The sequence below is a fragment of the Pandoraea sp. 64-18 genome, assembly GCF_001899225.1.
Taxonomy (GTDB): Bacteria; Pseudomonadota; Gammaproteobacteria; order Burkholderiales; family Burkholderiaceae; genus Pandoraea; species Pandoraea cepalis.
In genome coordinates this window covers 1-51,204 of record NZ_MKVU01000014.1, presented here as the reverse complement: position 1 = coordinate 51,204, position 51,204 = coordinate 1, and the positions used below count along the sequence as shown (strand labels likewise).

Sequence of the window (51,204 nt, the reverse complement as noted above, 5' to 3'; positions counted from 1 at the left end):
CCGCTTCGTCGATGACGGCGTTAATCAGCGCCGGTTTGCCTGCTGCGATGGACGCCTGCAGCGCCTTCGTCAGTTCTTCCGGCGTGGTGACGTGGTAGCCGATGCCACCGAACGCTTCGATCATCTTGTCGTAGCGCGCGCCCTTGACGAACACCGTCGGTGCCACGTCCTTGCCGCCCGTCGGATTGACGTCGGTGCCGCGATACACACCGTTGTTGTTGAAGATGATGGTGGTGACCGGCAGCTCGTAACGGCAGATGGTTTCGAGTTCCATGCCGCTGAAGCCGAATGCGCTGTCGCCTTCGATGGCCACGACCGGCTGACCGCTGGTGACGGCCGCGCCGATGGCGAAGCCCATGCCGATGCCCATCACGCCCCACGTACCCGAGTCGAAGCGCTTGCGCGGCTGGTACTGGTCGATGATGGCGCGCGCGTAGTCGAGCGTGTTCGCACCTTCGTTGACGAGGTTGATGTCCGGATGCTGCTTGAGCACATCGCGAATCGCGCCCAGCGCGCTGTGGAAGTTCATCGGCGACGGATTCTGCGCCAGCGTTGCCGCCATCTTCGCCAGGTTCTTGCTCCTGCGCTCGGCGATGGCGCCGGTCCATTCGGTCGACGGCTTGCCGAAGTTGGCATCCACACCGGCGAGCAGTGCCGACACGCACGAGCCGATGTCACCGATCACCGGGGCCGCGATGGCCACGTTGCTGTCGATTTCCGTCGGCGAGATGTCGATCTGCACGAACTTCTTCGGGGCGGCGCCCCACGTCTTGCCCTTGCCGTGCGCGAGCAGCCAGTTCAGGCGAGCGCCGATCAGCACGACAACGTCGGCCTCCTGCAGCACGAACGAACGTGCGGCCGCGGCCGATTGCTCATGCGTGTCGGGCAGCAGCCCCTTGGCCATCGACATCGGCAGGTAGGGAATGCCGGTCTTCTCGATGAGGGCGCGAATGTCGGCGTCGGCTTGTGCGTACGAAGCGCCCTTGCCGAGCAAGATCAGCGGACGCTTGGCGCCCTTGATGACGTCGAGCGCGCGCTGGACGGCATCCGGTGCCGGGATCTGACGCGGTGCGGCGTCGATCACGCGAATCAGGGAGTCTTTCGCCTTCTGTGCGTCGATGGTCTGGGCCAGCAGCTTGGCCGGCAAATCCAGGTAGACGCCGCCCGGGCGGCCCGACACGGCGGCGCGAATGGCGCGGGCCAGGCCGACGCCGATGTCTTCGGCGTGCAGCACGCGGTAGGCCGCCTTGCAATACGGCTTGGCCGCATTGAGCTGGTCCATCTCTTCGTAATCGCCCTGCTGCAGGTCGACGATCTCACGCTCGCTCGAACCGCTGATCAGGATCATCGGGAAGCAGTTGGTGGTCGCGTTGGCGAGGGCGGTCAGGCCATTCAGGAAGCCGGGGGCCGACACGGTCAGGCAGATGCCCGGCTTTTGCGTCATGTAGCCGGCGATGGCTGCGGCATGCCCGGCATGCTGTTCGTGGCGGAAGCCGATGAAACGCATGCCTTCGGCTTGCGCGAGTCGAGCCAGATCGGTGATGGGAATCCCCACCAGACCGAAGATGGTGTCGATGTCGTTCGCTTTCAGGGCGTCAATGATCAGATGGAAGCCATCAGTCGTTGCTGCCTCGGACACGATGTTCGCGTGTCGGCTGGTGTCATTGAGCGTGTTGCCCGCGGTGTCGTTTTCCGCTTTGCCGACTGGCACGGTCATCGCAATGGACATAATTCTCTCCTCCAATTTTTCCGGTTTCAGTGTTGCGTCGTCTTGTCTGACGATTAATGGGTATTCCCAAACTGCTGCGCTACTTGCTCACCCGGCCGTGCAACCGGCCCCACAAGGGCACGGATTGCACGCCGGTCAAACATCTCTTCAATCCAGCCGCTCTGGCGGCGTCTTCATATCGTCAGTTCACGTTACGTGGTACTGCGCGATAGATCCGCCTGCACGACCGGCTCGCTGGCTTGCGCCTTGTAGTCACTGGCGTAACGCTGTGCCAGACGGGCACGCATCGGCTTGAGGACGAACAAGGCGAGGAAGGCAGCGAAGGCGTTCATGGCGCAAGCGATCATGAACACGGCCTGCCAACTGCCGGTCGACGTGGTGATGATGCTCGAGAAGGGCACCAGCAACGCGGCGGTCCCCTTCGCGGTGTAGAGCATCCCCGCGTTGGTGGCGGCGTACTTCGAGCCATACGTGTCGGCACAGGTCGCCGGGAACAGGCTGTAGATCTCCCCCCACGCGAAGAACACCAGTCCCGTCAGAATCACGAAGGCCACCGGATGCTGGCCGAACTTGGCCAAGGCATAAATCCCGACGGCTTCCATCGCGAAGGCGATGAACATCGTGTTTTCGCGACCGATCTTGTCGGATATCCAGCCGAACACCGGACGCGTCACCCCATTGAGCACACGGTCGATAGCCAGTGCGAAGGTGAGTGCGGGCAGCGTCAGACCGAGGATCGACACCGGCGCCTGATCGAGACCGTAGTCCTTGGCGATCGGACCGAGCTGTGCCGTCGCCATCAAACCGCCGGCGGCCATCAGCACGAACATCAGATACATCATCCAGAACACCGGCGAGCGCATCACTTCCGTCGGCTTGGCGTTGTAGCGCATGGCACCCGGGGCCAACTTCTTGAGTGCCTCGATCGATGCCGGCGGGTTGCAGAGCGCCAGACCCAGCAGCAGCACGATGATCCCCTGGCCCAGACCGAAGGTCAGGAAGGTGTTTTCGTAGCCGCTCGACTTGATCATGTTGGCAATCGGCACCACCGTCAGTGCAGAACCCGCGCCGAAACCCGCGGCGGTCAAGCCCGCAGCCAAGCCGCGGCGATCCGGGAACCACTTCAACGCATTACCCACGCAGGTGCCATATACCGCACCGGCGCCCACCCCGCCCACAGCCGCCGCGAAATACAGCATCGGCAGCGAAGAGGCATGGGCATTCAACACCCAGGCGACACCGCACAACAGTCCGCCCCCGACCACCACCGGGCGCGGGCCGAACTTGTCGACCAGATACCCTTCGATCGGCACCAACCAGGTTTCGGTCACAACAAAAATCGTGAACGCCACCTGAATGGCCGTACGGCCCCAGTGATACTTCTCATCGATCGGGTTGACGAACAGCGTCCACCCGTACTGCAAGTTGGCGATCATCGCCATGCAAATCACGCCGAACACGAGCTGAACCCAAGGGCTCGCGAACACGGATTGCTTACCGTGTTGATTAGTCGTCTCCACTTGTACCTCCTCCATCGGTTTCCAGTTGTTTGGCAGCTTCACAACAACAACACCTTCCGGATGGGGTCTGTGCCCCCTGGGTATGCTTTACGAGGTCTTCGCCTCGTCGACTTGTCTCTGATGCTTACGGGGTCCATTGCATTTCCCGTAAATATACCGAACGAAATATACGATATATCAGATATAAGTCAACACTAATTTATTGCGATCCTCGTCGTCCGCTTCGTGTACCGCAGTCGTTTTCGTCCATTGCAGCGAAAACCATTCCGGCCCACGAGGCACTGTTCTAAGTGGCGGCTAGATACAGTAACGCCACTGTAGGCCCGAGCGACGCAACAACGCAATGCGAAAATACTAAGGAGTTAACCTGATCAGAGAGGCTTGCCCAATAAGGCACTCCGCCTTTTTATATCGGCCTCCTTGGCAATTTTTAAAACCAGCACAAGACGATATTTTCGATAGTTTTTCTCACAAGAAGCCCTCTTTCGGCATTCTCGCGAATCTCTTGTAATACACCGTAATAATTCACCTAAGGAATGCACAACGCGTTTTCCAGGCCCGCTTCTCATGCCGGATGCGCTCACACATCCGGACGCCGGTTTTGGGTGCGTCTGCGGGGAAACCATGACGGGAATTGCCCCCAGAAGGCTTGGCGCCCCGGATCTTGTGATATACGATATACAACATTTGGTATTAGAAGAATAAATGGCCAGTACCAGGCCCAGATTTCGATTCACCTTTGGAGGGAGAGACTTCATGAAGATTTGCATCTATGGCGCCGGTGCCATCGGTGGCTATCTCGGCGTGCAACTCGCACACGCCGGAGCCGATGTCAGTCTAGTGGCCCGTGGCCCGCATCTGGCCGCCATGCGCGAGCACGGACTCAAGCTGCTGATCGATGGCGAGGAACGCGTCGCCCAGCTGCGTTGCACGGACGATCCGCGTGAACTCGGTCCGCAGGATTACGTGATCATCGCGCTGAAGGCGCATTCGGTCCCCGCGGTACTGGACGCGATGCAGCCCCTGATCGGTCCGAATACGGCGGTCGTCACGGCCGTGAACGGCATCCCCTACTGGTACTTCTATAAGCACGGCGGCGCGCTTGAAGGCACGACGCTCGAGAGCATCGACCCGGGCGGCCGTCAGTGGCGTCAGCTCGGCCCCGAGCGCGCCATCGGCTGCGTGGTCTATCCGGCTACTGAAGTGGTGGCCCCCGGCGTGATCCAGCACGTCTACGGGAACAAGTTCCCGTTGGGCGAAGCCAGCGGCGAGCGTACCGAGCGTGTGGAGAAGCTCTCGCAGTTGATGACCGCCGGTGGACTCGACGCGCCGATTCGCGAGAATATCCGCGACGAAATCTGGCTCAAGCTCTGGGGCAACCTCTGCTTCAACCCGATTTCGGCACTCACGCACGGCACGCTCGATATCATCGCGAGCGATCCGGGCACGCGCGCCATTGCGCGCGCCATGATGCTCGAGGCCAAGGCGATCGGCGACAAGTTCGGCGTGCATTTCCGCGTCGACGTGGAGCGTCGCATCAACGGTGCGGGTGCCGTTGGCGCCCACAAGACGTCGATGCTCCAGGATCTGGAGCGTGGCCGCGCGATGGAAATCGATCCGCTCGTCTCGGTGGTGCAAGAGATGGGACGCCTCGCCAACGTGCCGACACCGACGCTCGACGTGGTGTTGGCGCTGATCAAACAGCGTGAGTTCATGACGCAGCCCGATGCCGTCGAAGCCGCACAAGCGCGTCTGGCCAAAGCGGCCTGAGCCGAACGTTGTTTTCATGAAACACCCCTCGCGGGACTGACAGGACTGTCCCGCGAGAATGAGCCCCTCTATATATAGAAAGGCGGCGTACGCAAGCGAGGGCAGGAATGGGTTCATCACCCCGCCCTGCCGTCGTTCGAGTGGGCCGCCACCGAATCGCCGGCCGCGGACGATTTTTCACCGACAACCCGCGACCCGCCGCGCCGAACCACGCCATTGCCGATGTGGTTTCGCGGCAACGCAATAATTCGCCTTTGCACCACGTTCAGAGCACTTCGGGTTCTCCCTGAAACCACGCGCGCCAGGGGCGTCCCGAAATCCGCACCAATGCAAGCCTGACGGACCACCCAGGAGGTTCACCGCCACCCTCGACCCACAGAACAAAATCGGAAAAAAAGACAAATCCGGGCAGTCAAGCATCGCAACGACACAGGCAACGTCCCGAAAAACGATAAATATTGGTATTTGGTATGTGGTATATCTTGAGACTTGTTGCAGCGCGACATACAATGCAAAGCAAGTTCTCCCCCACATTTCATTCGTCAACTTTTATCAGGAGTATCACCATGTTCGTCGCTGCGCTGACTTTGCTTGCCCTTGCTTCCGCCCTTGCCACCGGTGTTGCGATGGTTCACCTCTTCGTCGCCCTGCCGGCCTCGATGCTCGAAAAGGCCGAAAAGAACGGCCGCTTCGCCTACCTGGCGGAAACCACGCAGGCAAATGAATCGGGTAAACTCGTCACAAAGCCGGCAACCATCGTGGGGCAGCAAGCATTGCGCCTCTGAAGGGGCCGTAATACCTAGGAGACTATTGCATGTCCCTGATCACCCCAACTCCGGCGCGCGTGACTCCGCTCGCGCTGGAGCCGATCGACACCACCACGAGTTTTCGCAATCAGGCGTATGCGCTGCTGAAAAAAGCCATCGCCGATGCCGACATTTATAACCAGAAGGAAGAAATTCGCCTGGACGAGCGTCAGCTCATCCAGGTGCTTGGCGTTTCGCGCACACCGATTCGCGAAGCCATGACCTTGCTGGAACAGGAAGGTTTTCTGCGGACGGTGCCGCGCCGGGGCATCTTCATCATCCGCAAGACCAAGCGCGAAATCGTCGAGATGATTCAGATGTGGGCAGCGCTCGAAGGGATGTCCGCGCGTCTGGCGACATTGCACGCAACCGACGAGGACATCGTCAGGCTCCGTCATCTGTTCGACGAGTTCGTCAACGCGCCGCCGACGGATCATATCGAAGAGTATTCAGACGCGAACATCGACTTCCATCAGGCGCTGATCAATCTTGGCGGCTCGCAAGCCATCGCCAATACGATCAAGAACCTGTTCATCCACGTGCGCGCCATCCGTAAGGTGACGATCGCTCAGAACGACCGAGCCGCCCGCTCGATTGTCGATCACCTGAAGATCATTACCGCCCTCGAGAAGCGCGACACGGAACTCGCCGAGAAGCTCGCGCGCGACCATACCCTGGGTCTGGCCGCCTTCGTCGAAGAGCATTGCGACTTCCTCGAATAACGCGCTACTACCGCTGCATCGCGCCCGGCAACGGACGCAAGCCGAACAAAAGCCAGTGACATCGGTATGTCGCTGGCTTTTTTCTTTTGCCCCCGCCCTTTCGCGTTCCCGCCCACGTCCCGCGTCACGCTGTCATCCCTTCTGCCGCCCCCCCCAGTTCGGGTAAACGAGCCTGTCAAACCCGCGCCGAATCTATTGCACGTATACCATATATCATATATCGTGTTTCACATACGGATGTACCGCAGCACCGATTTGTTGATGCAGGTTGACGAAGTAAGCCACGGGCGAGAGGCCGAGCTCGTGCGGCATATGGTGGGGGCTATGTGCCGCACGCTCGTCCGGCGCCGCGCTGATCGCTAGACCCGAGCAGCGTCGCCGGATGTGACCATTGGGCCTCTCGCCCCAGGGCAAGACAAGAACAGATAACTCACACCCTCAGGCGCCCCGTTCCCCGCAGGGTGCCAAACAGGAGACAACAGCCATGCGCGAGGCTTTTTCCATCGCCACGGTGCACGCGATTCTGGACGCTCATTCGGCTCAGGAAGGTCCGCTTCTGCCGATCCTTCATGACGTTCAGGACGCTTTCGGCTACGTCCCCCCGGACGCCGTGCCCGTCATCGCCAACGCCCTCAACCTGTCTCGCGCCGAAGTCCATGGCGTGATCACGTTCTACCATCACTTCCGCACCAGCCCGCCGCCGCGCCACATCGTGCAGATCTGTCGCGCCGAGGCGTGTCAGAGCATGGGCGCCGACGCGCTTGTCGCGCATGCCGAACGCGTGCTGGGCTGCACGATGCACAGCCATCACGGCGACGTTGCGCTCGAACCGGTGTATTGCCTGGGCCAATGCGCGACGTCGCCCGCGATCACGATCGACGACAAGCTTCACGCGCGCGTCACCCCCGAGAAATTCGACCGTCTGGTCGCCCGCGCCAAGGATGCCGCATGAGCCAATCCTCCACTTCCGCCCAGTCGTCCTCCGGCAAGGTACGGCTTTATCTGCCGCGTGACTCCGCCGCGCTCGCGCTCGGTGCCGACGACGTCGCCGACGCCATCATGGCGCAGGCCGCCCAGCGCGGTCTCGACATCGAATTGGTACGCAACGGTACGCGCGGCATGCTGTGGCTTGAACCGTTGCTCGAAGTCGTGACCCCGGCGGGGCGCGTCGCCTATGGTCCGGTCGACGTCGACGACGTCCCGGGTCTGTTCGATGCCAACGTCACGGCCGGCGGCGATCATCCGCTCGCCCTCGGACTGACCGAAGAGATTCCGTATTTCAAGAAGCAGGAACGGTTGACGTTTGCGCGCGTGGGCATCACCGATCCCGTATCGGTCGACGACTACGTTGCACATGACGGCTATCGCGGTCTGCGCAATGCGCTCGCGTTGGACGGCGCGGCCATCGTCGCGCAAGTCACCGAATCGGGCCTGCGCGGTCGCGGCGGTGCGGCGTTCCCGACCGGCATCAAGTGGAAGACGGTACTCAACACGCCCGCCGCCCAGAAATACATCGTCTGCAATGCGGACGAAGGCGATTCGGGCACGTTCGCCGACCGCATGCTGATGGAAGGCGATCCGCTCGTGCTCGTCGAGGGCATGACGATTGCCGGCATCGCCGTGGGTGCCACGCGTGGCTATATCTACGTGCGCAGCGAGTATCCGCATTCCATCGATGTGCTCAACGAAGCCATCGTCAACGCCGGCAAGGCGGGCTACCTGGGCGATGACATTCTGGGCTCGGGCAAGACCTTCCATCTCGAGGTGCGCAAGGCGGCCGGGGCTTACGTGTGCGGCGAAGAAACCGCATTGCTGGAAAGTCTTGAAGGCAAGCGCGGCGTGGTGCGTGCCAAGCCGCCGCTGCCGGCCATCGAAGGGCTTTTCGGCCTGCCGACAGTCATCAACAACGTGATTTCGCTGGCGTCGGTGCCGATCATCATGGATCGCGGCGCGGCGTTCTACAAGGACTTCGGCATGGGTCGCTCGCGCGGCACGCTGCCCATCCAGCTCGCGGGCAACATCAAGTACGGCGGCCTGATCGAGAAGGCCTTCGGCGTGACGCTGCGCGACATCCTGTACGAGTTCGGCGGTGGCGCCATCACCGGCCGCCCGCTGCGCGCGGTACAGGTCGGCGGCCCGCTCGGCTCCTATCTGCCCGAATCGCAATGGGACACCCCACTCGACTACGAAGCGTTCGCCGCACTCTGGGCGGTGCTCGGCCACGGCGGCATCGTGGCGCATGACGACACCGTCGACCTGGCCAAGCTCGCGCGCTATGCGATGGAGTTCTGCACCATCGAGTCGTGCGGCAAGTGCACGCCGTGCCGCATCGGTTCGACGCGCGGCGTCGAAGTGATGGACAAGATCATCGACGGACGCGACCGTCCCAAGCAGATCAAGCTGCTGCGCGACCTGTGCGACACCATGCTCTCCGGCTCGCTGTGCGCGATGGGCGGCATGACGCCCTACCCCGTGCTGTCTGCACTGAACCATTTCCCCGAAGACTTCGGCGCGGCCGAACCGTCGAATCTGCCGACCCAGGCCGCCTAGGAGATCGCCCACCATGATGGACCCGATGTTTGAGAAGGATTACGGCACCCCGCGCCGCGAATCGACGCAGGAAGTCACGCTGGAGATCGACGGCGAACAGGTCACCGTGCCTGCGGGCACGTCGATCATGCGCGCCGCCTCCGAAGGCGGCGTGAACGTGCCCAAGTTGTGCGCCACCGACTCGCTCGAGCCGTTCGGCTCGTGCCGCCTTTGCCTCGTCGAGATCGAAGGCCGACGCGGCTACCCCGCGTCGTGCACCACGCCCGTCGAACCGGGCATGAAGGTGCGCACGCAATCACCGAAGCTCCAGGAACTGCGCAAGGGCGTGATGGAGTTGTACATCTCCGATCACCCGCTCGACTGCCTGACCTGCGCCGCCAATGGCGACTGCGAACTGCAGGACATGGCCGGCGTGACGGGCCTGCGCGAAGTGCGTTACGGCTTCGACGGCGAAAATCACTTCGACAGCCAGAAAGACGAGTCGAACCCCTACTTCACCTACGACGCCTCGAAGTGCATCGTCTGCAACCGCTGCGTGCGCGCCTGCGAGGAAACGCAGGGCACATTCGCGCTGACGATCTCGGGGCGCGGCTTCGAAGCGCGTGTCTCGGCCGGACAAGACCAGTCGTTCATGGACTCCGAGTGCGTGTCGTGCGGCGCCTGTGTGGCCGCTTGCCCGACCGCGACGCTGCAGGAAAAGTCGGTCATCCATCTCGGCCAGGCCGAGCACGCCAAGATCACCACCTGCGCCTATTGCGGCGTGGGTTGCTCGTTCAAGGCGGAGATGAAGGGTAACGAAGTCGTGCGCATGGTGCCGCACAAGGACGGTCAGGCCAACGAAGGCCACGCCTGCGTGAAGGGCCGCTTTGCCTGGGGTTACGCCACGCACAAGGACCGTATCCTTACGCCCAAGATTCGCAAGAAGATCACCGATCCGTGGCAGGACGTGTCGTGGGACGAGGCGCTTGACTATGCGGCGTCGGAGTTCAAGCGCATTCAGGCCAAGTACGGGCGCGATTCGATCGGCGGGCTGGTGTCGTCACGCTGCACGAACGAAGAAGACTACCTGGTGCAAAAGCTCGTGCGCGCCGCGTTCGGCAACAACAACGTCGACACCTGCGCACGCGTGTGCCACTCGCCGACCGGCTACGGCCTGAAGGCAACACTCGGCGAGTCGGCCGGCACGCAGACGTTCAAGTCGGTCGAACACTCGGACGTGATTCTCGTGATGGGCGCGAACCCGACCGACGGTCACCCGGTGTTTGGCTCGCGCATGAAGAAGCGTTTGCGCGCAGGCGCCAAGCTGATCGTGATCGATCCGCGCCGCATCGATCTGGTCAACAGCCCGCACATCAAGGCCGACTACCATCTGCAACTGCGTCCCGGCACGAACGTGGCAATGATCAACGCGCTCGCGCACGTCATCGTGACCGAAGGCCTGATGGCCGACGCGTTCATTGCCGAGCGCTGCGAGGACCGCGCGTTCCAGCAGTGGCGCGAGTTCACTGCCCGTGCCGAAAACTCGCCCGAAGCGACCGAAGTGCACACCGGCGTGCCGGCGCACCTCGTGCGCGGCGCCGCGCGTCTGTATGCCAAGGGCGGCAACGCGGCGATCTATTACGGCCTGGGTGTGACCGAGCATGCACAAGGTTCCACGACGGTGATCGGTATCGCCAACCTCGCCATGGCCACCGGCAACATCGGCCGTGAAGGCGTGGGCGTGAACCCGCTGCGTGGCCAGAACAACGTGCAGGGCTCGTGCGACATGGGTGCGTTCCCGCACGAACTGCCGGGCTACCGTCACGTGTCGGATTCGACCGCCCGCGCGCTGTTCGAAGCGGAATGGGGCGTCGAGATCCAGTCCGAGCCGGGCCTGCGTATTCCGAACATGTTCGACGCGGCGATTGCGGGCACCTTCATGGGCCTGTACTGCCAGGGCGAGGACATCGTGCAGTCCGACCCGAACACGCAACACGTGACCCATGCGCTCGAACAGATGGAGTGCATCGTCGTACAGGACATCTTCCTGAACGAAACGGCGAAGTATGCGCACGTGCTGCTGCCGGGCTCGTCGTTCCTGGAGAAGGACGGCACGTTCACCAACGCCGAGCGTCGTATCTCGCGCGTGCGTCAGGTGATGCCGCCGCGCGCCGGTTACGCCGATTGGGAGGTCACGATCGAACTGGCCAAGCGACTGGGCTACGAGATGCACTACGCGCACCCGTCGGAAATCATGGACGAGATCGCCCGCCTCACGCCGACCTTCACCGGCGTGAGCTACGAAAAGCTCGACCAGATGGGCAGCGTGCAGTGGCCATGTAACGAAGCGGCACCGGACGGCACGCCCGTCATGCACATCGACGAATTCGTGCGCGGCAAAGGCAAGTTCCTCATCACGCAGTACGTGCCGACGGATGAAAAGGTCACGCGCCGTTTCCCGCTCATCCTGACCACCGGGCGGATTCTGTCGCAGTACAACGTCGGTGCGCAAACGCGCCGTACGGACAACGTTCACTGGCATGACGAGGACCGGCTCGAAATCCATCCGCACGATGCAGAAGAACGCGGCGTGAAGGACGGCGATTGGGTCGGCATTCAGAGCCGCGCGGGCGAGACCGTGCTGCGTGCCGTCGTGAGCGACCGCATGCAGCCCGGCGTGGTGTACACAACGTTCCACTTCCCGGAGTCGGGCGCGAACGTGATCACCACCGACAACTCGGACTGGGCGACAAATTGCCCCGAGTACAAGGTGACAGCGGTGCAGGTCACACCGGTGGCGCAACCGTCGGAATGGCAGCGTCAGTACTCTGACTTCAATCGTCAGCAAGAGGCCTTCCTCGAACACGCGCGTGGTGCGACCGAGGCCAACGCGAACTAAGTCGGGGCAGGAAAAGGGGAAGCATCGCGCGCCGCATCATCGGGGAGACCTTCGAGGCGGCGCGCTGCGACGGACAATCCGCGTCCATCGCCGGCGGCTGCGGCGAGCCTCACCGTCGATTGCCATCAGACGGTGCGGCGGACGCGCGATTGGCCACGTGAATGACGGCGGCCAACGCACAGAGAACGAATTCAGGGGACACAACAGATCATGGACACCGACAATCTGGTCAAGATGGCCAATCAGATCGGGGATTTCTTCGAGACGATGCCCGACCGCAGTGAGGCGCTCGACAACATTGCAGGCCACCTGCGACGCTTCTGGGCGCCGCGCATGCGCATGACGATTCTCGAACACCTCGAATCCACCGACGGACATGGGATGCGCGAGATCGTCGTGGCGGCGATCACGGCGCATCGCGCCGAACTCTGGCCACGCGGCTGAGCACAACCCACGCAGGTACGACGTGTGGCCGCTGGGGACGCTGATGGGGTGACGGATGCGACGACGGGTACCCTCGCTGATGTCGCCACGTAGTTGCTGCGCAGGTGCCGCTCAGGTCAGCGCTCGGGTGCGCACTTAAGCGCTCAGTTTGATGAGTACCGCCCCGCCGACCACGAGGCCGCACGCCACGAGACGGCGGGCATTGAGCTTTTCGCGCAGGAACAACCAGCCCAGCAGCACCGCGATGATGGCGCTGGACTCGCGCAGCGCCGACACGACACCCATCGGCAGGTATTGCAGCGCGAAGACCACCATGGCATAGGCGCATTGCGCGACGATGCCCGCCCCCAGCGCTTCGGCCACGCGGCGGCGCGGTGCAAGGAACATGCCGCGCCATCCGCCCCGCCACTTCGCCACGGCACCGATCACCGGCACGCTCGCGAAAAGGTAGGCCCATGCGAGGTAACCGAAGCCGTTGCCGTTCGACAATCGCACGCCGAAGCCGTCGACAATCGTGTACGCCGCAATGAACACCCCCGTGAGCAACGCCGCAGGCACGCTGTCGCCCGAGAAGCGGCGCCCACGCAACGCCAACGTCAGAATGCCGGCGCAGATACCCACGATCCCCCACGCCGCCATCGCTGTCGGCCACTCGCCCGCCAGCAGCAACGCGGCCCCCGAAATCAGCAACGGAGAAATACCGCGTGCGATGGGATAGATCTGCCCGAACTCACCGACGCGATAGGCCCGGATGAGCGCCGCCGTGTACGCGACCTGCGCGCCGGCGGAGAGCAGAACAAGCGGCCAGACCTGTACCGGCGGCAGCGGCAACCACACGATGCCGGCCACGGCGGCGAGTCCTTGCGGCACCGCCATCATGCCGACCTGCCAGACGCGATCGGGACTGGCGTGGAGAAAGGCGTTCCAGGTGGCGTGCATCAGTGCGGAGAGCAGCACCAACAGCACAATGGGCGTGGTTGTCATGGGAGTGAATCGCAGCGGGCGGATGCCCCGGGGGACGACCGATGCCGCCCGCGTCGGACGGCACGCAAAGCGCCATTGTCGCAGCGGCGATCCCATCGAGATAGGGCCAACGTGAAGGATTCCTACAGGGCCAGGCCGCTTCGCGATCGCTGCTCCCCACGTCATCGATTCACGTCGCCCGCACCTCGTCGCTCGGTTGCCACGGCGTAACCGGTGCGCGCGGGTCTCGGTCGACGGCGCGCAAGCCACCTGCCGCCGGCGCCGCGCCGGCAAAAGTTGTCCACACCCTGTGTGGATAACCCACTGGATAACCTGCCCTGACCTTCTCGAACGCCTCACGAACAAAGGCTGTCAAGAGCCATGCTCAAAAAACGATCAGCCGCGGAACAAATTTTCGGCTTGACGGTCTTCCCCCTCCCTGCTCAGGCGCCGTCGCCTTCGTTTGCCGACGCATCGGGCTCCTTCGCAACCGGCGCATCGGATTTCCCGGATGCGTCGGCCGGCGACTGCGGCGCGCCGCGCAGCGCCGCCACCACCTGACTCTGCCCGAGCACCGCGTCCGGCGCCTGCTGCAAGGCCAGGCGATAGCGCTCGCCGAACTCGACGTCGGTGTGACGGAAAAGCTTGGCGGCTTCGTCGGCCAGGGCAATGCCGGCGTCTGCCTGGGGCGGCGTCTGTTCCAGCCATTCGTCGAGGGCGACGATCAGACGCGAGAGCGGGTCGAGCCAGCGAAACCAGGCGTCTTCGGTGAGCAACTGCACGAAGCGTCCGGTGGGCACCGGTCCGAAGACTGCTTCGTATTGCAGACGATCGTTGGCGATCAGCACCTTGTGCTGGGCGAGCAGCGCGGCGCGCAACGCCTGCATGGCAGCGATGTGGGCGGCACTGGCAGGCGTATTGTCAGTCGGTTCGGTCATCTATCGCCCCGTGTACGTCAGAAAGGTTGGGAAACGGAAATGGAAAGCGTCTTACATGCACTTTAGGACTTGGCCCATAGCCAGCAGACGTTTGGGTCACGATACTACACGGGTCTCGCAAACACCTCGCGAGATCGGGCTTTCACTTCCCCGTGGAAGGCCTGCTTCCTCACCCGCCAAACCGGCGGGTTTTTTTTGCCCGTGTGCTCCCCGCTGCTCGGTCATCCCGACAATCTGCCAACGCCTTCTGGCGAGCCCGACACGTCTTCGACGTTGCCTGCCGTCGATCTCGCTGGGCAAAGTCGTTTATCATCGGCACCGCTGCTTCCCCTCCTCCCGACCCCGTCATCCGATATGAGCCAATCCGTGCGTCCCCAAACCATTGGTGTCATGGGTTCCGGCAAACAGCCGTGGACCGAACTTGCCGCGCCGCTCGGCCGGGCGATCGCCATGGCCGGGTTCCACCTGCTCACCGGCGGGGGACAGGGCGTGATGGCGAGCGTGAGCGAAGCGTTCTGTGCCGTACCGCAGCGCTTGGGCCGCTGCATCGGCATCGTGCCGACCGAGGCCGTCGGCAACGATGACGAGCCGGTCAGGTTCCGCCCCGCGCCCGGCTATCCGAATCCGTTCGTGGAAGTGCCCATCGTGAGCCCGTTGCCGCGCCATCTGCCCGATGCGCCGCCAGGCACGCTATCGCGCAATCACATCAACGTGCTTTCTAGCGATGTCATCGTCGCCCTGCCCGGCCAGCACGGTACACGCGACGAAGTCGGGCTCGCCGTGCGTTACGGCAAGCCCGTCATTCTGTTCGGGGACGTTGAGCATTTCGCGGAGATGCCTGCGACGCTCGTGCGAACGGTATCGCTCGATACCGTCATGGATTTCGTCAGAAAGGTACGGTGAGCTTCGCGTCGACCGACTGGAAGCGATACGACCAGCCCGGCAGGCCGCTCGACGATGGCATCCACGGCGCGTTCAGACGCTGCATTACCGACAGATCGAGCCTCGACGCCCCGAAATTGTGCGTGTGGCTCAGCCCCACCTCGGCATAGCTGTCGTAGGTGTGAAGCGCGTTCGGGTCTTCCGTGCGACTCCTGTTGTAGCGCAATTCCAGACCCGTCGAGCCATTCGCCGTGAAGTCGAACGCGCGGCGCACGCGCCATTGCAATGTCTGTGTCTGCGTAATGCCGGCGTCAATCTGGTCCTTCGCCGCGTTGGCCTTGCCGGTGATCCCGACCGTCCAGTCGGCATCGATCGGCACCGAGTAATTGGCCGACAGATCGCGGGTCGTCGCATCGCGACGCGCATTCTGCAAATCCTGACTGAGCGTCGTATTGAACTTCCCGTACATGCCCAGCGGATTGTTCATCAACAGATTCGCAGTGCCCTGCATCTTGCCCGAGGAGGTCATGCCGCTGTTGTTCATGCCGACGTTGAACTGGTAGGGCCGCTCGTTGATCACCTGGAGGCCCACGGCCCCCTCGCCGGGCGTGCGGCTGAGTGTCGCGACGAACGGCAACTGCGCGTCGCGCACCACGAGCCCTCCACGCATCAACATGCGAATGTTGCGATCCGCTCGACTCTCATGTCGCGGCAGTCCGCGCAGACACGAGGCGCGCGCAAGGAACGCATTGGGCGGCGCGATGTCCGGGGCCGGCGGCGGCTCGCCGCGCTCGGCCGATGCCGCCGATGCCGCCGCATCCAGGTCGACGGCGGAAATGGCCGTACCGTCAGCGCTAAGCTCAGGCGCCACGGCAAAATCGGCGGCCGGTAGTGGCGGCGATGGCGCCGGCGCTTGTGCCGACGGCGCGCTTGCCGTGCTGTCCGCCCCCGGCGCCTCTTGCGACGGATCGACGCGCGACGCTTGCGCGTCCGATGCCGGCTGCGGGGCCTCGGCCACCGCGTCCTCGGCAGCGACCACGTCGCTCGCCACCGATGGCGCAGCGCGCTTGGCGGCGTCGCGCTCGACGGCGGCGGCGACCGCGTTCGGATCGTCCCCCGCAAACAAGGCAATGGGGTCGGAGGCGGCATCAGGATCCGTGGCCACCGGCGGCGCAGGCGCCGGGGGTGGCGGCACGAAATACTGAGGTGCAAGACCGCGATCCCACAACCCGTAGGACACCGCGTTCCGCTCAGTAAAACAGGGTGGATTGATATCCGAGAACAAGGATTGTGCGTACGCGCCCACCGGCATCCCGGCATTCAGGCACGCGGCCAACAGGAGGCAACTCCGCACGACCGGCTTTACCGACATTCGACACCTGAAAATCTCACCCCGCGCTGATGTCGTCCACCGGCGTCGTGCGCCGCGTCCGACATGAGGGGGATGTAGCGACAAAGCGCCATTTTACGTCGATCGAGTGTCCCACTGCCAGTCGCAAAACGCGGGGAACTCTTTCGCCCGATCGCCACTCATATCGCGTGACTTCCCCTGTAGTGATTTTTGCCCGCCTCGCGCGGGCATTTTTATTGGCGAGCGCCGATGACGTCCGCCGCACCGCCTTCGAGGCATGTCCGGCGGACACCTACCTCGGATGGCCGATGCATCAGCCGGGCTCCGAAACGCTTCGCCGCCGTGTCATTGGGGCGCACGAATCTCGTGAATCGTGCCCGGCCCCCAGCCGGTGGACGCCCAGGCGCCGTCGCGCAACGTCCATTCGTCACGGCCTGTCTGCTCCCAGTGCGGCGGCGTGTAGCGCATGCCCGGGCGCTTGGGTTCCATGTGCCCGTCGACCCAGTCGTAGCGGCCGTCTTTCCACTGCCAGTAGCCTGGCACCCAGAATTGTCCCGTAGGCGCCGCGTGGGGATCCTCGAAGCGCGGCGGTGGCGGGCCGCGTTGGAGGGTCACGTCGGCGAGCACCGGCAGGCTCAGCAGACACAAGGCGGCAGCCAGTGCATGACGACGGCGGGCAACCCGCAAGGCCGACAGTCGGACGAACGACGCGAGCCTCGAAACAGAAGCGCGAGCCGAGGGTATCCGGGACGAGGGCGAGGACGGCGAAGACGGCATATGCGGCCTTTCAAGACGAACGGAGACGTCGGGCATTGTACCGTTCGGGGATGGCACACCCCCGATCGCCGCAGCGGACGCCCATCGCCCGGACGGCTGCCAAACCTTATAATCGGCGCACTCGCAACCTGCCGCCGCTTGCGGCTTCCCGAATACCGGGTTTCGCGCCTTTCCGCTTTCCCGGATTGGCGGATTACCCGATTCCCCAATTCGATGGCGGCCGCCCTGACCGGCCTCCGCCCAGCTCACTCATGAACCCTGCCCCTGCGGCCGTCGGCCACCGGCAACTGCTTCGTCTGGCGGTGCCTATCGTGCTCGCCAATCTCACTCAGCCCCTGCTCTCGGCCGTCGACACAGCCGTGGCCGGTCATCTGCCGGGCGCCGCTTATCTGGGCGGCGTCGCCCTCGGTGCGCTGCTGTTGAACCTGCTCTTCTGGGGCTTCTCGTTCCTGCGCATGGGCACCACGGGCCTCGCGGCACAGGCGTTCGGTGCCGGCGACGCCGAGCGTCTGCGCGACACGCTCGCACGCGCGCTGACGCTGGCGTTCGCGATTGGCGCCGTGTTGCTTGTCTTTCGCGAACCGCTGGTTTCGCTGGGCGTGTCGTGGCTGGGAGGAAGCGCCCAAGTCCAATCCTTAGGACGACAATATGCAAGCATCCGCGTGCTCGCCGCGCCGCTGGCGCTCGGCAACTACGTGGTGCTCGGCTACCTGCTGGCGTGTCAACGCGTGCGGCAAGGGCTTGCCGTGCAGGTGTTCATCAATCTTGTGAACATCGTGGCGGTGTTGATCTTCGTGCGCGGCTTCGACTGGGGGGTGGCAGGTATTGCAGGGGCAACCGCGCTGGCCGATGTGCTCGGCTTTGCGCTGGGCGCCTGGCTGCTCTGGCTCGCACGTACGCCCGGCTTGCCGCCGCTGCGACTGGCCATGCTGGTTGAGCGCGGCGCCCTGTGGCGCTTGCTGCGGCTCAATCTCGATATCTTCCTGCGCACGCTGTTTCTGCAACTCGCCTTTGCCTGGTTCGCTCGCGTGGGGGCGAGACTTGGCGACGTCACGCTCGCCGCCAACGCGCTCCTGCTGAACTTCCAGACGTTCATGGCGTTCGGCCTCGACGGCTTCGCCCACGCGGCCGAAGCCCTTGTGGGCGCCTATGTCGGTGCGCGTCAGCGAGCCGCGCTGCTGCATGCCATCCGGTTGTCGCTGGGCTGGGCGCTGGGCTGCGCCGTCGCGTTTGCCCTCGTCTACGCCGTGGCGGGTGGCGCGATCATCGATGCCCTGACCGATCAGCCGGCACTGCGCACGACGGCGCGCGAATTCTTGCCCTGGGCCGTGCTCTCGCCGCTCGTGGCGGTGTGGTGTTTCCACCTCGACGGCGTCTTCATCGGCGCGACGCGTACGAGGGAACTGCTGACGTCCTCGTTGATCGGCCTGCTGGTCTTTGGCGCGGTCATGCCGTTCACGCTCGATGCCTGGGGCAATCACGGCTTGTGGGTCGCCCTCATGGCATTTCTCGCGACGCGCGGCATCGTGCTGGGGGTGTTGCTGCCGCGCATCTGGCAGAGGCTTGCGCGCCCGATCACGTAACCCACCAGCGAGGATGGCCGGCACAACGACGACCGGGCGATGACTACCGTCGACGGCCTCAGTCCGCGCGAATACACGCCAGCGCGGCGGCGTGCAGCTCGGCATTCGCGGCGGCCAGCACGCGCCCCTGCGAGGTAAGCGTAAGCGGCCGGCCCTCCCAATCGGTGATGACGCCGCCCGCCGCCTCGACCACCGGCGCCACGGCCAGATAGTCGTAGGTTTGCAATCCCGCTTCCATGACCAGCTCGATGTGTCCGCTCGCCAGCAGCCCGTAGGCGTAGCAATCTCCGCCGAAGCGGCGACGGCTGACCGCCTTCGTCAGCTGCTCGAATTGCGCATACTCCGCCGCGTCGAAGATGTCGGGCGACGTCGCATAGACGGTCGCGTCGGCCAGCGTCGTCACCGGGCTGGTGGCGCACACCGCTCCGCCGAAGCGGGCCTCGCGCACGCCGCTGGCGGCGTCGTTCACGCCGATCCAGCGCTCGCCGGTCGCCGGAATGTCGATCAGGCCAACGACTGGCTGGCCGTGGTGCAACAGGGCAAGCAGCGTGCCCCACAGCGGGTGTCCCGTGATGAAGCTGCGCGTGCCGTCGATGGGATCGACCGACCAGACGAATTCCGCGTCCACGCCCTGCTTGCCGAACTCTTCGCCCCAGATGCCGTGCGACGGATAGCGCGCTGCAATCTGCGCGCGCAGCGCCGTCTCGACCTCGCGGTCCGCGATCGTGACCGGGCTCTCATCGGCCTTGTCGTCAACCGCCAGGCGCCGGCGGAACCACCCCAACGACAGCGGTCTCACAGCATCGGCCATCGAAGCGGCGAAAGCCGCATACTCGGCAACAGCGGGTACGCACGACATGCACGAATCTCCTGCAAAGATGCCGCACGCGGCGGCAATAATGGAAAACGCTCGACGAATCGCGATCATACGCGTTCGCGGGCATCGCGGACGGTTCCGCTGCCCTACGGCGGGCACGCCCCGATCTGGTGCGAATTTGCTATGCTCGCGGTCTGACCCGGGCCTCGCCCTTTCCTTGCCCCCGCTCACAGGACCCCCATGCTTTCCGGTCGCGGCGTGATGCTCTCTGTCTCGGCATCCGTCATGTTTTCCGTTATGCCGGCGCTCGTCGCGCAACTGGCGCCCCTGTCCGGGCTGGACGTCTTCGCCTGGCGCATGCTGCTCACGCTGCCCGGCACGCTCGTCATCGTGACGGCATTGCGCCGGTGGCATGTACTGCGCAGCACGCTCTCGCATGTGTTGCATCGCCCTGCGCTGCTCGGCGCCGTGCTGCTGTGCTCAGCGCTGCTGGGCGTTCAGCTCTGGCTGTTCGTCTGGGCACCGCTGCAACAGCGATTGCTCGACGTCTCGCTCGGTTACTTTCTCTTGCCGCTCACGATGGTGCTCGCTGGCCGCACGTTTTATCACGAGCGTCTGAGCCGGCTGCAGACGGCGGCCGTCATCGTCGCCGCGCTGGGCGTCGCACATGAACTCTGGGTAACGCACGCCTTGTCCTGGGTCACGGCGCTCATTGTGTTCGGCTATCCGCCCTACTTCTTGCTGCGCCGCCGGCTGAGGCTCGACGCGCTCAGCGGCTTCATCATGGAAGTGCTCGCGATGACGCCGGTGGCCGTCGTCGTGCTCTGGCAGGCGTGGCCGCAAAACGTCACAGTGCTCGGCGAGCCGCGCTACTGGTTCTGGCTGCCCGCGCTCGGCCTGCTCAGCGCCAGCGCACTGGCGAGCACACTGGGTGCCGCGCGCTTGCTGCCCATCGGCCTGTATGGCATTTTCGGGTACGTGGAGCCGGTGCTGCTGTTCGCCGTGTCGATCTTCGTGCTCGGCGAGCCTTTCACGGCGCGCGGACTGTGGACGTACGTGCCCATCTGGTTCGGCGTTGCGCTCATCGTGTTCGACAGTCTGCGCACGCTGCGCCGCCAGCGACGGGTCAGTGTTGCCACGCGTGCCGACACGCCCCGTTGAACCCGCTCGAGGCGTCGCCCCAAAGGCGGGCGGCCTTGCGCAGCAACGTCGCGGCGCCGCGCTATACTCCCGAGAGCTTATAAGACGACCTCTATGACAAATCTCGCCAAGATCGCCACGCTGCTCGCCTCGGGGCTTATGACGGTTGCGCTGTCGGCTTGCAGCTCGTCGGCCCCGCTGTTCACCTCGGACGGCCGCCCCACCCAGCAAATTCGGTGCTCGGCCAGCACTGCCGGCGACTGCGACCAGCGCGCCCGCACGCAATGCGTACAAAAGGACTACGACGTCCTCACGCGCGACGTGACGGACGGTGTCGCCCATCTCGTGATCGCCTGCCGGCCGAACTAAGTCACGCGGTCCCCAAGGCCGACCGGCGTTCCGGACGTTGAAACTCCCTTCCCCGCTCGACGCGAGTCGCCCCCGGCGGATACGCGCCGACCCGTGACATTCCGATGGATGCTTGCGTGCGGTCAATACCGCGTCATGTCGCGGGATGACTTTCGATGCCCGCGATGCGAGAATGAAAATATTCCAACGAATTGTCGTGCATCGCGGTCGCGATGCCGCCCAGGCGTCAAGCCTTCACGCACTTCCCGCACATAGAGGACACCATCATGTACGAACGCATTCTGGTCTCGATCGACGGCAGCACGCCGTCGAACCGCGCCATCGATGAAGCCGTCAAGCTCGTGGCGCTCAGCCAGGGCAAGATTCGCCTGGTGTCGGTCGTTCCCTCGCTCGCCAACGCCTACGCCGCCGGCGCCTACAGCGGCTTCGTGCCGTTGGAGAGCCAGGAGTCGTTCGAGAAGGAAACCGCGGAAATTCTGGCCAAGGCACAAACCGACTTGAAGCAGCGCGGGGTCGATGCCGAGACGAACATGATTACGCTCGAAGCCGGTACCGACGAAATTGCCGACGCAGTGCTGCGCGAAGCGCAAGCGTGGAATGCCGACGTGATCGTGCTCGGCACGCACGGCCGCCGCGGCATCAACCGACTGCTGCTGGGGAGCGTTGCCGAAACGCTGCTGCGTATCACCACGCTGCCGATCCTGCTGGTCAAGGCCACCGACAAGTAAGCCCGCAAGCGCCCGGCTTCGCCAGCGCAAGCGACACGACGGCACGCTCCCCAGCGTGCCGTTTTGCTATTGCGGTCGCGCGACGCCGCGCGTCGCCATGCCTTTCATCGAATGCCCGCACGCATGAACGACTGCACGAACTGGCGCTGAAAGAGCAGAAAGGCGATGAACAGCGGCGCGGCGGTCATCAGCGTCGCGGCCGTGATCATCGTCCAATCGATGCCCTGATCGGTCGACGCAAACACCTGCAGGCCGACCGTGAGCGGACGTGTCTCGACGGAGTTCGTGACGATGAGCGGCCACAGGAAGTTGTTCCAGTGGTGACTGATCGACACCAGCGCGTAGGCGACATACACCGGGCGGGCGAGCGGCACATACACGCGCCAGAGCACCTGCCACGCGTTGGCGCCTTCCACGCGCGCCGCGTCGTCCAGTTCGCGCGGCACGGTCTTGAACGCCTGACGCAACAGAAAAATGCCGAACGCCGACGCGAAGTACGGCAACGCAATGCCGAAGATCGTATCGCGCAGTCCCATCCAGGCGATCGTGCGATAGTTCTCGACGATCAGCACGTCGGGCATGACCATCAGTTGGAGCAGCACGACCATGAACGCCACCTCGCTGCCGCGAAACGTGAAGCGGGCAAACGCATAGGCGGCCAGCGTGCCCAGCACGAGTTGCGCCGCCAGGATCACCGTCACCAGAACGAAGGTATTGACGAGATAGCGCCCAAACGGGGCAGCCTGCCATGCTTGCACGAAATTCGCGAGCGTGAGCGGCGCACTCATGGAGAAGTGCGTGGCGTAGGCCGACGGATGGAACGCGCTCCACAGCGCATAGAGCAACGGCAGCAGCCACAGCAGGCCGAGCAGCCATGCACCGATGACGTCGAGCGGCGTCGTGTGACCGGTTGCGGAAAACACCGCAAGCGCGGCGCCTGGCTTTGTGGGCCGGCGGGGGCGCGTGTTCGGGCGGGCAGAGGTCGTCATTGATAATGCGTGCGTGAGTCGAGCAGACGGAATTTCACGAAGGCGACGACGGCGAGCAGCGTGAGCAGGACCACGGTGAGCGCTGCCGCGTATGAGGTATCCCAGAAACTGAAGGCCACCTGATAGATGTAGTACAGGAGCAGTTGCGTGGCGTTATCGGGTCCGCCGCGCGTCATCACGATAATGTGATCGACGAGACGGAACGCGTTGATAACGGCATTGATCACCACGAACACGGTCGTGGGCATGAGCAACGGCCACTGAACGCGGCGAAAGAACTGCCAGCGCGAGGCGTCTTCGAGCGCCGCCGCCTCGGCAAGGGTGGGCGAAATCTGTTGCAGTGCGGCCAGGTAAAAGATCATGAAGAACCCGGCCTCTTTCCAGATCGTCACGACCATCAGCGCCGGGAGTGCGGTGTCGGGTTGCCCGAGCCAGTTGTGATCGCCCCACCCGAATGCCTGCGAAATCTGCGCGATGAGACCGTACTGCGGCGTGTAGAAGAACAGCCAGATGTTCGCCACGGCGATCATCGGCAAAATCGCGGGCGTGAAGTAGGCGAGGCGCAATAACGTGCGCCCCGGCACCTGCCGGTGCACCCACAGCGCCATGGCGATCGCGAGCGCCATCGCGGCGGGCACGGTGACCAGTGCGAACAGGAGGTTGTTGCGCAGCGCCTGCCAGAAGACAGGGTCGTCGATCAGAAGCCGATAATTCTCGGTGCCGACAAAGACGGACGGCATCCCGGCGCGCCCCGTCGAGAAAAAGCTGTGCCACAGCGTGGCGACGGCCGGATAGTGGGTGAAGGCGACGAGCAGCACTAGCGCCGGAGACAACAGCAGCCAGGGCACCCACAAAGCAGAGGAGCGATTCATCGACGGTCCATCGATTCAACAGGCGAGGCCGTGAAGATCGCGATCGCCGCGACGTTCAGGGCCCCGCATTTCAACGAGACTGACAGCGAAGTCGGGCGAGCGCCAGACTCATCGAGCGTACGGACGCAGGATGCGATCCGCTTCACGTTGCGCGTCGTCCAGCGCCTGCTTGGGCAACTTGGTGCCGGTGAGCGCCGCTTGCAGGGCGTCGTTCAGGGCCTTCGTCACGCGCTGGTTGTCGTGCGTCGAGAACTCGGCCACGCTCACCGCGAGCTGATCGCGTGCCACGGCCGCAGCAGGCACCTTCTGCACATATTGCTTCATCGCCGGGGTTTCCCAAGCCGCCGGCGTCACGGCCACGTAGCCCGTGTCGATACCGAACTGCGCCGCACGCTCAGGCGAAGTGGCCCACTTGATGAACGTCATCGCCGCCTGCTTTTCTTCCGGCGAGGTCTTCTTGAACACATAGAAGTTGCCGCCGCCCGTCGGACTGCCGCCGCGCACCTTGGCCGGCATCTTGCCGACACCGAACGGGAACGTGGCGTTGGTCCGGATGTTGGTCAGGTTGCCGGTGGTCGTGTAGATGATGGCCGCCTTCTTCTCGAGGAAGTCCTTCGGCGTGGTGCCCCATTCGATCGCCCCCGTCGGCATCGCCTTGTACTTCGTCGCGAGATCGACCCAGTATTGCAACGACTCGACGGCCTGCGGCGCGTTCAGGAACGTTTTGGTTCCCGACGGATTCATCAGTTCGATACCCGCCGGCGTGGTGAACGCCTGGAACAGCCAATACGGGAAGCCCACGGACGGCACCTTGATACCCCATTGCGTCACGTTGCCCGATGCGTCGCGCTTGGTGAGCTTCTGCGCGTCGCTGGCCAGTTCGGCCCAGTTCGCCGGCGCGCGGTCCGGGTCGAGACCCGCCTCACGGAACATGTCCTTGTTCCAGTACATGACGATGGTCGAGCGCTGGAACGGCACACCCCACGTGTGGCCGTTGACGCGCGAGTTCAACATCAGCGCCGGGTAGAAGCCGTCGAGCCACTGCTTGTCGGCCGGCGTGTTGGCGATGCTGTCGATGGGCACCACCGCGTCTTCGTCGATCAACGTGAACACGTCGGCGGCAGCGAGCACAGCCAGTTGCGGCGGCGTGCCCGCCTTCGCGGCCGTCAGGGCCTTGACGACGGAATCCTGGTAAGTCCCGGCATACACCGGCTTGACCTTGATGTTCGGATGATCCTTTTCGAAGTCGGCCACCAGATCGTTGATGATCTTCGTCACCGGACCACCGACGGCCACCGGGTAATAGAACGTGAGTTCCACCGGCTTCGCCTGCGCGATGGCCGAGCCGCTCAGGCCACCCAATGCCAGTGCGGCCAAACTGGCCGAAAACGTTTTCAGAATCGTGCGTCGCATATCGTTTGGTTCCCCATGTAAGCGTCGTGGTGATGTGACAGGTTGTCGATGCAGGGCCGCTGTCGCGCCGCACCGAGCCGATGCGTCAGGCCCAGTGGCCGCCCTCGCGTCAGACGTGTTGTTCTGGGTTTTGCAACATCACTGTGGCCCCCGGAAGCGGCCGCGCCGGTGCATGCGCGGTCTTCGGTGCAACGACGGACTCGGCAGCGTCGATCGCCACACCGCCCGCTGCGCCCGTCACGAGGCGTTCCCCGGAGGTCGCGTCGAACAGATGCTGGTCGGTCGCCGCCCATTGCAGACCGATGGCGTCGCCCACGGCGAACGGCCGATGGCCGGGCACCCGCGTGGTGATCGTGCCCGCGTCGCCAAGCGTGCAGGCAACGAGCGTGTCCGCGCCCAGATATTCGATGGCGCTCACTCGGGCGAGCACTGCGCCCAGCGACGTGGGCGGAACCGCGCGCACATGCTCCGGGCGCAGGCCGAGCAGCGCGGTGTTGCGCGCACCGGCCGCCGCCAGCGCCGGGCCGGACTGTCCGGCGGGCACCAGGGCGTCGCCATGGCGTACAAGACGCAACAACTGCATCGGCGGCGTGCCGATGAAGCTCGCGGCAAAGTGCGTCGCGGGGGTGGCGTAGAGCGTGTGCGGGGCACCGCACTGCTCGATGCGGCCCTCTCGCAGCAGCACGACCTGATCGGCCATGCTCATCGCTTCGGTTTGATCGTGGGTCACGTAGACAAGCGTCATGCCGAGCTGCTGTTGCAGCGCCCGGATCTCGCGACGCATTTCCTGACGCAGTTGGGCGTCGAGATTCGAGAGGGGTTCGTCCATCAGACACACAGACGTCTCGGCAATCACCGCTCGGCCCAGCGCCACACGCTGCTGCTGACCGCCCGAGAGTTGCGACGGCTTGCGCTCCAGGTACGGCGCCAGCCCGAGCAGCGACGCCACACGCGCCAGACGCTGCGGATACTCGCGCGCCGGTTCGCCGCGCACGCGAAGCCCGAACAACAGGTTTTCGCGCACCGAGAGATGCGGGAAGAGCGCGTACGACTGGAACACCATCGAGAGCTTGCGACGCGCAGGTGGCAGCGCGGTCACATCGGCGCCGCCAAGCAGAATGCGCCCGGCGCTCGGCGTATCGAGACCTGCGATCATGCGCAGCAGCGTCGACTTACCGCAGCCGGACGGGCCCAGCAGCACCACCAGCGAGCCGGCTTCGGCGGTGAAACTCACACCGTCGAGCGCACGTGTATTGCCCCACTGCTTGCAGACGGATTCGATGATGAGCGAGGACATGGCCGGATGAGCGCAGCGCCACCCGCAACTAACGCGGGTGGCCGTATCGGAAAACCACGACCATAACCGCCCATCGATGGCAGTTTGATGACATCACGCGCCGGCATTCGGCGCGTGATGTCAGGCGGCGGACTGCCGGCGCTTGGCGCGCAGCAGCGCCTTCGAGATGATGCGCGTCTCGGACGTGGCGGCGCCGGTACGGCGCGCCACGGCGTCGCGGAAGAAGCGGCGCGTCTCGTCAGCAACGGTTTCGCGCTCGTTGTCCATCGTCAGAATGTGATAGCTCTCGCCGAGCAGGCACTTCTGTTTCACCTTGGACGACACCCCGTCGTAGACGATGCGCGCGTTGTGCGGGCTCGACGTGTCGTCGTCCACCGCGTGAATGACGAGGCAATCCGCCGTCACCCGAGCCAGACGCGCGCGCACGTGCGCGGCAAGCCGCCGCGCGTGATACAGGTGCGCGAGGGGCAGCGACGCCGCACCGATTTCGGACGCATCGTGCAGCGACATCGATTTCGCCACGCGTGCGCGCAGCACCTCATTCTTCAGGCCGAACGGCGCGCGCTCGCGATAGCGATAGTAGTGGCGCAACGGCGTATGGAAGCCCAGATCGATGAGCGGGTAATACCACGGGATGGTCCAGCCGTCGTACACGAGGGTGACGGAGAGCAGCGAGAGCGCTGTCACATCCGGTTCCTCCTCCGCGACGGCCAGGCTCAACGTGGCGCCGATACACAAACCGCACAGCGACACCATCGCGTGCGTCGCCCGCAGTTCACGATACTTCGCCCGCGCGGCGGCAATCCAGGCGCGCCAGTCCGAGCATGGCCCGCCGAGTCCGTAGCCTTCGATGTGTGGCACCCAGACGGTGTAGCCCTCGCGATGCAACGCCTTCGCCACCGGACGCATTTCGAGCGGCGTGCTCGACAGCCCCGGCAGCATCAGCACTGCGTGCTCGCCGCCTTTGTAGAAAATATCGTCCTGGAACATGGTCAAATCCCGCCGGAGACGACGGGCGTCTCGGTGACAGCGTGCGCCGTGGCTGCCGGTGTGAGCGTCTGCGGCGGCGCGACCGGACGCACCGTCGGCCCCGCATGCAAGCGCAAAATCACGTACGTGCCAACGTGCGCACGGAAATACTGCAATTCGCAATGGCACATCTCGTAGCCGCCGTCGCGCGTGCGGATGCGCAGATTGTGCGCGCCATGATGGGGGCGCTCGCCATCGACGGCAAACAGCCCCGCCATACGCTGTGCGTCCTCTGGATGCAGCAGCGCGCGCAGCCCCTCGCGCTTGACGACGTCGGGCGCGACCCCCGTCGCGCGGCGGAAATGCTCGTCGATGAACTCGTAACGCGTGGCCGGATTGGACAGATAGAAGATCGTATCGAGGTGCTTCGTCAGATACGTCATCAGCGCATTGCCCAGTTGTACCGAGTCGGACAGGAGCATGCGCTCGTTTTCGGCGCGCAGCAGCATCTCATAGCGTGTCTGCGCGACCTCGCCGATCAGCTCGGCGCGATACTGGGCACGGCGCAAACGCTCGATCAGCACGACGGCAAGCGGCGTAATCAACAGAAAGCCGGAGACGATCAGCACATCGCGCCGGTCAAACTGGGCGATGTCGCGAAACGGCGGCACGAAGAAGAAGTCGAAAATCGGGATGCTGATGATCATGGCCATGATCGCCGGCCCCAATCCCCAGGTGAATTCGACAATGATGACGGCGCAGGTAAAGAAGATGCCCGGCATCGAGTGATCGAGCACCGGGTGCAGCAGGCTGCGCACGAGAAACGCGGCAAAAACCACGAGCAACGCCCCGACGTAGCGCTTCGCGCCGGGTTCCGCCCACCGTCGGGCGTTTCTGATATCCATGATGCCTCGCCCGGCCCCGCCGGTGCTCAATAATCCAGGGGGCGACCGATAACACGGCGCCGCCGTTACGAAATATTACGGATTATCGCATGCCAGGCATTGACATTTCGTGACGGCTAACCCTAGTTCAGTAGCGCCTTAACAACATGGGACGGGGGGCGGCGCCCAAACGGCACTCAGCGCAACATGAACGACATCGCCGAGAGGCAGTTCAGTACCCGAACCGCCGCCTCGACGCTTGGCGCGACGAATTGCAGCGTCACGCCGTCGACGCGCTCGAGCGTCGGCCACTGGCAGAAGAGGTCGGCCAGCGCGGGGGTCTGTGCCTGCAGGCGCACCTCGACGGGCGTCTCGACCCGGTAGGCATGCCACGTGCGCGGGTCCGCGAGCGATGCCTTGGCGGCGTCGCGGATCAGGTCGCACGACTGGCTCGGGTTGAGCGTCATGCCACTGCCCTGTCCCCAGGCGGCCTTCGTCTGCACGTAATGCGCATGGGGGAAGATCAGTTGCGTCTCTTCGCAGAAGACGTCGTCGCCGCTGGCCATGACCATCGGCACACCGCGCTCGCCGGCGAGCGCGCCGTACAACATGGCCTCGCTCGCTTCCTCCCCCGCCAGCCACACGCGCGCGAAGGCGAAGCTGTTGATCGTATGCGCCAGGATCCCGGCACTCTGCGATCGGCTGTGGTAGCCGATCATGAAGAGCGCATCGCAACCGGCCTCCACCCCCGCCACCATGCCAAGATAGCGCGGCTTGCCCAGCACGAGACGGGCGCGCGGATCGAGTTCGTCCGGCAGCAGGTTGCGAAAGCCGCCGTGCGAATCGTTGACCATCACTTCGGTCGCGCCGCCGGCAAACGCGCCTTCGACCGCCGCATTGGCCTCGTGCGTCATCCAGCGGCGCGCGCGTTCGTATTCGCCATTGCCCGCCCGGGTCTGTTCGGCGTGGAAGACGCCCGCGACGCCTTCGATATCGGTGGAGATCAGAATTCGCATGATGTCGGCTCTGTCGTGAAAGGCTTACAGCGAGGCCCAGTCGGGCAGCACGTCGGCGAGGGCACGGCGCACGTGCGCGTCGCGCCCGAGCACCGACTCGGCCGCAAAGAGCGCGTGCAGGATCGCCTGCTCGGTGGCGTCCGCCGTGGCTTGGAAAATCGGATCGAGCAAGGCGTCCGGCACAAGCGCGGCGGGGGCAACGCGGCCCGTCGCGTCATGCGACACCGTATAGCCTGTGGTGAAGGCGAGTGCGACATCGCCGCTGCCGTGACCGTACACGGACCCCGTGCGCGCCAGGCCGGCACCGGTACGCGTGGCGACCCGGCGCAATTGGCGCGCATCGAGCGGCGCGTCGGTGGCCACCAGCATGATGATGGAGCCGCGCTCAGGCGCCGCGCTCAGCGCCGGCTGCGCCAGACGCGCATCGAGCACCGGCCCGACATGGCGGCCGGCGATCGTCAGTTGCGACGGACGGCCGAAGTTCGACAGCACGAGCACGCCGACGGTAAAGGTCGCCCCAGCCGTCTCGAGCATGCGCGACGCGGAGCCGACACCGCCCTTGAGGCCGAAGCTCGACATGCCGCGCCCCGCGCCGACCGCGCCTTGCGCGACACCGCGCGACGCGCTCGCCAGCGCCTGCGCATAGTGCGCCTCGGTCACGGCAAACGCCTGCATATCGTTGAGATAACCGTCGTTGCATTCGAGCACCGTCGGATTCAGCGATGGGCTGCCACGGCCGATGTCCGGATTCGCCGCGATCGCCGCGCGCAACTGGCCAAGCACCACGTGACTGACGGAAAACGTGTTGGTGAGCGCCACCGGCGCCTCGAGCACGCCGAGTTCGTCGATCTGCATCAAGCCGACGCTCTTGCCGAACCCGTTGATGACGGCCGCGGCCGCCGGAATCTTGTCGCGGAACGGATCCCAGCCGGCGTCGGGCACTTCCGCGGCGGCTGCGTTGGCGGGCGTCGGGCACACCACTGTCACGCCGGTCTGCACCGGGCCTTGCGCGAGCGTGGCATGACCGACGTACACGCCCGGCACGTCTGTGATCGCATGGCGCGACCCGGCCGGCAGATGCCCCACGTAGGGCGCACCGAACAAGGCTTCGCGCGGGTCCGTCGACGGTATCATGCGGCGCTCCTGCGCAGACATCAATGCCGGTCGAGCTTCGGATCGAGCGCGTCGCGCAGGCCGTCGCCCAGCAGGTTGAACGCGAGCACGGTCAGAAAAATGGCCAGGCTCGGGAAGATGGCAATGTGGGGGGCGTTGACCATGTCCGCGCGGGCTTCGTTGAGCATGGCCCCCCACTCCGGCGTAGGAGGTTGCGCCCCCAGCCCCAGGAACGACAGACTCGCGGCGGTGATGATCGACGTGCCGATACGCATCGAGAAATACACGACGATGGACGACACCGTGCCCGGCAGGATGTGCCGCATGATGATCGTCCAGTCCGACGCCCCGATGGAGCGCGCCGCTTCGATATACGTCAGATGTTTGAGCACCAGCGTGTTACCGCGCACGAGCCGCGCGAAGGCCGGGATCGAGAAGATGGCGACGGCGACGATCACGTTGATCATGCCGTTTCCCAACACGGCCACCACGCCGATGGCGAGCAGAATGCCCGGGAACGCGAAGAGCACGTCGGAAATGCGCATGACGATGCGATCCCACCAGCCTTCGTAATAGCCCGCGAGCAGCCCGAGCACCGTGCCGATCACCGCACCGAGGGCAACCGAGCCGAACCCGGCGGCCAGCGAAATCCGTGTGCCCGCCAGCACGCGGCTGAAGATGTCGCGCCCCAGCGAGTCGACACCGAACCAATGCGTCGCCGACGGCCCGGCGTTCAGGGCGTCGTAGTCGAAATAATTCTCCGGATCGAACGGCACGAGGTGCGGCGCGAGAATCGCGATGATGACGAGGGCGAGCACAAACGCCCCGGCGACCATGGCGATGTGCTGCTTCTTGAATTTGCGCCAGAACTCACGCCACGGCGTGCGCACGCGCGTTTGGCTGGCGGAGGCCGCGGCGTTGGCGGTAGTAGTCGGTTGACCCGCGTTCATGGTGCGTGCCTCACTTGTAGCGAATGGTCGGGTTGATGACGGCGTACAGCACGTCGACCACGAGGTTGATCAGAATGAACTCGAGCGAGAACAGCAGCACCAGCGCCTGGATCACGGGGTAGTCGCGCATCTCGACCGAATCGATCAGCAGACGCCCGAGCCCCGGCCAGTTGAAGACCACCTCGACGACAATCGAGCCGCCGAGCAGGAAACCGAACTGCAAGCCCATCATGGTGACGACGGGAATCATGGCGTTGCGCAGCGCGTGCTTGAAGACCACGCGCATTTCATTGAGCCCCTTCGCGCGCGCCGTGCGCACGAAGTCTTCGTGCAACACGTCGACGAACGCCGAGCGGGTGAAGCGCGCCATCACGGCGGCTACCGACGCCCCGAGGGTGATCGACGGCAGGATATAGCTCTTCCACGAATCGGCGCCCATCGTGGGCAGCCAGCCGAGCTGCACCGAAAAGACCTGCATCAGCAGCATCCCCAGCGCGAAGGCGGGGAACGAAATACCGGAGACGGCGAACGTCATGCCCAGCCGGTCGGGCCAGCGGTTGCGCCAGACCGCCGAGGCGACCCCGAGGCCCATGCCGATGATCACCGACCAGATCATGCTCACCAGCGTGAGCCACAGCGTCGGCATGAAGCGGCTGCCGATCTCTTCGGAGACCGGCTGCTTGCTGCGCATCGACAGCCCGAAGTCGCCGCGCACCGCGTGCGTGATGAAGTTCGTGAACTGCGTGAGCAACGGCTTGTCGAGGCCGAGATCCTGGCGCACCAGCGCCACGGTCGCCTCGTCCGCCTGCGGACCGGCGGCCAGGCGCGCCGGGTCGCCCGGCAACATGTGCACGAAGGCGAACACCAGCACAGCCACGATCAGCAGCGTGGGAATCAGGCCGAACAGGCGCTTGAGAGAGTAATTGAGCATCGCAGTCTTGCCGAACGTCTTGCCAAACCATGTCTTGCGGTAAACCGCGCCGCCAGCCAATGCCGGCGGCGCGGGCACGTCACACTTGCGCGCGGCGCTTACTTCATCGAGATATCGGTGAAGTTGAACGATCCGTCAGGCATCGTGTAGACGCCCGACAGGTTCTTGTTGCGCGCATACAGCAGCTTTTCCGTCACGAGGAACGCCCACGGCGCGTCGTTCCAGATCTTCTTCTGCGCGTCGGTATAGAGCTTGGCCTTCTCGGCGCGGTCGGTCGTGAGCAGCGCCTTGTTGAAGTCGGCATCCACCGCATCGTTCTTGTAGTACGCCGTGTTGAACAGCTTCGGCGGGAACGACTCGGAGGCCAGCAGCGGACGCAGCGCCCAATCGGCTTCGCCCGTCGACGACGACCAGCCCACGTAGTACATACGCACCGGTGCCTTGTCGGGATCCGGCGCCGACTCGACGAGGTCGACACGTTGACCGGCTTCGAGCGCGCGCACCTGCGCCTTGATGCCGACCTGCGCCAGTTGCTGCTGCACGAACTGGATCACCTTCTGCGCCGTCGTGAACGTGTAAGCCGACCAGAGGGTGGTCTCGAAGCCGTTCGGGTAACCGGCTTCCTTGAGCAGCTCTTTCGCCTTGGCCGGGTTGTACGGCCACGGGCCGGTCTTGGCGGCGTAATCCACCCCATTCGGCACCACGCCTTCAGCCGGCGTTGCGTAGCCCGAGAAGGCCACCTTCACCAGCGCTTCCTTGTTGATGGCGTAGTTGATCGCCTGACGCACGCGCACATCGTCGAACGGCTTCTGGCGGGTGTTGAAGCTGATATACCGCTGAATGATCGACGGGCCGGCGATCACATCGACCTTGCCGCTGGCCTTCAGGGTAGCGGCCTGCTCATACGGCAACGGGAAAGCGAACCCGGCTTCGCCGGTCTGCATCACGGCGGCGCGCGTGTTGTTGTCGACGACCGGCTTGAAGGTGATCGTGTCGACCTTCGGATAGCCCTTCTTCCAGTAGCCGTCGAACTTCTTCACCTTCACGAAATCGGTGCGGTTCCATTCGACGAACTCGAACGGGCCGGTGCCGACCGGGTGCGAGGCGATGTCCTTGCCGTACTTCTTGAGCGCCTCGGGCGAAATGATCACGGCCGACGGGTGCGCCAGCGTGTTGATGAACGGCGAGAACGGCTCCTTGAGCGTGAACTTCACAGTATGCGGATCGACCACTTCCGTCTTGGCGATTTCCTTGTACAGGTTATAGCGCTTGAGCTTGTTGTCCGGGTTCGTCACGCGGTCGAAGTTGGCCTTGACGGCGGCCGCATCGAAGGTCGTGCCGTCCTGGAACTTCACGCCCGACTTGAGCTTGATCGTGTAGACGAGGCCATCCGGCGACACCGTATAGCTGTCGGCCAGCACGTTGATGAGCTTCATGTCCTTGTCGAAGCCGAACATGCCCTCGTAAAACGACTTGGCAACGGCTTGCGACAGCGTATCGTTGGCGTCGTACGGGTCCATCGTCGTAAACGTCGACTGCACGGCCATTACGACATCCTTGGCGGCGAACGCCGGGGCTGCACTGAGCACCGCGGACGCCACGGCGACGGACGCGATCGCGGTTTTCCAGCGAGCGCCCAACAAAGCGTTTTTCGACATCTGTCTTTCTCCTTCTTGTCTGACGGGGTCGCCGCGAGCGCGTCTTGCGACTGCGTCCCTTGGCGGGCATTGTGGCTACAACGAGAACTGCAACTGGGGACTGCCTGAACTACTGAATCACCATCAATAAGCGCCGGCCACGCGGTGACGCGCCACGAAGTGCCCCGCGCCGACTTCCACCAGCGGCTGCACCTGCGGTTCATCACCGACCGCGCGGATCGGGCTGGGAATTTCTTCCGTCAACAACTCGCGCTTGGCGTGACGACGCGACGGATCGGCAATCGGCACCGCCGACATCAGCTTCTTTGTGTACGGATGCTGCGGGTTTTCGAAGATGGCCCGACGCGGCCCGATCTCCACGATCTGGCCGAGGAACATCACCGCCACGCGATGGCTGATGCGCTCGACGACCGCCATGTCATGCGAGATGAACAGGAACGCGATGCCGAACTCCTTCTGCAGATCGAGCATCAGGTTGATGATCTGCGCCTGCACGGACACGTCGAGCGCCGAGACGGATTCGTCGGCGATCACGACCTTCGGCTTGAGGGCCAGCGCCCGTGCAATCGCAATGCGTTGACGCTGCCCGCCCGAGAACTCGTGCGGATAGCGCTGGGCGTAATCGGCCGGCAGTCCAACCCGCTCGAGCAATTCGGCCACGCGCCGCTCGGCCTCGGCACCGCTGGCCACGCCGTGCACAAGCAGCGGCTCCATGATCGAGAAGCCCACGGTGAGGCGCGGATCGAGCGACGCGAACGGATCCTGGAAAATGAACTGGATGTCGCGGCGCAACCGCTGCAGCGCGCGCCCTGCGAGATCCTGAATCGGCTTGCCGCCGAATTCGATGGAACCGCCCTGGCTGGCGACCAGACGCAACAACGCGCGGCCAGTGGTCGACTTGCCGCATCCGGACTCGCCCACGAGACCCAGCGTCTCGCCGGGATACAGATCGAAACTCACGCGCTCGACGGCGTGCACGCGCCGCTTCACGCCGCCGAACAACCCCGACGGCACATCGAAGCGGGCGACCAGATCCTTCACGCGCAGGATCGGGCCGGCGTCGGTCTGGACCGGCGGTTGCGGCGTTTCCGCCACGGGCTTGGCGTCGGCCGGCGCGTCGTAGCGCAGCAGTGGAAAACGCGCCGGCAGGTCGGTCCCCTGCATCGAGCCCAGACGCGGCACGGCCGAGAGCAGTGCCTGTGTGTAGCGCTCGCGCGGCGCCGCGAAAATCTCGCGCGACGGCCCCTCTTCCACCGCGTCGCCGCGATGCATGACGAGCACGCGGTCGGCCACTTCCGCCACCACGCCCATGTCGTGCGTGATGAATACGACCCCCATGTGCATCTCCTCTTGCAGCGCACGAATCAACTGCAGGATCTGCGCCTGAATCGTCACGTCCAGGGCGGTCGTGGGTTCGTCGGCAATCAGCAGGCCCGGCTTGCACGACAACGCCATCGCGATCATGACGCGCTGACGCATTCCGCCCGAGAGTTGATGCGGGAAGCGGTCGAGCACGCGGCGTGCTTCGGGAATGCGCACGAGTTCGAGCATGCGCAGGGCTTCGGCACGCGCGGCGGCGGTGTCCTTGCCCTGGTGCAGGCGAATCGATTCGGCAATCTGTTCACCCACCGGGAACACCGGGTTGAGCGAGGTCATCGGCTCCTGGAAGATCATCGCCATGTCCGCGCCGCGAATGCTGCGCATGGTGCTGCCGCTCGCGCGCGTGAGGTCGACGAGCGAGCCGTTGCGGCGGCGCATGACCATCGAGCCTTGGGCGATGCGTCCCCCCCCGGTCTCGACGAGGCGCATCGCGGCCAGCGACGTCACCGACTTGCCGGAGCCCGACTCGCCCACGATGGCGAGCGTCTCGCCACGGTCGACATGGAAAGACAGGTCGCGCACGGCCGTGACCATGCGCTCGGACGTCGCGAACTGCACGGTAAGGCCGCGCACGTCGAGCACGCGCTCGTCGGGCAACGAAATCGTAGGGGTTGTCTTGCGCTCTGCCACGCCTGTCCTCGCTTATCTTCGCTTGCTGGTCTGAATCTTGATTCGGCGTGATGCCGAGTGATACCCAGTGATGCCGGCGATACCGATGGCCAGACCGATGACGGCCAGGCCCCTCGCCTTGGAGCGTTACTCGTGAATGGACGTCACGGGCGTCTCGCCCACGCGGGCCACGCCTCGATACATCCCTTCGGTATTGAAGGGCAGTGCGACGTTGCCTTGCGCGTCGACGGCGATCAGGCCGCCACGACCCTGCACGCGCGGCAGCCGCTCATGAATCACGCGCTCGGCGGCATCGGCGAGCGACAGGCCCGCGTAGGCCATCAGCGCGCCCACTTCGTAACACGCCACCGTACGGATGAACGCCTCGCCGGTCCCCGTCGCCGAAACGGCCGCTGTCGCATCGTTCGCATAGCACCCGGCGCCGATGAGCGGCGTGTCGCCCACGCGGCCGACTGCCTTGTTCGTCATGCCCCCGGTGGACGTCGCGGCCGCCACGTGTCCCTGCATGTCGCATGCCACGGCCCCGACCGTGCCGAACTTGGTGTCGGGATCGATCGGCTCTTTCTTGAGCGGCATGTCGTGGTCGAGCGCAACCGCCGCATCGGCCAGCGCACGTTGCCATTGGGCGTAGCGACCTTCGGTGAAAAAGTACCCCGACTCGACCAGTTCGGCGCCGTTGGCCGCCGCGAAGGCTTCCGCGCCCTCGCCCATGAGCAACACATGCGGGCTATGTTCGAGCACCGAGCGGGCGGCGAGAATCGGGTTGCGCACGCGATGCACGCAGGCAATGGCGCCCGCGTCGAGCGTGGCACCGTCCATGATGGCCGCGTCGAGTTCGTGTGTCCCCTCGTGGGTAAACACGGCGCCGCGTCCCGCGTTGAAGCGGGGACAATCTTCGAGGTGACGCACGGCTTCGGTGACGGCCTCCAGCGCCGATCCGCCCGCGGCGAGCACGGTTTGGCCCGCGCGCAAGGCGTCGGCCAATGCCTCGTGATAGGCCGCGATTTCCGCCGGCGAGGTGTCGCGACTGATGGTTCCAGCACCGCCATGAATGGCGATGACCGCGCGTTGGGCGTGACTCATGAGGCTTTGTCCTTTCTGTCCTGACGGCCCGGCGCAAGGCGGGGCATGGCCGGTGGGGCTGGGTTCGGTTGGCTTTGCATCGTGACGCCTGCCGCCGTGGTCGCGCTTGTCAACGCCTTCGCCGTGGCCGTGGTGGCCACCGTGCGTTGCGGCGTAACGATTTGACCCACGGCCGATCCTGCCGGCACGTTAGCCGGACGGCCTGCCGTGGCCGCCGGGGCCAGCGAGGCGGAATCGAGCCACGGCAGCAGGAAATCGGTGAGTTCCGTCGCGCGATCGACGGCGTGTTTGGCGCGTTGGGCAACGGCGTCGCACAGGGCGTCGATCATCGCCAGCACGCTCGCTTCAGAGTTGCTGGACAGCCGCGGCTTGCTGCGCACGAAAATCACGATGTCGCCAAGCGGAGCCAACGGCGACGTCGGACTGTCAGTGAGCGCCAACAAGGGCACGCCGCGCCCGCGCAGGCGTCGGCAAAGCGTGATGGTGTCCGTCACATACCGCGGGAAGGCGAGCGCGATCACCAGATCGCCCTCGCGCAGTTTGAAGAGCTGGCGCGCAGCATGCGTCGATCCCCCGGCGCCGACCACCGCTTGCACATTCTCACAATATGGATCGAGACCGTGATGCAGCAGGCCGGCGAGATAACCGCTCGCGCCCAGCCCCAGCACGTAGATGCGCCGCGCCTGCAGAATCGCGTCCACGGCACGCTCGCAAGTGGCTGCGTCGAGCGTGCGACGCGTCCATTCGAGGTTCTCGGCGGCTTGCGCCAATGACGCCGCCATCACATCGGCACTGGCGCTCGCCTGCGCTTTGCTCGTGCGCAGGCTTTCGATGGGGGCCAGTGTCGCCTCGAACCCCCGCACCATCGCGGCCCGGCACTGCGGATAGCCGTCGAAGCCGAGCGCGCGGGCGAAGCGATTGACAGTGGCGAGCGACACGCCGACGGCGCCGGCAAATTCGTCGATACGCATGGTCGCCGCACGAAACGTGTTGTCGAGCACGAACGCCGCCATGCGCTGCTGCGCGGGCGTCAGATCGGGCATGGCGCGCACGATGCGCTCGGTGAGCGGCAAATCGGCGGGCAACGAATCGGCGTTAATCATGGACCAAGGCGTTCTATGGGTGACGAAGAAAGTATATTTTCATTGACCCCCCGTCAAAAGAAAAAAAATAGTTCAAATGAGGGCGAGGCGAGCGCGCGTCCCCTCGAGTTTCGCGGCAACCCCTGTCAAAACAAGGGGGAAGCCCGCCATCGAGACGCAAAAAGCGGTCATACTAGGGGAAACCCGAATGCACGAACTTGCCGGACGCTTTGCGATCCGACGTTAGGCGTACGGCGTCACCGCGCGGCGATTTGCGACCGACGTGAACCGTCAGGCCGCCGCACCACAGCACTGTCGAAGGATCTTCTGGGGAGGCGGGGCCGGAGGCGAGTCGTAACGTGCGGTAAACATGGCGTAGCCGAGGGCTTACATTTGCCCGGTACGCTGACGAGAAGCCTTTGCCTCAAGGAGCATGACCATGCTGAGCCCGCATGAAATCGCCACGCTGTTGCTGGCGGCCGCATCCCTTGGCCCGATCGATGCCGATGCGCTCGAGCCGCCGGACCTCGCGGCGCTCGAGCAAGCGCACCTGGTGCATGTCAATGTCGACGAGGGACAAGCCAAAGTGATCGTGACCGAGGATGGTCGCCGCGTCCTGCATCGGCTGGGGCTGGCGCGAGCGGGCGGAGAGCGCGTGTAAGCGGCGCGGCCAACGATGGCGCACGCGCATCACGCAGGGCAAGCGGGAGGGCGTGTCGTCAGCGGGCGGTCCGCACCGACCGCATCAGCGAGGACGGCAGCGGCAGCGGGGTCGATGGAGTCAACGGGATGGCCCGTCGGCTCAACCGCCCGTGAGTGTCGGCAGGCAGCGACGCTGCCCGCCAATGCATCAGAGCGTCGCGAAGAAAAGGCTTAAGCGCGCGAGCACGATCAGCAGGATCTGCATCAGCAGGAACAGTCCCAGCGGCGACAGATCGAAGCCGCCGACCATCGGAATGACGCGACGGATCGGGCGCAGCAGCGGGTCGAGCAAGTGCTGGAGAATCGGCATGGCGGCGGCACGCGGATTGACCCAGGACAGCACGGCCATCAGCAGCGTCATCCACATCACGAGGTTGGCGCCCCACTTGGCCACCAGCACCAACGCCACCAGCAAGCCGCGCGGAAACACCGCAACCGGCGAGACACCCACGACGGCGGTGATCAGCACCAGATAGACGATGCCGCACAGCCACGCGGCGATCAAGCTCGCCCAGTCGATGCCGCCCACGCCCGGCACGATACGCCGCAACGGCAACACCATCCAGTTGGTGAACTGGAACACCCCTTGTGAGAGCGGATTGCGCGGAGGCAATTGCGTCGCTTGCATCCACACGCGCAACAGCAACAACGCGCCGAATAGCGAGAAGACGAGGTCTAAGAGTAGACGGGCGATTTCGACAAGCATCTGGACTCCAACGGATGGTGCGGTCCCCCGCAAAGCGGGCATTGTCGCATGCGTTCGCCGAAGTTCAATGATCTCCCAACGCTTTCAGGGGATGCTCGCCTTGCGGCCACGGCGAGACGAAGAAGGCCTCGACCTGTGCCTGCGGGACTTCATCCAGGGTGGCGTAGCGCCATCGCGGCTGTTTGTCCTTGTCGATCAGCAGGGCGCGCACGCCCTCGACGAAATCACCGGACGCGAACGCGTGATATCCCAGGACCAGCTCCATGCGAAACGCGTCGGCCAGATCGAGCCGACGTCCCTTCGCCAATTGTCGGTCGGTCACGCACAGGCTCAGCGGCGAGCGCTGCTGCAACAACGCGAGCGTGTCGACGGCCCAGGGGGTCTGCGCGTCGCTGGCGAGCGACTCCACAATCCCCGGCACGTCGATCGCACTGAAATGCCGGTCGAGGGTGGCGCGCACGTGCGCCAACGGCGCGGCGTCGGTCCACGTGCGCCCCAGCGGGAGGATGATGGATCGAAGCCGTTCCAGCAGATCGGCGGACGCAGATACCGACGCATGGCGGTCTGCCCGACTTGCGTCGCCTGCACCGTGGGCCTCGCTCGCGTCGCACGCCGGTCCTGCCCGTCCTGCGCCACCCATCCCGTCCGCGCCGAGCTTCGCGTCACTTGCCGGAGCGCCCTCCGGCCAATCGAAATGCAAGAGTGCCGCACGTAATTGCTGCGGCGCGTCTCCTTCGAGCCAGACGTCGGCGAGCCCGCAATACAGAGCGTCGGCCGCAGTAATGGTTGCGCCGGTCAGACCGAGATAGCGCGCCAGCGTCGGTGCCAGATGCCCGAGGAACCAGCTGGCGCCCACGTCCGGAAACAGGCCGATGCCCGTCTCCGGCATCGCCAGTCGAGTGCGATCCGTCACGATACGCAGCGCCGCCCCTTGCGCGACGCCCATCCCGCCGCCCATCACAATCCCGTCGAGCAGCGCGATATATGGCTTCGGATACCGGTGTATCAGATAGTCGAGACGGTATTCGTCGATGAAGAACGCCTGGTGATCGCTCGCGTCGTTCACGCGGCTTTCATAAAGCGCTCGCACGTCGCCGCCCGCGCAGAACGCCTTTTCGCCCGCGCCTTCGATCAGCACGGCCCGCACCGCGGGGTCGTCGGCCCACGCATTGAGCTGGCGCCACATCGATCGCACCATGCCGTGCGTGATCGCGTTCAACGCTTTCGGCCGGTTCAGGGTGATAACGCCGAACCCATTGACCACGTCAAACAACACTTCGTCTTGCGCCTCGACGGCGCGCTCATGCTGAATCACTCCCCCTCCCCCTTAGCCATGCTGCGCCGATCGTCGCCGCCAGGCCCATGATCCCGTCGCCGTATCGCTTGCCACCTTTGCCGTTTCGCGATCAGTCCAGCGCGCGGGCGATGACCTGACGCTGAATCTCGCTGGTGCCTTCGTAGATCTGCGTGATGCGGGCATCGCGGTAGTGACGCTCCACCGGATAATCCTCGAGATAGCCGTAGCCGCCGTGAATCTGGATGGCGTCGGAGCACACCGACTCCGCCAGCTCCGACGCGAACAGCTTGGCCTGCGACGCCTCGGACAGGCACGGCAATCCCTGGGTGCGCAACGCCGCCGCGTGCAGGATCAGGAATCTTGCCGCGTTGATACGCGTCGTCATGTCCGCCAGCATGTTCGCGATACTCTGATGCTCACGGATCGGCTTGCCAAACTGCTGGCGCTCGCCGGAATACCGCAGCGCCGCTTCGAACGCCGCCCGCGCCACGCCGAGCGCGAGCGCGGCAATACCAATCCGCCCGCCTTCGAGATTGGACAACGCAATCTTCAGTCCCTGCCCCGGTTCGCCAAGGAGTGCATCATCGCCCACCTCACAGTCGACGAGCGTGATCGGGCACGTATCCGACGCCCGGATACCCAGCTTGTGCTCGGGATGCCCCACTTCGAACCCCGGGGTCTGCGTCGGCACGATGAACGCCGAGATGCCACGCTTGCCGGCTGCGGGGTCCGTCACGGCGAACACGATAGCGATCGCCGCGCGCTTGCCGTTCGTCACGAACTGCTTGCTGCCGTTGAGCACCCACTTGTCGCCGCGGCGCTCGGCACGCGTTCGCAGATTATTGGCCTCCGACCCGGCCTGCGGTTCAGTCAGGCAGAACGCCCCGATTTTCCGACCGGCAGCCAGATCCGGCAACCAGCGCTCACGCTGCGCGTCGGTGCCGAATTTCAAAATCGGCCCGCAACCCACCGAGTTGTGAACGGACATCATCGTGGCGGTCGACGCACAACCGACGGCAATCTCCTCCATCGCCAGGGCATACGCCGTGTAATCCGTGTACGAGCCGCCGTACGTTTCGGGCACCATCATCCCCAGCAAACCCAGGTCGCCCATTTGCGCAACCATGGCGTTGGGCAACGCGCAGTCGCGGTCCCATTGTGCCGCATTCGGCGCAAGCTGCTCGCTGGCAAACGTGCGCGCCATGTCGCGAATCATGCGTTGGTCTTCGGTATAGAAATCCATGTTCTGTCTCCTGCACCCTGCCGTTATCCGAAGGGATCGCCAGCACCAGTGCCCTATCGATGGGATCAGTGTAGGGATCGCGCCGCATCGGCACCATAGCCAAAAGCAGCAAATTGCATGAGCGGAATTGCCATCGGAAACGGACGAAGCCACCCTCGGTAAAACCCTCGGTTCGGTCTGCGTCACCGAAGCGCCTTGCCCAGCGGGGAGCCCCGCCATCATTCAAGTCCCCACTGACGGAGTGGATAAATCCCTCACATACTCTGACCCGTTTGGGCATTGCCTCTCGCCGACGCCACGCATTAGGATGAATTTTGCCAATGCCGAGTGAGCGCCGCGTCCCAGATCAAGACGGCGCCACGGCGGTCCGCGATGCGTGCCCGAGCCTTTCCATCATAGGCGCGCGGTTGCGGACCGGTATCCGACTACAGGAGACGACCCATGACTGCCGACTACGCCGACACCTACCGCGCGTTCGACCTCGACGCGACCGTGCGCGCCACGCTTGCCGGCCAACTCGACGCGATGAACGCGTGCGTCGAGTGCTGCGACCGCCATGCGCTTCCCGGGCGCATCGCCCTGTTCTGGGAAGGGAAAGACGGCACGAGCCAGACGTGGACGTTTCGCCAATTGCAAACGCTCGCCGCGCGCTTTGCCAATTTCCTTCGCGAACAGGGCGTGCAGCCCGGCGACCGCGTGAGCGGGCTGTTGCCGCGCACACCCGAACTGCTCGTGACGATTCTTGGCACCTGGCGCGCGGGCGCGGTGTATCAACCGCTCTTCACGGCGTTCGGCCCGAAGGCCATCGAACACCGGTTGCACAGCGCCCAGAGCAAGCTCGTGGTGACCGACGGTGCCAATCGGGCCAAGCTCGATGAAGTAGCCCACTGCCCGCCCGTCGCCACGGTCAGCGGGCCGCGCGGGCAAGGGGTGCGCCGGGGCGACTTCAGCTTCTGGCATGAAGTCGAGCAACACGCCCCCGACTTCGCGCCGGTGCCGCGCAGCGGCGACGATCCGTTTCTGATGATGTTCACCTCGGGCACGACCGGCACCGCAAAGCCGGTCATGGTGCCATTGCGCGCGATCCTGGCGTTCGTCGGCTACATGCGCGACGCCGTCGATCTGCGACCGACCGATACGTTCTGGAACATTGCCGATCCGGGTTGGGCCTATGGCCTGTACTACGCCGTGACAGGCCCGCTCGCGATGGGCATTCCCACCACCTTCTACGACGGCCCCTTCAACGTCGAAAGTACGTACCGAATCATCCAGAAACTGGGTATCACGAATCTGGCCGGCTCACCGACCGCCTTTCGCCTGCTGATCGCGGGCGGCGACAAGGCGGCCGCGCCCGTGAAAGGACAGCTGCGCGCCGTGTCCAGTGCGGGCGAGCCACTCAACCCCGAAGTCATCCGCTGGTTTGCCGAGCACCTCGGCGTAACCATTCATGACCACTATGGGCAGACTGAACTCGGCATGGTCGTCTGTAATCACCATGCGCTGGCCCATCCCGTGCGAGCCGGGACTACCGGCTTCGCGTCGCCGGGACATCGTGTGGTCGTGCTGGGTGACGACGGACACGAGTGCGCGGTCGGGCAGCCGGGCGTGCTCGCCCTCGATCGACGGCAATCGCCGCTGATGTGGTTCAACGGTTACTGGGAGCGGGACACGCCTGCGTTCGTGGGCGAGTACTATCTCTCCGGTGACACTGTCGAGCGCAACGAGGACGGCAGCATCAGCTTCGTCGGACGCAACGACGACGTCATCACGTCGGCCGGGTATCGCATCGGGCCGTTCGATGTCGAGAGTGCGCTGATCGAGCATCCCGCGGTGGTTGAAACGGCTGTGGTCGGCAAGCCGGATCCGGAGCGCACCGAAGTGGTCAAGGCGTTCGTCGTGCTGCATCCGCAGTTCGCGCCGACGGACGCGCTTGCGCAGGAATTGCAAGCGCATGTCCGCCACCGGCTGTCCACGCACGCCTATCCGCGTGAAATCGAATTCGTCGCCGAACTGCCCAAAACACCGAGCGGCAAGCTTCAGCGCTTCATCTTGCGCAACCAGGAAATCGCCAAGGCCGCGCAGACTTCTGCCGGCGCGGTCTGAACCTCAACGCGCTTTTCTTTCAGGAATCGCAGCCCATGCAAATCAAGGATCGTGTCTTTCTCGTCACCGGCGCATCGTCGGGTCTCGGTGCAGCCACCGCCCGCATGTTCGTCGACGCGGGCGCCAAGGTCGTGCTCGGTGACATCAATGCCGATGCCGGCGCCCGACAGGCCGAGGCATTGGGCGACGCCGCGCGTTTCGTCGCGACCGACATTACCCGCGAAGACGACGTTCAGCGCCTGGTCGACACGGCCCAAAGCGCGTTCGGCCGTCTGAACGGCGTGGTCAACTGCGCTGGGCTCGTCATGGGCGAACGCATTCTGGGCAAGCAAGGTCCGCACCGACTCGACAGCTTTGCCCGCATCGTCAACGTGAATTTGATCGGCACGTTCAACGTGCTGCGCATCGCGGCAACGGCCATGGCCGCGGGCGATGCCGACGCCGAGGGAGAACGTGGCGTGGTCGTCAACACGGCGTCGGTCGCCGCGTTCGACGGACAGATCGGGCAAGCCGCGTATGCGGCCTCGAAGGGCGGCGTTGCCGCCCTGACGCTGCCGGCCGCGCGCGAGCTGGCGCGCGTTGGTGTGCGCGTGGTGACGATTGCGCCGGGCATCTTCGAAACGCCGATGATGGCCGGCATGACACCGGAGGTGCAGGCCGCACTGGGCGCTTCGGTGCCGTTTCCACCTCGCCTCGGCCGTCCGTCGGAATATGCCGCGCTAGTGCGCCACATCGTCGAGAACGTCATGCTCAACGGCGAGGTGATTCGTCTCGATGGCGCGCTGCGCATGGCACCGAAATAAGTCGTCGCCAGTATCGCTGTCATACGCTGCACGCGAATTCGGAAAGCGCCGATCCTGTTTTCAGACGGCATCGGAGGCGTCATCAGGGGCCGCACTGCTAGAATCGTTGCGTCCCCTTGCTACGATGTTCCGTTTCGCGACGCATGGAAAAAGGCAGCATTTCGATTCATTTCGTGATTAACGCGTTGGCGCATGTCGAGCGGCTCGGCGGCGATCCAGCGGCATTGCTGCATGCCGCGGATATCGCGCCATCGCTGCTCGCGCACCCGCAAGCCCGCGTTTCCGCGGATCGCTATGCGCAGTTGTGGCGGCTGATCAGTGTCGCGCTCGACGACGAATTCTTCGGGCAGGATTCGCGCCGCATGAAAGTCGGCAGCTTTGCGATGCTGTGTCACACCGTCGTCGCGTGCCGCACCCTCGAGCAGGCGCTGCAACGCGCAACGCGTTTCATGGGGCTCTTGCTCGACGACCTGCAGATGCATCTGGTGCGGGACGGCGCGCTGGCCCGACTCGAAGTCCGTGAGCGCGCAGACGAACGGTCGCCACGCATCTTCGGGCACGAAACACTGCTGATTCTCTTCTATGCGCTGACGTGCTGGCTGATCGCACGTCGAGTGCCGTTGAGCACAGCCTATTTTTCATTTTCCGAGCCGGCATACAGCGACGAGTATCGGACGATGTACTCGCCGCGTCTGGTGTTCCACGCGACACATACGGCCATCGAGTTCGATGCGGCCTGCCTCGACTTGCCGGTGGTGCAGAACGACGAGTCCGTGAAGGAATTCCTGCGCGCGGCGCCGGGCAACATCATCCTCAAATACAAGAATACGAAGGGCATGGTCGCGCGCGTGCGGCGGCGTTTGAAGACGATGCCGACCGATCGCTGGCCGGCCTTCGAAGCGCTGGCGGGCGAGTTCCACACCACACCGTCGACGTTGCGTCGGCGACTGGAGGACGAGGGGCAGTCGTATCAGTCGATCAAAGACCAACTGCGGCGCGATTTCGCGATTCATGCGCTGTGCCACACGTCCAAGCCGATGCTGGAGATTGCCCTGTCGCTGGGCTTTGCCGATCCGAGCGCGTTCTTTCGTGCGTTCCGAAAATGGACCGGGGCGCGTCCCGGCGACTATCGCCGCCAAGCCGTGGCCGCGTGACGCCGATCTGGCCGTTCAAACCGCGCGCGCATCCGCGTTGACGCCATCGCCCTCGCCCCGCTCACCCCGCTCACCGGGCGCGTCGTCATCGAGCTCGATGCGCTTGACCTCGCCCAGCAGCAACAGGTAGCACAACACGCCGGCGATCGCGAAGAGACTGATAAGCCCGAGCGCCCAGCCGAACGAGCCGGTCGCCTTGACGATGAACCCGATCGCAATCGGCGTGACGATGCCCGACAGGTTACCGGCGAAGTTCACCGCCCCGCCCGTGATGCCCACCATGCCCTTCGGCGCGATGTCGGCCACCAGCGACCACGAGGCCGAGGCCACACCTTGCGCGAAGAACGCGAACGACATGATGGCGATCACGAGGCCGTTGGCGTCGGTCAGCACGCTAAGCGACATGGTCGGCACCAGCAACAAGCCGGTCACGATGGGCGTCTTGCGCGCCGTCCCCACGGCCACGCCGCGACGCAGTAGCCAGTCCGAGAGCAGACCGCCGCAAACCACGCCGATGGACGCCGCGACGAAAGGCACGGACGCCATGCCGCCCGCCTTGAGCACCGTCATGTGGCGCTCGGTGATCAGGTACGTCGGGAACCACGTCAGGAAGAAGTACAGCGACGAGAGCGACGCGAACTTGCCCACGCAGATCGCGATGATCTGACGATTCCGGAACAGCGCGAGCAACTTGCGCCATGGGAAAGCGTTCACGGCGGACCGATCGGTTGACGCCGCCTCGACAAGCGCCCCACCGCGACGAATGTGCGCCAGCTCGGCGGCGTTCACCCAGGCGCATTGATCCGGGTCGCGATAGCCGACGAACCACACGCCCGCCCACACAATGCCCAGGAGACCGGTCGCGTAGAAGATCTCTCGCCAGCCCCACGTGTGGGCGATCCAGAACAGCACGGGCGTGAGGGCCGCCATGCCGATGTACTGGCCCACCAGATAGACACTGGTGGCCACCCCACGCTCACGTTGCGCAAACCAGATCGAGACCACGCGGTTGTTGACCGGGAACGTCGGCGCTTCGGCGATACCCACGCCCAGACGCATGGCAAACAACGCAGCAAATCGCGAGGCGAAGCCTTGCATGAATGTCAGCATCGACCAACCGAGAATGGCGACGCCGTAAATCGCACGCGTACCGAACCGGTCGATGACCCAGCCGCCCGGAATGTTCGCGATGACGTAGGTCCACGCGTACGCCGAGAAGATAAAGCCCAGCGCGACAGGGTCCAGGCCGAACTCCTGCTTGAGCATCGGGGCGGCCACGGAGAGATTGGCGCGATCGACATAGTTGATGACCGTGCCGACGAAGACCAGGAAGAGCATCCAGAAACGCACGCGCGACGGGCGCTGAGCCGCAGACGGACGCAGGGAAACTGACATGATGAGTCTCGTAATAAGCCGCGGGACAGCGGCACCTTGTTCGCCTCATATTAACCAAATATGGAACGATGGTTATTAGGCGAAACAATTATGACGAAGTGGTTTCAGCGAGACAAGCGCAATCTGGAGAGGCGCGTGATCAAGGCGTGCTGATACAGACCCACTGATGCGGGGTGCACCGTCGACGACACGCTGACGACACGCCGAAGGCATGGCGCGTGGGCTGACGCGCGCGAGCTGGCGCGATTTACTTCGTCGCCGCCGACGTTGCGCCTGCGCGATCCGAGCGGTAGTTGAGCTTGTGCGAGAGTTCGTCCGCGGCGGACACGACCTTCTCGACGATGCCGCTCTCGAGCAGCTCCGCTTCTACGCGCGACTGAGGAATCGTCACACTGATCACGGCGACGATCTTTCCGAGATGATTGCGCACGGGCGCCGCGATCGTCGAGATGTTCTGCTCGAAGAATGCCTGGCTCATGCTGTACCCGCGGGCGATGTCGTCCTGGACCACACGGTACAGCGCTTCCACGGTCGTTGGCGTGTGGGCCGTATAGCCTTCGAGCTTGGCTTCCGGGTAAAGCTGCTTGAGCGCCGGCAGCGAGTAGTCGCCGAGCAGAATGTGTCCGACGACCGTCGCATGGGCGGGCAAGCGAGTGCCCACGCGAACCGTGCCGAACACCAGTTCACGGCTCGCCGCTTTGGCGACAAACACCGCGTCGCGCTGATCGAGAATCAGAATATGGCTGGAGAAACCCGTGGCATCGCGCAGCTTCTCGATGACCGGCGTGCCGAGATCGGTCAGTTCGAGCGAATTCAGATACTCGAAACCCAGGCGAAGCACTGCCACGCCCAACCGGTAATGACGATCGTCCCCGGCCTTCTCGATGAACCCCTCGGCTTCGAGTGTCTGCAACAGGCGGAACACCGTCGAGCGTGGGATGCCGAGTCGTCGCGCCAAGTCGGCCCCGGCCAGCACGGGCTCGCGCGCCGAGAACGTCATCAGAACGCGCAGTCCACGCTCGAGGCCCGGGACGGAGTATTTGTTATCGCTGTCGTTGCTCATGCCGTTTGCGCACGCTGGCGCCGACCGGTGTGCAGGCGTGCCGCGCAACCGATAGACGATATTCATCGAAGGCGCACATTATAGGCCACAGGCCCGCCGTCGGGCCATGACGAAACGCCACGCGGCGACCAGGCCACTTTCTCATCTCCCGAGACTCGGTTGCACCGCGTACGCGCGGAGTTGCGCCCTACCTCGCGTCACCATGCCCTATCGGGGCGCAAGTGAGCACCCATCTTGGGCGACTCGCCGGCAACACGGCCAATGCACCGCAATGGGGGTAATTCCGAAGCGCGTCGACGCGCGCTTTTTGTCATCATGGCGGTTGCAAGCTTGACAAGCTGGCGCATGTGGAGCGAGACACTCTGGCCGGGGCCGAGAATAATAAAGGATCCGGACTGGCCAAAAGGCACGTATTCCTTTTCTCCTGACGCTTTTGCGATTGCCTATCCCAATAGCCACCCAGGAGCTGCGCCCACCTGCCAAGTGGGCGTTTTTTTGCTGGTCAAACGCTCCCTTCGCAGTGTGGTTCGTCCCGCCCGCGGCGTTCTTCATAAGAGAACCCGATGATCTGGCATGCTTGTTGCTTGTATTTCCAGCATCGGGGAACGACGCCGCCTTGGCCGAGGTTTCACGAATAAGCACTTACCGGATTGCATCGGTACCTGCCGGATCGTGAAGCTCGGACTCGCCCCCTGCGGCGCCTCCGTTTGTTTTGGGTCGAGGTGTTATGTTTACTGAACTGAGCGACGTTGAATGGCACGCCCTGCGTGATCTGATTTGTGACCGTCCGGTCCGTACGGAGCGGCGTGGCCGCCCTCAAGTCGAACAGCGCACGCTGACTAATGCTGTCTTGTGGGTGCTGTTCACGGGCGAAAGCTGGTCCAAGCTGCCCATGCAGTACCCCTCCGTGCCGACTTGCCGCCGCAAACTCAACGAGTGGCGCGAATCAGGCATGCTCGATACGATCCTGAAGCGCCTGCAACAATCGGGCCGCGACATCAGCACCTGCGCGGGTCAGATCAGCAAGCCGACCCGCAGCACGCCCTGCGGCGACACCGATCGCCTGCGCGGGGTGTTCTGGACCAACCCGGCCTCGTGGAAGCCGCCGGTTGCCGTTCGCTGATCGGCAAACCCACCACGACCACCTTCACACCGATTCTTGTCCGACAGGCATGCCGCGCAACGCCCGCGGCACCGTTGGAACCGCACGACGGGGTTAGCCAGATAGCGGCCTAATGCGCGCGAGGTGACCACCGGTCACCTCGCGCGTTTTCACATCGAAACGCACGTCAAAGCGCCGCGCGCACCGCTTCGGCAATCGCGAGTGACGCCGTCAGTCCAGGGGACTCGATACCGAACAGGTTGACGAGTCCCGCGACACCATGCACCGCCGGCCCATCGATGCGGAAGTCTGCCGCCGGCTCGCCGGGTGCGCTGATCTTCGGTCGAATGCCGGCATAGCCGGGCTGCAACGCGCCGTCTGCCAATGCCGGCCAATAGCGCCGGGCCGCCGCGTAGAAACCATCGCCATCGGCGGCATTGACGGTGTAGTCTATCTCGTCGACCCAGGCCACATTCGGCCCGAAACGCGCTTGTCCCGCGAGATCGAGCGTCAGGTGTACGCCCAGCCCGCCCGGCTCCGGCACGGGATAGATCAGGTGCGAGAACGGCGCGCGCTGCGTACAGGTGAAGTAACTTCCCTTCGCGTAGTAGCGTTGAGGAATGTGTTCGGGGGCAAGGCCAACGAACGTACGCGCGACGTCCACGGCATGAAGACCTGCGCTGTTGATGACGATGCTGGCGCATAGCGTCGACGTCATACCCGCCGTATCGACATCCAGCTCGATGCCCTCGGCGTGGCCCACCCGGGCACCGACGACGCGCGCGTCGAACGCGAGCATGGCCCCCGCGCTCTGCGCATCACCCTGCAAGGCGAGCATCAGACTGTGGCTGTCAACGATGCCCGTTGACGGCGACAGTAACGCGCCAAAGGTTTGGAGTGCCGGCTCGCGCCGGGCGACTTCGCCTGGAGTGAGCCATTGCAGGTCGTCGACACCGCTGGCGCGCGCGTTGGCGGCAATGGCCTCGAGTTCGCCCACCTGACGATCGCTGGTCGCGACGATCAACTTGCCGCAACGCCGATGCGCCACGCCGTGCGAGGCGCAAAACGCATACAGGCGATGCTTGCCCTCGACGCACAACGTCGCCTTGAGCGAGCCGGGTGGGTAGTAAATGCCGCCGTGAATGACTTCGCTATTCCGCGAGCTGGTGCCGGTGCCGATCGCGCGCTCGGATTCCAGGATGATCACTTCCCGGCCGGCCATGGCCATCGCCCGCGCGACGGCCAACCCGACGATGCCCGCGCCGATCACCACGCAATCGACTTTATCCATCGCTATTCCTTCGTGACTTTCCGATTCGCATGAAGACGCCGCACCGTCGCAGGCCAGCCTCCTCATGCGGATCGGCTGCGGGAGACGATCCCGCAGCTTCACCTCCGAACT

44 protein-coding genes are annotated in these 51,204 nt (G+C 64.5%); 17 read left to right on the top strand and 27 right to left on the bottom strand.

What is annotated here, in order from left to right; translation table 11 throughout:
* Together oxc and oxlT are read right to left on the bottom strand one after the other, a co-directional pair.
* A partial coding sequence (gene oxc, locus BGP02_RS13255; RefSeq protein ID WP_286798689.1) for an oxalyl-CoA decarboxylase occupies window positions 1-1,729 on the bottom strand: 1,729 nt, incomplete at its 3' end.
* A gap of 191 nt (window positions 1,730-1,920) precedes the next feature.
* The gene (oxlT, locus tag BGP02_RS13250) at window positions 1,921-3,264 is read right to left on the bottom strand and encodes an oxalate/formate MFS antiporter (RefSeq protein ID WP_017231697.1); all 1,344 of its coding nucleotides are present in this window, start codon (window positions 3,262-3,264) and stop codon (window positions 1,921-1,923) included.
* Between the two features lie 741 nt (window positions 3,265-4,005).
* On the opposite strand from oxlT, the gene BGP02_RS13245 reads away from it, so the two are divergent.
* The 7 genes from BGP02_RS13245 (at window position 4,006) to BGP02_RS13215 (ending at window position 12,419) form a co-directional block, all read left to right on the top strand.
* Window positions 4,006-5,019 (top strand): 2-dehydropantoate 2-reductase, encoded by a 1,014-nt coding sequence (locus tag BGP02_RS13245; RefSeq protein ID WP_017231698.1) that lies wholly within the window; start codon window positions 4,006-4,008, stop codon window positions 5,017-5,019.
* A gap of 566 nt (window positions 5,020-5,585) precedes the next feature.
* Entirely contained in the window at window positions 5,586-5,804 is a 219-nt protein-coding gene (locus BGP02_RS13240; protein WP_017231699.1) for a hypothetical protein, read from the top strand.
* Window positions 5,805-5,833: 29 nt separating this feature from the next.
* Window positions 5,834-6,547, top strand: coding sequence for a GntR family transcriptional regulator (locus BGP02_RS13235; RefSeq protein WP_017231700.1), 714 nt, complete (start codon window positions 5,834-5,836; stop codon window positions 6,545-6,547).
* A gap of 484 nt (window positions 6,548-7,031) precedes the next feature.
* A complete protein-coding gene (locus tag BGP02_RS13230; protein ID WP_261938863.1) occupies window positions 7,032-7,499 on the top strand; it encodes a formate dehydrogenase subunit gamma in 468 nt (155 codons plus the stop codon).
* Window positions 7,496-9,097: a formate dehydrogenase beta subunit gene (locus BGP02_RS13225; RefSeq protein ID WP_261938864.1), complete on the top strand. Its 1,602-nt coding sequence runs from the start codon at window positions 7,496-7,498 to the stop codon at window positions 9,095-9,097. Before BGP02_RS13230 ends, BGP02_RS13225 begins: the two co-directional genes overlap by 4 nt.
* 13 nt (window positions 9,098-9,110) lie before the next feature.
* Complete coding sequence (gene fdhF, locus BGP02_RS13220) at window positions 9,111-11,975, top strand: formate dehydrogenase subunit alpha (protein ID WP_286798688.1); 2,865 nt, start codon at window positions 9,111-9,113, stop codon at window positions 11,973-11,975.
* Between the two features lie 210 nt (window positions 11,976-12,185).
* Complete coding sequence (locus BGP02_RS13215; protein WP_130025382.1) at window positions 12,186-12,419, top strand: formate dehydrogenase subunit delta; 234 nt, start codon at window positions 12,186-12,188, stop codon at window positions 12,417-12,419.
* Between the two features lie 135 nt (window positions 12,420-12,554).
* On the opposite strand, the gene BGP02_RS13210 is transcribed toward BGP02_RS13215, so the two are convergent.
* Window positions 12,555-13,403, bottom strand: a complete 849-nt coding sequence (locus tag BGP02_RS13210) for an EamA family transporter (RefSeq protein WP_268567525.1) — start codon at window positions 13,401-13,403, stop codon at window positions 12,555-12,557.
* A 422-nt stretch (window positions 13,404-13,825) separates the two neighbouring features.
* Complete coding sequence (locus BGP02_RS13205; protein WP_017231707.1) at window positions 13,826-14,320, bottom strand: hypothetical protein; 495 nt, start codon at window positions 14,318-14,320, stop codon at window positions 13,826-13,828.
* A gap of 390 nt (window positions 14,321-14,710) precedes the next feature.
* On the opposite strand from BGP02_RS13205, the gene BGP02_RS13200 reads away from it, so the two are divergent.
* Window positions 14,711-15,223, top strand: coding sequence for an SLOG cluster 4 domain-containing protein (locus tag BGP02_RS13200; protein ID WP_017231708.1), 513 nt, complete (start codon window positions 14,711-14,713; stop codon window positions 15,221-15,223).
* Here the strand turns inward: BGP02_RS13200 and BGP02_RS13195 are convergent.
* Together BGP02_RS13195 and BGP02_RS13190 are read right to left on the bottom strand one after the other, a co-directional pair.
* Window positions 15,207-16,397, bottom strand: coding sequence for a ShlB/FhaC/HecB family hemolysin secretion/activation protein (locus BGP02_RS13195; protein ID WP_261938866.1), 1,191 nt, complete (start codon window positions 16,395-16,397; stop codon window positions 15,207-15,209). The two genes, BGP02_RS13200 and BGP02_RS13195, sit on opposite strands and share 17 nt — an antisense overlap.
* Before the next feature lie 501 nt (window positions 16,398-16,898).
* Entirely contained in the window at window positions 16,899-17,240 is a 342-nt protein-coding gene (locus tag BGP02_RS13190) for a hypothetical protein (RefSeq protein ID WP_286798687.1), read from the bottom strand.
* Window positions 17,241-17,581: 341 nt separating this feature from the next.
* On the opposite strand from BGP02_RS13190, the gene BGP02_RS13185 reads away from it, so the two are divergent.
* Window positions 17,582-18,913: an MATE family efflux transporter gene (locus BGP02_RS13185; RefSeq protein WP_268567523.1), complete on the top strand. Its 1,332-nt coding sequence runs from the start codon at window positions 17,582-17,584 to the stop codon at window positions 18,911-18,913.
* 58 nt (window positions 18,914-18,971) lie between these two features.
* Here the strand turns inward: BGP02_RS13185 and hisN are convergent, their stop codons facing one another.
* A complete protein-coding gene (gene hisN / locus BGP02_RS13180) occupies window positions 18,972-19,772 on the bottom strand; it encodes a histidinol-phosphatase (protein WP_026131901.1) in 801 nt (266 codons plus the stop codon).
* Between the two features lie 198 nt (window positions 19,773-19,970).
* Between hisN and rarD the strand changes: the two genes are divergently transcribed.
* The 3 genes from rarD (at window position 19,971) to BGP02_RS13165 (ending at window position 21,967) form a co-directional block, all read left to right on the top strand.
* Complete coding sequence (gene rarD, locus BGP02_RS13175) at window positions 19,971-20,891, top strand: EamA family transporter RarD (RefSeq protein WP_017233677.1); 921 nt, start codon at window positions 19,971-19,973, stop codon at window positions 20,889-20,891.
* 93 nt (window positions 20,892-20,984) lie between these two features.
* The gene (locus BGP02_RS13170; RefSeq protein WP_017233676.1) at window positions 20,985-21,239 is read left to right on the top strand and encodes a YgdI/YgdR family lipoprotein; all 255 of its coding nucleotides are present in this window, start codon (window positions 20,985-20,987) and stop codon (window positions 21,237-21,239) included.
* A gap of 266 nt (window positions 21,240-21,505) precedes the next feature.
* The gene (locus BGP02_RS13165) at window positions 21,506-21,967 is read left to right on the top strand and encodes a universal stress protein (protein WP_017233675.1); all 462 of its coding nucleotides are present in this window, start codon (window positions 21,506-21,508) and stop codon (window positions 21,965-21,967) included.
* A gap of 104 nt (window positions 21,968-22,071) precedes the next feature.
* Here the strand turns inward: BGP02_RS13165 and BGP02_RS13160 are convergent, their stop codons facing one another.
* The 14 genes from BGP02_RS13160 to BGP02_RS13095 all read right to left on the bottom strand — a co-directional run bounded on the left by BGP02_RS13160 (window position 22,072) and on the right by BGP02_RS13095 (window position 38,255).
* Window positions 22,072-22,890 carry a carbohydrate ABC transporter permease gene (locus tag BGP02_RS13160; RefSeq protein WP_261939895.1) on the bottom strand — a complete coding sequence of 273 codons (819 nt, stop codon included), beginning with the start codon at window positions 22,888-22,890 and terminating at the stop codon, window positions 22,072-22,074.
* 62 nt (window positions 22,891-22,952) lie between these two features.
* Complete coding sequence (locus tag BGP02_RS13155) at window positions 22,953-23,828, bottom strand: carbohydrate ABC transporter permease (protein WP_286798685.1); 876 nt, start codon at window positions 23,826-23,828, stop codon at window positions 22,953-22,955.
* Between the two features lie 108 nt (window positions 23,829-23,936).
* Window positions 23,937-25,241: an ABC transporter substrate-binding protein gene (locus BGP02_RS13150; protein ID WP_017233672.1), complete on the bottom strand. Its 1,305-nt coding sequence runs from the start codon at window positions 25,239-25,241 to the stop codon at window positions 23,937-23,939.
* Between the two features lie 109 nt (window positions 25,242-25,350).
* Window positions 25,351-26,538 (bottom strand): ABC transporter ATP-binding protein, encoded by a 1,188-nt coding sequence (locus tag BGP02_RS13145; protein ID WP_286798684.1) that lies wholly within the window; start codon window positions 26,536-26,538, stop codon window positions 25,351-25,353.
* 120 nt (window positions 26,539-26,658) lie between these two features.
* A complete protein-coding gene (locus tag BGP02_RS13140; RefSeq protein ID WP_017233670.1) occupies window positions 26,659-27,528 on the bottom strand; it encodes an alpha/beta hydrolase in 870 nt (289 codons plus the stop codon).
* Window positions 27,529-27,530: 2 nt separating this feature from the next.
* Window positions 27,531-28,412 (bottom strand): DUF4118 domain-containing protein, encoded by an 882-nt coding sequence (locus BGP02_RS13135; RefSeq protein WP_261938872.1) that lies wholly within the window; start codon window positions 28,410-28,412, stop codon window positions 27,531-27,533.
* Window positions 28,413-28,588: 176 nt separating this feature from the next.
* The gene (locus BGP02_RS13130; protein ID WP_017233668.1) at window positions 28,589-29,407 is read right to left on the bottom strand and encodes a M55 family metallopeptidase; all 819 of its coding nucleotides are present in this window, start codon (window positions 29,405-29,407) and stop codon (window positions 28,589-28,591) included.
* A 24-nt stretch (window positions 29,408-29,431) separates the two neighbouring features.
* Entirely contained in the window at window positions 29,432-30,541 is a 1,110-nt protein-coding gene (locus BGP02_RS13125; RefSeq protein ID WP_268567518.1) for a DmpA family aminopeptidase, read from the bottom strand.
* Window positions 30,542-30,561: 20 nt separating this feature from the next.
* Window positions 30,562-31,470: a glutathione ABC transporter permease GsiD gene (gene gsiD / locus BGP02_RS13120; protein ID WP_017233666.1), complete on the bottom strand. Its 909-nt coding sequence runs from the start codon at window positions 31,468-31,470 to the stop codon at window positions 30,562-30,564.
* A 10-nt stretch (window positions 31,471-31,480) separates the two neighbouring features.
* Window positions 31,481-32,401, bottom strand: a complete 921-nt coding sequence (gene gsiC / locus BGP02_RS13115; RefSeq protein ID WP_261938873.1) for a glutathione ABC transporter permease GsiC — start codon at window positions 32,399-32,401, stop codon at window positions 31,481-31,483.
* 98 nt (window positions 32,402-32,499) lie between these two features.
* Window positions 32,500-34,059, bottom strand: a complete 1,560-nt coding sequence (gene gsiB / locus BGP02_RS13110) for a glutathione ABC transporter substrate-binding protein GsiB (RefSeq protein ID WP_261938874.1) — start codon at window positions 34,057-34,059, stop codon at window positions 32,500-32,502.
* A gap of 123 nt (window positions 34,060-34,182) precedes the next feature.
* Window positions 34,183-36,069, bottom strand: a complete 1,887-nt coding sequence (locus BGP02_RS13105; RefSeq protein WP_261938875.1) for a dipeptide ABC transporter ATP-binding protein — start codon at window positions 36,067-36,069, stop codon at window positions 34,183-34,185.
* 126 nt (window positions 36,070-36,195) lie between these two features.
* Window positions 36,196-37,152, bottom strand: a complete 957-nt coding sequence (locus BGP02_RS13100; RefSeq protein ID WP_150564125.1) for an isoaspartyl peptidase/L-asparaginase family protein — start codon at window positions 37,150-37,152, stop codon at window positions 36,196-36,198.
* Window positions 37,149-38,255 (bottom strand): MurR/RpiR family transcriptional regulator, encoded by a 1,107-nt coding sequence (locus tag BGP02_RS13095; RefSeq protein ID WP_286798683.1) that lies wholly within the window; start codon window positions 38,253-38,255, stop codon window positions 37,149-37,151. Before BGP02_RS13095 ends, BGP02_RS13100 begins: the two co-directional genes overlap by 4 nt.
* A 418-nt stretch (window positions 38,256-38,673) precedes the next feature.
* Here BGP02_RS13095 and BGP02_RS13090 point away from each other — a divergent pair, with 418 nt between their 5' ends.
* Window positions 38,674-38,895: a hypothetical protein gene (locus BGP02_RS13090; protein ID WP_150564123.1), complete on the top strand. Its 222-nt coding sequence runs from the start codon at window positions 38,674-38,676 to the stop codon at window positions 38,893-38,895.
* Between the two features lie 189 nt (window positions 38,896-39,084).
* On the opposite strand, the gene BGP02_RS13085 is transcribed toward BGP02_RS13090, so the two are convergent.
* The 3 genes from BGP02_RS13085 to BGP02_RS13075 all read right to left on the bottom strand — a co-directional run bounded on the left by BGP02_RS13085 (window position 39,085) and on the right by BGP02_RS13075 (window position 42,182).
* Window positions 39,085-39,642: a YggT family protein gene (locus BGP02_RS13085; protein ID WP_017233659.1), complete on the bottom strand. Its 558-nt coding sequence runs from the start codon at window positions 39,640-39,642 to the stop codon at window positions 39,085-39,087.
* A gap of 64 nt (window positions 39,643-39,706) precedes the next feature.
* Window positions 39,707-40,957, bottom strand: a complete 1,251-nt coding sequence (locus BGP02_RS13080; RefSeq protein ID WP_286798682.1) for an enoyl-CoA hydratase/isomerase family protein — start codon at window positions 40,955-40,957, stop codon at window positions 39,707-39,709.
* A 91-nt stretch (window positions 40,958-41,048) separates the two neighbouring features.
* The gene (locus BGP02_RS13075) at window positions 41,049-42,182 is read right to left on the bottom strand and encodes an acyl-CoA dehydrogenase family protein (protein WP_017233657.1); all 1,134 of its coding nucleotides are present in this window, start codon (window positions 42,180-42,182) and stop codon (window positions 41,049-41,051) included.
* A 441-nt stretch (window positions 42,183-42,623) separates the two neighbouring features.
* Between BGP02_RS13075 and BGP02_RS13070 the strand changes: the two genes are divergently transcribed.
* From BGP02_RS13070 to BGP02_RS13060, 3 genes are all read left to right on the top strand, one after another.
* Window positions 42,624-44,285 (top strand): AMP-binding protein, encoded by a 1,662-nt coding sequence (locus BGP02_RS13070; protein ID WP_286798681.1) that lies wholly within the window; start codon window positions 42,624-42,626, stop codon window positions 44,283-44,285.
* Window positions 44,286-44,320: 35 nt separating this feature from the next.
* Window positions 44,321-45,088 (top strand): SDR family NAD(P)-dependent oxidoreductase, encoded by a 768-nt coding sequence (locus BGP02_RS13065; protein WP_017233655.1) that lies wholly within the window; start codon window positions 44,321-44,323, stop codon window positions 45,086-45,088.
* Window positions 45,089-45,231: 143 nt separating this feature from the next.
* Window positions 45,232-46,242 (top strand): AraC family transcriptional regulator, encoded by a 1,011-nt coding sequence (locus BGP02_RS13060; RefSeq protein WP_017233654.1) that lies wholly within the window; start codon window positions 45,232-45,234, stop codon window positions 46,240-46,242.
* 15 nt (window positions 46,243-46,257) lie between these two features.
* Here the strand turns inward: BGP02_RS13060 and BGP02_RS13055 are convergent, their stop codons facing one another.
* Together BGP02_RS13055 and BGP02_RS13050 are read right to left on the bottom strand one after the other, a co-directional pair.
* Window positions 46,258-47,637: an MFS transporter gene (locus BGP02_RS13055; RefSeq protein WP_268567513.1), complete on the bottom strand. Its 1,380-nt coding sequence runs from the start codon at window positions 47,635-47,637 to the stop codon at window positions 46,258-46,260.
* A 247-nt stretch (window positions 47,638-47,884) separates the two neighbouring features.
* A complete protein-coding gene (locus BGP02_RS13050) occupies window positions 47,885-48,700 on the bottom strand; it encodes an IclR family transcriptional regulator (protein WP_286798678.1) in 816 nt (271 codons plus the stop codon).
* A gap of 727 nt (window positions 48,701-49,427) precedes the next feature.
* Between BGP02_RS13050 and BGP02_RS13045 the strand changes: the two genes are divergently transcribed.
* Window positions 49,428-49,823, top strand: coding sequence for a transposase (locus BGP02_RS13045; protein ID WP_017233651.1), 396 nt, complete (start codon window positions 49,428-49,430; stop codon window positions 49,821-49,823).
* 166 nt (window positions 49,824-49,989) lie between these two features.
* On the opposite strand, the gene BGP02_RS13040 is transcribed toward BGP02_RS13045, so the two are convergent.
* A complete protein-coding gene (locus BGP02_RS13040) occupies window positions 49,990-51,093 on the bottom strand; it encodes an NAD(P)/FAD-dependent oxidoreductase (protein ID WP_286798677.1) in 1,104 nt (367 codons plus the stop codon).
* Window positions 51,094-51,204 lie beyond the last annotated feature (111 nt).

Coding starts and splice junctions, on each gene's coding strand:
- oxlT (WP_017231697.1), bottom strand. CDS start 3,264: ATGGAGGAGGTACAAGTGGAGACGACTAATCAACACGGTAAGCAATCC.
- BGP02_RS13245 (WP_017231698.1), top strand. CDS start 4,006: ATGAAGATTTGCATCTATGGCGCCGGTGCCATCGGTGGCTATCTCGGC.
- BGP02_RS13240 (WP_017231699.1), top strand. CDS start 5,586: ATGTTCGTCGCTGCGCTGACTTTGCTTGCCCTTGCTTCCGCCCTTGCC.
- BGP02_RS13235 (WP_017231700.1), top strand. CDS start 5,834: ATGTCCCTGATCACCCCAACTCCGGCGCGCGTGACTCCGCTCGCGCTG.
- BGP02_RS13230 (WP_261938863.1), top strand. CDS start 7,032: ATGCGCGAGGCTTTTTCCATCGCCACGGTGCACGCGATTCTGGACGCT.
- BGP02_RS13225 (WP_261938864.1), top strand. CDS start 7,496: ATGAGCCAATCCTCCACTTCCGCCCAGTCGTCCTCCGGCAAGGTACGG.
- fdhF (WP_286798688.1), top strand. CDS start 9,111: ATGATGGACCCGATGTTTGAGAAGGATTACGGCACCCCGCGCCGCGAA.
- BGP02_RS13215 (WP_130025382.1), top strand. CDS start 12,186: ATGGACACCGACAATCTGGTCAAGATGGCCAATCAGATCGGGGATTTC.
- BGP02_RS13210 (WP_268567525.1), bottom strand. CDS start 13,403: ATGACAACCACGCCCATTGTGCTGTTGGTGCTGCTCTCCGCACTGATG.
- BGP02_RS13205 (WP_017231707.1), bottom strand. CDS start 14,320: ATGACCGAACCGACTGACAATACGCCTGCCAGTGCCGCCCACATCGCT.
- BGP02_RS13200 (WP_017231708.1), top strand. CDS start 14,711: ATGGGTTCCGGCAAACAGCCGTGGACCGAACTTGCCGCGCCGCTCGGC.
- BGP02_RS13185 (WP_268567523.1), top strand. CDS start 17,582: ATGAACCCTGCCCCTGCGGCCGTCGGCCACCGGCAACTGCTTCGTCTG.
- hisN (WP_026131901.1), bottom strand. CDS start 19,772: ATGTCGTGCGTACCCGCTGTTGCCGAGTATGCGGCTTTCGCCGCTTCG.
- rarD (WP_017233677.1), top strand. CDS start 19,971: ATGCTTTCCGGTCGCGGCGTGATGCTCTCTGTCTCGGCATCCGTCATG.
- BGP02_RS13170 (WP_017233676.1), top strand. CDS start 20,985: ATGACAAATCTCGCCAAGATCGCCACGCTGCTCGCCTCGGGGCTTATG.
- BGP02_RS13165 (WP_017233675.1), top strand. CDS start 21,506: ATGTACGAACGCATTCTGGTCTCGATCGACGGCAGCACGCCGTCGAAC.
- BGP02_RS13155 (WP_286798685.1), bottom strand. CDS start 23,828: ATGAATCGCTCCTCTGCTTTGTGGGTGCCCTGGCTGCTGTTGTCTCCG.
- BGP02_RS13150 (WP_017233672.1), bottom strand. CDS start 25,241: ATGCGACGCACGATTCTGAAAACGTTTTCGGCCAGTTTGGCCGCACTG.
- BGP02_RS13145 (WP_286798684.1), bottom strand. CDS start 26,538: ATGTCCTCGCTCATCATCGAATCCGTCTGCAAGCAGTGGGGCAATACA.
- BGP02_RS13140 (WP_017233670.1), bottom strand. CDS start 27,528: ATGTTCCAGGACGATATTTTCTACAAAGGCGGCGAGCACGCAGTGCTG.
- BGP02_RS13135 (WP_261938872.1), bottom strand. CDS start 28,412: ATGGATATCAGAAACGCCCGACGGTGGGCGGAACCCGGCGCGAAGCGC.
- BGP02_RS13130 (WP_017233668.1), bottom strand. CDS start 29,407: ATGCGAATTCTGATCTCCACCGATATCGAAGGCGTCGCGGGCGTCTTC.
- BGP02_RS13125 (WP_268567518.1), bottom strand. CDS start 30,541: ATGATACCGTCGACGGACCCGCGCGAAGCCTTGTTCGGTGCGCCCTAC.
- gsiD (WP_017233666.1), bottom strand. CDS start 31,470: ATGAACGCGGGTCAACCGACTACTACCGCCAACGCCGCGGCCTCCGCC.
- gsiC (WP_261938873.1), bottom strand. CDS start 32,401: ATGCTCAATTACTCTCTCAAGCGCCTGTTCGGCCTGATTCCCACGCTG.
- gsiB (WP_261938874.1), bottom strand. CDS start 34,059: ATGTCGAAAAACGCTTTGTTGGGCGCTCGCTGGAAAACCGCGATCGCG.
- BGP02_RS13100 (WP_150564125.1), bottom strand. CDS start 37,152: ATGAGTCACGCCCAACGCGCGGTCATCGCCATTCATGGCGGTGCTGGA.
- BGP02_RS13095 (WP_286798683.1), bottom strand. CDS start 38,255: ATGATTAACGCCGATTCGTTGCCCGCCGATTTGCCGCTCACCGAGCGC.
- BGP02_RS13090 (WP_150564123.1), top strand. CDS start 38,674: ATGCTGAGCCCGCATGAAATCGCCACGCTGTTGCTGGCGGCCGCATCC.
- BGP02_RS13085 (WP_017233659.1), bottom strand. CDS start 39,642: ATGCTTGTCGAAATCGCCCGTCTACTCTTAGACCTCGTCTTCTCGCTA.
- BGP02_RS13075 (WP_017233657.1), bottom strand. CDS start 42,182: ATGGATTTCTATACCGAAGACCAACGCATGATTCGCGACATGGCGCGC.
- BGP02_RS13070 (WP_286798681.1), top strand. CDS start 42,624: ATGACTGCCGACTACGCCGACACCTACCGCGCGTTCGACCTCGACGCG.
- BGP02_RS13065 (WP_017233655.1), top strand. CDS start 44,321: ATGCAAATCAAGGATCGTGTCTTTCTCGTCACCGGCGCATCGTCGGGT.
- BGP02_RS13060 (WP_017233654.1), top strand. CDS start 45,232: ATGGAAAAAGGCAGCATTTCGATTCATTTCGTGATTAACGCGTTGGCG.
- BGP02_RS13055 (WP_268567513.1), bottom strand. CDS start 47,637: ATGTCAGTTTCCCTGCGTCCGTCTGCGGCTCAGCGCCCGTCGCGCGTG.
- BGP02_RS13050 (WP_286798678.1), bottom strand. CDS start 48,700: ATGAGCAACGACAGCGATAACAAATACTCCGTCCCGGGCCTCGAGCGT.
- BGP02_RS13045 (WP_017233651.1), top strand. CDS start 49,428: ATGTTTACTGAACTGAGCGACGTTGAATGGCACGCCCTGCGTGATCTG.
- BGP02_RS13040 (WP_286798677.1), bottom strand. CDS start 51,093: ATGGATAAAGTCGATTGCGTGGTGATCGGCGCGGGCATCGTCGGGTTG.